58 protein-coding genes, 2 tRNA genes, 2 rRNA genes and 1 pseudogene are annotated in these 55,688 nt (G+C 41.8%); 62 read left to right on the forward strand and 1 reads right to left on the reverse strand.

Going from position 1 to position 55,688, the window contains the following annotated elements:
• Positions 1-139: 139 nt before the first annotated feature.
• From rrf to rsmI, 14 genes are all read left to right on the forward strand, one after another.
• Positions 140-255: ribosomal RNA gene (gene rrf, locus C6Y02_RS18495) — 5S ribosomal RNA — on the forward strand.
• 171 nt (positions 256-426) lie between these two features.
• Positions 427-618, forward strand: a complete 192-nt coding sequence (locus C6Y02_RS18500; protein ID WP_003217973.1) for a sigma factor G inhibitor Gin — start codon at positions 427-429, stop codon at positions 616-618.
• A gap of 128 nt (positions 619-746) precedes the next feature.
• Positions 747-1,361 (forward strand): 5-bromo-4-chloroindolyl phosphate hydrolysis family protein, encoded by a 615-nt coding sequence (locus C6Y02_RS18505; protein WP_106031933.1) that lies wholly within the window; start codon positions 747-749, stop codon positions 1,359-1,361.
• Between the two features lie 19 nt (positions 1,362-1,380).
• On the forward strand, positions 1,381-2,439 hold the full coding sequence (locus C6Y02_RS18510) for a toxic anion resistance protein (protein ID WP_106031934.1): 1,059 nt from the start codon (positions 1,381-1,383) through the stop codon (positions 2,437-2,439).
• 77 nt (positions 2,440-2,516) lie between these two features.
• On the forward strand, positions 2,517-3,926 hold the full coding sequence (locus tag C6Y02_RS18515) for an aminotransferase class I/II-fold pyridoxal phosphate-dependent enzyme (protein WP_106031935.1): 1,410 nt from the start codon (positions 2,517-2,519) through the stop codon (positions 3,924-3,926).
• Positions 3,923-4,561 (forward strand): dTMP kinase, encoded by a 639-nt coding sequence (tmk, locus tag C6Y02_RS18520; protein ID WP_034665671.1) that lies wholly within the window; start codon positions 3,923-3,925, stop codon positions 4,559-4,561. The genes C6Y02_RS18515 and tmk overlap by 4 nt, the downstream gene beginning before the upstream one ends.
• A 79-nt stretch (positions 4,562-4,640) precedes the next feature.
• Positions 4,641-4,970, forward strand: coding sequence for a cyclic-di-AMP receptor (locus tag C6Y02_RS18525; RefSeq protein ID WP_024425625.1), 330 nt, complete (start codon positions 4,641-4,643; stop codon positions 4,968-4,970).
• 12 nt (positions 4,971-4,982) lie between these two features.
• On the forward strand, positions 4,983-5,423 hold the full coding sequence (locus C6Y02_RS18530) for a YaaR family protein (protein ID WP_034665673.1): 441 nt from the start codon (positions 4,983-4,985) through the stop codon (positions 5,421-5,423).
• A gap of 11 nt (positions 5,424-5,434) precedes the next feature.
• Positions 5,435-6,424, forward strand: a complete 990-nt coding sequence (gene holB, locus C6Y02_RS18535) for a DNA polymerase III subunit delta' (RefSeq protein WP_106031936.1) — start codon at positions 5,435-5,437, stop codon at positions 6,422-6,424.
• A 2-nt stretch (positions 6,425-6,426) separates the two neighbouring features.
• On the forward strand, positions 6,427-7,254 hold the full coding sequence (gene ricT / locus C6Y02_RS18540) for a competence/sporulation regulator complex protein RicT (protein ID WP_012008643.1): 828 nt from the start codon (positions 6,427-6,429) through the stop codon (positions 7,252-7,254).
• Positions 7,255-7,268: 14 nt separating this feature from the next.
• Positions 7,269-7,622, forward strand: coding sequence for a DNA replication initiation control protein YabA (yabA, locus tag C6Y02_RS18545; RefSeq protein WP_003217957.1), 354 nt, complete (start codon positions 7,269-7,271; stop codon positions 7,620-7,622).
• Positions 7,623-7,677: 55 nt separating this feature from the next.
• Complete coding sequence (locus tag C6Y02_RS18550; RefSeq protein WP_106031937.1) at positions 7,678-8,421, forward strand: tRNA1(Val) (adenine(37)-N6)-methyltransferase; 744 nt, start codon at positions 7,678-7,680, stop codon at positions 8,419-8,421.
• Positions 8,408-8,704: a GIY-YIG nuclease family protein gene (locus tag C6Y02_RS18555; RefSeq protein WP_106031938.1), complete on the forward strand. Its 297-nt coding sequence runs from the start codon at positions 8,408-8,410 to the stop codon at positions 8,702-8,704. The genes C6Y02_RS18550 and C6Y02_RS18555 overlap by 14 nt, the downstream gene beginning before the upstream one ends.
• On the forward strand, positions 8,682-9,560 hold the full coding sequence (rsmI, locus tag C6Y02_RS18560; RefSeq protein ID WP_060595349.1) for a 16S rRNA (cytidine(1402)-2'-O)-methyltransferase: 879 nt from the start codon (positions 8,682-8,684) through the stop codon (positions 9,558-9,560). The genes C6Y02_RS18555 and rsmI overlap by 23 nt, the downstream gene beginning before the upstream one ends.
• A gap of 45 nt (positions 9,561-9,605) precedes the next feature.
• Here rsmI and abrB read toward each other — a convergent pair whose 3' ends face one another.
• Complete coding sequence (gene abrB, locus C6Y02_RS18565) at positions 9,606-9,896, reverse strand: transition state genes transcriptional regulator AbrB (RefSeq protein WP_087975202.1); 291 nt, start codon at positions 9,894-9,896, stop codon at positions 9,606-9,608.
• A gap of 520 nt (positions 9,897-10,416) precedes the next feature.
• Between abrB and metG the strand changes: the two genes are divergently transcribed.
• From metG to C6Y02_RS18805, 48 genes and pseudogenes are all read left to right on the forward strand, one after another.
• Positions 10,417-12,414, forward strand: coding sequence for a methionine--tRNA ligase (gene metG / locus C6Y02_RS18570; RefSeq protein WP_106031939.1), 1,998 nt, complete (start codon positions 10,417-10,419; stop codon positions 12,412-12,414).
• Positions 12,415-12,496: 82 nt separating this feature from the next.
• Positions 12,497-13,264, forward strand: coding sequence for a TatD family hydrolase (locus tag C6Y02_RS18575; RefSeq protein ID WP_106031940.1), 768 nt, complete (start codon positions 12,497-12,499; stop codon positions 13,262-13,264).
• Between the two features lie 244 nt (positions 13,265-13,508).
• Positions 13,509-14,711, forward strand: a complete 1,203-nt coding sequence (locus C6Y02_RS18580) for a G5 and 3D domain-containing protein (RefSeq protein WP_034665691.1) — start codon at positions 13,509-13,511, stop codon at positions 14,709-14,711.
• Between the two features lie 160 nt (positions 14,712-14,871).
• Positions 14,872-15,432 (forward strand): ribonuclease M5, encoded by a 561-nt coding sequence (gene rnmV, locus C6Y02_RS18585; protein WP_060595350.1) that lies wholly within the window; start codon positions 14,872-14,874, stop codon positions 15,430-15,432.
• The gene (rsmA, locus tag C6Y02_RS18590) at positions 15,425-16,303 is read left to right on the forward strand and encodes a 16S rRNA (adenine(1518)-N(6)/adenine(1519)-N(6))-dimethyltransferase RsmA (RefSeq protein ID WP_060595351.1); all 879 of its coding nucleotides are present in this window, start codon (positions 15,425-15,427) and stop codon (positions 16,301-16,303) included. Before rnmV ends, rsmA begins: the two co-directional genes overlap by 8 nt.
• 135 nt (positions 16,304-16,438) lie before the next feature.
• A complete protein-coding gene (gene yabG / locus C6Y02_RS18595) occupies positions 16,439-17,323 on the forward strand; it encodes a sporulation peptidase YabG (protein ID WP_012008652.1) in 885 nt (294 codons plus the stop codon).
• Positions 17,324-17,536: 213 nt separating this feature from the next.
• Positions 17,537-17,794 (forward strand): biofilm formation stimulator Veg, encoded by a 258-nt coding sequence (veg, locus tag C6Y02_RS18600; protein ID WP_003217979.1) that lies wholly within the window; start codon positions 17,537-17,539, stop codon positions 17,792-17,794.
• A 163-nt stretch (positions 17,795-17,957) separates the two neighbouring features.
• On the forward strand, positions 17,958-18,143 hold the full coding sequence (locus C6Y02_RS18605; RefSeq protein WP_012008653.1) for a small, acid-soluble spore protein, alpha/beta type: 186 nt from the start codon (positions 17,958-17,960) through the stop codon (positions 18,141-18,143).
• A gap of 146 nt (positions 18,144-18,289) precedes the next feature.
• Positions 18,290-19,159, forward strand: a complete 870-nt coding sequence (ispE, locus tag C6Y02_RS18610) for a 4-(cytidine 5'-diphospho)-2-C-methyl-D-erythritol kinase (RefSeq protein ID WP_060595352.1) — start codon at positions 18,290-18,292, stop codon at positions 19,157-19,159.
• A 55-nt stretch (positions 19,160-19,214) separates the two neighbouring features.
• Complete coding sequence (gene purR, locus C6Y02_RS18615; protein ID WP_034665706.1) at positions 19,215-20,048, forward strand: pur operon repressor; 834 nt, start codon at positions 19,215-19,217, stop codon at positions 20,046-20,048.
• A gap of 38 nt (positions 20,049-20,086) precedes the next feature.
• Positions 20,087-20,464, forward strand: a complete 378-nt coding sequence (gene ridA / locus C6Y02_RS18620; protein WP_034665708.1) for a 2-iminobutanoate/2-iminopropanoate deaminase — start codon at positions 20,087-20,089, stop codon at positions 20,462-20,464.
• A gap of 225 nt (positions 20,465-20,689) precedes the next feature.
• On the forward strand, positions 20,690-20,986 hold the full coding sequence (spoVG, locus tag C6Y02_RS18625) for a septation regulator SpoVG (RefSeq protein WP_034324487.1): 297 nt from the start codon (positions 20,690-20,692) through the stop codon (positions 20,984-20,986).
• A 199-nt stretch (positions 20,987-21,185) separates the two neighbouring features.
• Positions 21,186-22,556: a bifunctional UDP-N-acetylglucosamine diphosphorylase/glucosamine-1-phosphate N-acetyltransferase GlmU gene (gene glmU, locus C6Y02_RS18630; protein ID WP_106031941.1), complete on the forward strand. Its 1,371-nt coding sequence runs from the start codon at positions 21,186-21,188 to the stop codon at positions 22,554-22,556.
• A 22-nt stretch (positions 22,557-22,578) separates the two neighbouring features.
• Positions 22,579-23,532: a ribose-phosphate diphosphokinase gene (locus C6Y02_RS18635; protein WP_060595354.1), complete on the forward strand. Its 954-nt coding sequence runs from the start codon at positions 22,579-22,581 to the stop codon at positions 23,530-23,532.
• Positions 23,533-23,669: 137 nt separating this feature from the next.
• Positions 23,670-24,296: a 50S ribosomal protein L25/general stress protein Ctc gene (locus C6Y02_RS18640; RefSeq protein WP_106031942.1), complete on the forward strand. Its 627-nt coding sequence runs from the start codon at positions 23,670-23,672 to the stop codon at positions 24,294-24,296.
• 140 nt (positions 24,297-24,436) lie between these two features.
• A complete protein-coding gene (gene pth / locus C6Y02_RS18645; RefSeq protein WP_106031949.1) occupies positions 24,437-25,003 on the forward strand; it encodes an aminoacyl-tRNA hydrolase in 567 nt (188 codons plus the stop codon).
• Positions 25,004-25,058: 55 nt separating this feature from the next.
• Positions 25,059-25,289: an anti-sigma-F factor Fin gene (gene fin / locus C6Y02_RS18650; RefSeq protein ID WP_003217967.1), complete on the forward strand. Its 231-nt coding sequence runs from the start codon at positions 25,059-25,061 to the stop codon at positions 25,287-25,289.
• 67 nt (positions 25,290-25,356) lie between these two features.
• Entirely contained in the window at positions 25,357-28,890 is a 3,534-nt protein-coding gene (mfd, locus tag C6Y02_RS18655) for a transcription-repair coupling factor (RefSeq protein WP_060595356.1), read from the forward strand.
• Between the two features lie 139 nt (positions 28,891-29,029).
• Complete coding sequence (gene spoVT / locus C6Y02_RS18660) at positions 29,030-29,566, forward strand: stage V sporulation protein T (RefSeq protein ID WP_003217990.1); 537 nt, start codon at positions 29,030-29,032, stop codon at positions 29,564-29,566.
• 192 nt (positions 29,567-29,758) lie between these two features.
• Positions 29,759-31,363, forward strand: coding sequence for a putative polysaccharide biosynthesis protein (locus C6Y02_RS18665; RefSeq protein WP_106031943.1), 1,605 nt, complete (start codon positions 29,759-29,761; stop codon positions 31,361-31,363).
• Positions 31,353-32,837, forward strand: a complete 1,485-nt coding sequence (yabN, locus tag C6Y02_RS18670; protein ID WP_106031944.1) for a bifunctional methyltransferase/pyrophosphohydrolase YabN — start codon at positions 31,353-31,355, stop codon at positions 32,835-32,837. Before C6Y02_RS18665 ends, yabN begins: the two co-directional genes overlap by 11 nt.
• Positions 32,834-33,094 (forward strand): RNA-binding S4 domain-containing protein, encoded by a 261-nt coding sequence (locus tag C6Y02_RS18675; protein ID WP_008341839.1) that lies wholly within the window; start codon positions 32,834-32,836, stop codon positions 33,092-33,094. The genes yabN and C6Y02_RS18675 overlap by 4 nt, the downstream gene beginning before the upstream one ends.
• 74 nt (positions 33,095-33,168) lie before the next feature.
• Entirely contained in the window at positions 33,169-33,477 is a 309-nt protein-coding gene (gene yabP, locus C6Y02_RS18680; protein WP_034665732.1) for a sporulation protein YabP, read from the forward strand.
• Positions 33,474-34,112 carry a spore cortex biosynthesis protein YabQ gene (gene yabQ / locus C6Y02_RS18685; protein ID WP_060595359.1) on the forward strand — a complete coding sequence of 213 codons (639 nt, stop codon included), beginning with the start codon at positions 33,474-33,476 and terminating at the stop codon, positions 34,110-34,112. The genes yabP and yabQ overlap by 4 nt, the downstream gene beginning before the upstream one ends.
• A gap of 18 nt (positions 34,113-34,130) precedes the next feature.
• On the forward strand, positions 34,131-34,505 hold the full coding sequence (locus tag C6Y02_RS18690; RefSeq protein ID WP_003217952.1) for an FtsB family cell division protein: 375 nt from the start codon (positions 34,131-34,133) through the stop codon (positions 34,503-34,505).
• Positions 34,506-34,587: 82 nt separating this feature from the next.
• A complete protein-coding gene (locus C6Y02_RS18695; protein ID WP_003217901.1) occupies positions 34,588-34,986 on the forward strand; it encodes a S1 domain-containing RNA-binding protein in 399 nt (132 codons plus the stop codon).
• A 177-nt stretch (positions 34,987-35,163) separates the two neighbouring features.
• Positions 35,164-35,237 (forward strand) — tRNA-Met (locus tag C6Y02_RS18700).
• 26 nt (positions 35,238-35,263) lie between these two features.
• Positions 35,264-35,335: transfer RNA gene (locus C6Y02_RS18705), tRNA-Glu, on the forward strand.
• Positions 35,336-35,538: 203 nt separating this feature from the next.
• Positions 35,539-38,022, forward strand: coding sequence for a stage II sporulation protein E (gene spoIIE / locus C6Y02_RS18710; RefSeq protein WP_066031449.1), 2,484 nt, complete (start codon positions 35,539-35,541; stop codon positions 38,020-38,022).
• 77 nt (positions 38,023-38,099) lie between these two features.
• Positions 38,100-38,837 (forward strand): vWA domain-containing protein, encoded by a 738-nt coding sequence (locus tag C6Y02_RS18715; RefSeq protein ID WP_034665741.1) that lies wholly within the window; start codon positions 38,100-38,102, stop codon positions 38,835-38,837.
• A complete protein-coding gene (locus tag C6Y02_RS18720; RefSeq protein ID WP_106031945.1) occupies positions 38,821-39,828 on the forward strand; it encodes a protein kinase domain-containing protein in 1,008 nt (335 codons plus the stop codon). The genes C6Y02_RS18715 and C6Y02_RS18720 overlap by 17 nt, the downstream gene beginning before the upstream one ends.
• Positions 39,829-39,924: 96 nt before the next feature.
• Positions 39,925-41,347: pseudogene (gene tilS, locus C6Y02_RS18725) on the forward strand (tRNA lysidine(34) synthetase TilS).
• Positions 41,344-41,883, forward strand: a complete 540-nt coding sequence (gene hpt, locus C6Y02_RS18730; RefSeq protein ID WP_003217950.1) for a hypoxanthine phosphoribosyltransferase — start codon at positions 41,344-41,346, stop codon at positions 41,881-41,883. Before tilS ends, hpt begins: the two are co-directional and overlap by 4 nt.
• Positions 41,884-41,978: 95 nt before the next feature.
• On the forward strand, positions 41,979-43,880 hold the full coding sequence (gene ftsH, locus C6Y02_RS18735; RefSeq protein WP_106031946.1) for an ATP-dependent zinc metalloprotease FtsH: 1,902 nt from the start codon (positions 41,979-41,981) through the stop codon (positions 43,878-43,880).
• 162 nt (positions 43,881-44,042) lie between these two features.
• Positions 44,043-44,819 carry a type III pantothenate kinase gene (locus C6Y02_RS18740; RefSeq protein WP_106031947.1) on the forward strand — a complete coding sequence of 259 codons (777 nt, stop codon included), beginning with the start codon at positions 44,043-44,045 and terminating at the stop codon, positions 44,817-44,819.
• A gap of 15 nt (positions 44,820-44,834) precedes the next feature.
• Positions 44,835-45,710, forward strand: coding sequence for an Hsp33 family molecular chaperone HslO (gene hslO, locus C6Y02_RS18745; RefSeq protein ID WP_060595365.1), 876 nt, complete (start codon positions 44,835-44,837; stop codon positions 45,708-45,710).
• A 46-nt stretch (positions 45,711-45,756) separates the two neighbouring features.
• Positions 45,757-46,665, forward strand: coding sequence for a peptidyl-prolyl cis-trans isomerase (locus tag C6Y02_RS18750; protein ID WP_034665753.1), 909 nt, complete (start codon positions 45,757-45,759; stop codon positions 46,663-46,665).
• Between the two features lie 77 nt (positions 46,666-46,742).
• Positions 46,743-47,666, forward strand: a complete 924-nt coding sequence (gene cysK, locus C6Y02_RS18755; RefSeq protein ID WP_012008673.1) for a cysteine synthase A — start codon at positions 46,743-46,745, stop codon at positions 47,664-47,666.
• A gap of 124 nt (positions 47,667-47,790) precedes the next feature.
• The gene (pabB, locus tag C6Y02_RS18760; RefSeq protein WP_106031950.1) at positions 47,791-49,209 is read left to right on the forward strand and encodes an aminodeoxychorismate synthase, component I; all 1,419 of its coding nucleotides are present in this window, start codon (positions 47,791-47,793) and stop codon (positions 49,207-49,209) included.
• 13 nt (positions 49,210-49,222) lie between these two features.
• Entirely contained in the window at positions 49,223-49,816 is a 594-nt protein-coding gene (gene pabA, locus C6Y02_RS18765; RefSeq protein WP_060595368.1) for an aminodeoxychorismate/anthranilate synthase component II, read from the forward strand.
• Positions 49,813-50,661 carry an aminodeoxychorismate lyase gene (gene pabC, locus C6Y02_RS18770; protein WP_066031445.1) on the forward strand — a complete coding sequence of 283 codons (849 nt, stop codon included), beginning with the start codon at positions 49,813-49,815 and terminating at the stop codon, positions 50,659-50,661. The genes pabA and pabC overlap by 4 nt, the downstream gene beginning before the upstream one ends.
• A gap of 9 nt (positions 50,662-50,670) precedes the next feature.
• Positions 50,671-51,528, forward strand: coding sequence for a dihydropteroate synthase (gene folP, locus C6Y02_RS18775; RefSeq protein ID WP_060595370.1), 858 nt, complete (start codon positions 50,671-50,673; stop codon positions 51,526-51,528).
• On the forward strand, positions 51,521-51,883 hold the full coding sequence (gene folB, locus C6Y02_RS18780; protein ID WP_034665765.1) for a dihydroneopterin aldolase: 363 nt from the start codon (positions 51,521-51,523) through the stop codon (positions 51,881-51,883). Before folP ends, folB begins: the two co-directional genes overlap by 8 nt.
• On the forward strand, positions 51,880-52,383 hold the full coding sequence (gene folK / locus C6Y02_RS18785; protein ID WP_060595371.1) for a 2-amino-4-hydroxy-6-hydroxymethyldihydropteridine diphosphokinase: 504 nt from the start codon (positions 51,880-51,882) through the stop codon (positions 52,381-52,383). The genes folB and folK overlap by 4 nt, the downstream gene beginning before the upstream one ends.
• Positions 52,335-52,568: a helix-turn-helix domain-containing protein gene (locus tag C6Y02_RS18790; protein WP_034665770.1), complete on the forward strand. Its 234-nt coding sequence runs from the start codon at positions 52,335-52,337 to the stop codon at positions 52,566-52,568. The genes folK and C6Y02_RS18790 overlap by 49 nt, the downstream gene beginning before the upstream one ends.
• The gene (gene dusB / locus C6Y02_RS18795; RefSeq protein WP_066031443.1) at positions 52,561-53,562 is read left to right on the forward strand and encodes a tRNA dihydrouridine synthase DusB; all 1,002 of its coding nucleotides are present in this window, start codon (positions 52,561-52,563) and stop codon (positions 53,560-53,562) included. The genes C6Y02_RS18790 and dusB overlap by 8 nt, the downstream gene beginning before the upstream one ends.
• 90 nt (positions 53,563-53,652) lie before the next feature.
• The gene (gene lysS / locus C6Y02_RS18800) at positions 53,653-55,152 is read left to right on the forward strand and encodes a lysine--tRNA ligase (protein ID WP_106031948.1); all 1,500 of its coding nucleotides are present in this window, start codon (positions 53,653-53,655) and stop codon (positions 55,150-55,152) included.
• A gap of 340 nt (positions 55,153-55,492) precedes the next feature.
• Positions 55,493-55,688: ribosomal RNA gene (locus C6Y02_RS18805) — 16S ribosomal RNA — on the forward strand; the annotation flags it as partial.

A 55,688-nucleotide genomic window follows, 5' to 3' on the forward strand; every position in this document is an offset into this window, starting at 1 on the left:
ATCAGGTTGATAGGTCTGAGGTGGAAGCGTGGTGACACGTGGAGCTGACAGATACTAATAGATCGAGGACTTAACCTATATTCTAATGTGAAGCATGAACATTGTTATCTAGTTTTGAGAGAACATTCTCTCCATCAGGTTTGGTGGCGATAGCGAAGAGGTCACACCCGTTCCCATACCGAACACGGAAGTTAAGCTCTTCAGCGCCGATGGTAGTTGGGGGTCTCCCCCTGTGAGAGTAGGACGCCGCCAAGCTTTTCTAAGGATCAGTTCCATACGGAACTGGTCTTTTTTGTTTTTTAAGAAAAGGAACAAACACCCGATCTGACATGGATACATATACTAAACTACCATCTAAAACATTCTTAATTTTGTATACAATTGAAAGCGCTAGGGCATACTGAAGCTATAAGTGGAGGTGTCACAATGAGCAAAAAAGAGCGAGAAGCGATTTGTTTGATTTGTGAAGAGAAAAAGACAAAGGGAATTTATTTATATCATCAGTTTTTGTGCCGAGACTGTGAGCGAAAGTTAATTTCTACATCGACCTCGGATCCTAGCTATTCCGATTATGTGAGAAAGCTTAAAAATCTTCATACGCCGCCTTTGTATTCATAGACCACTAGATGGTCTTTTTTTATGAGCTATAAAGGATTGGTCTTGTTTTTTGGAACTTAGTTTGGACATCATCCGTAATTCATAATAAGATAAACAGAGAGCCTGATTATTCATAGGAGTCGATGAACATGAAATCAATCTTTTATACATTTATATGGGCCATCCTCTCTACTTTTTTTTCGCTTGTGATTTTAACCGTTAGTATTGGGGTTTTCCATCATCATGCTGGATTATCGATACTGTATGCGATGATTGGATGGGGTGTGATGTTTGTAGGGAGCAGATGGACTGCTTTCCAATTGTTTTTAAAGAAACACGGACTGTCTCGTAGTGATTATGTATATATCAAACAGCATTTAAAAGAAGCAGGGCAAAAGCTCGTGCGTTTAAAAAAAGCTTTATTTGCTGTGAAAAACGTACAAACGATCAAACATAATTATGAAGTTCTTCGGCTTGCACGACGAATCTATACAATAACAAAAAAAGAGCCAAATCGATTTTATGATGCACAGCGTTTTTATTTCGAAAGCTTGGATTCTGTCGTTGAACTAACTGAGAAATATGCACTATTGTATAATCAGCCTAATCGTAGTCATGAGCTGGAAATGACATTGAGCCAAACCCGAGTGACATTGACAGAGCTGCAAAAGCAATTGACCAATGATTTGCAGCAAGTTTTAGGAAGAGACATAGAAGCTCTTCATATTGAGCTTGAAGTAGCAGATAAAATGATGAAGAAATAGATGAAAGGAGTCAAACTCGATGAAACCGGAAGATCACGCCACACCATCACCTGCCTCCACTACAGATCTTCAGTTTCGGGTGTTTGATACCTTATCTGATGAGGAGAAAAAAGAAGCCGTGCAGCGTGCTAAGCAGATCCCTGACAATCCGCAAAAACTGCTTTTCTATGGTACACGTGTGCAGGAACGACTATTGGAACAATCACAACAGATGATGAAATATGTTGAGAAAAAAGATATTGATCAAATAGGAGACGTGCTTGAGACCTTTTTGCAGCAGCTGCATGTAGTGGAGCCTGAGGATTTACTGCCAAAGAAACAAGGCTTTTTTTTAAAATGGTTTCAACGGGATAAACGATCTACTCAGGAGATCATATCGCGTTTTCAACATGCAAAATCACAGATCGAGAGATTGTCAGCAAGACTTCGTTATGCAAGAGGCGTATTAATCTCGGACCATATGTTATTAGAGCGTTTATTTGAAGAAAATCAAACTTATTTTCAAGAGATGACGCTGCAGGTCGCAGCAGTTGAAGCGAAAATGACAACGTTAGAGCAGCGGCCTATTTCAGAAACGCAACTTTCTGTTGACCGGACAATAGAGGAGCAATTGATGAGTCAAGAAGTCAATGAGGAAGAGTATGTGGAGAGACTAAAGGAACGAAAGTATGATTTGCTGTTAAGCCGGCAAATTGCATTGCAATGTAATGCTCAAATTCGGATGATCCAGCATACGAATCATACTTTGGCCAATCATATTCAATCAACTGTTTCTGCGTCTATTCCACTATGGATCAACCAAATGTCGATTGCGTTAACGCATATTCAGCAGCGGGCCAACTCAGCTCTTGAGAACCGAATCCAAAAAACATATGAAAAGGTATCGAAGCAGCAGGGACAGCTTCTTGAAGAGGCATCTTTTGCTCCTATAGATACGTTGAAAAAGGTCCAACGTCAATTAGCTGAAACATTACAGGAAACGTTACAGGTGAAAGAGCATGGAAGCCAAGAGCGAGCTCAATTGAAAAGCAGTATGTATGAGGCAGAGCAGCAGCTGGCGAATCCAATAAAGGAATGAGAAACCATCTTTCGGTTCACTTGTTTGAACGTTATAATAGACTTAAGATATCGTTAAAGTGAAAAGGGTCGATTTGTTTGAGAACACCTTTATATACAACATTAGCACAGCATGCGGAAAAGAAGCCTTATTCTTTTCACGTTCCAGGACATCACAATGGAGATGTCTTTTTTGATGAGGCACGGTCCCACTATGCTTCAATCCTTCAGCTGGATGTGACGGAGCTTGAAGGTCTAGATGACCTCCATCACCCGACTGGTGTGATTCAAGAGGCAGAAAATTTATTGACTAAGCTATATGGTTCAGATCAAAGCTTTTTCCTTGTAAATGGCACAACAGTCGGAAATTTGGCGATGGTGATGGCGGCATGCCGCACGGGAGACGAGATTTTTGTCCAGCGTAATTGCCATAAGTCTGTCTTCCATGCGATCGAGCTTGCAGGGGCAACGCCTATTCTGGTAGACGCTGAGATAGACCCACACTTGCATGTTCCAACACATGTGACGGATGATACAGTCAGAAAAGCCATAGCAAGACATCCTAATTGCCGAGCAATCGTTTTGACTTATCCGAACTACTATGGACATGCAGCTGATTTATCAAAGCTGATTCACATGTGTCATGAAGCAGGTGTGGTTGTTTTGGTTGATGAGGCTCATGGCGCGCATTTTGTATTAGGCGGCGCATTTCCTCCATCTGCTCTTTCCTATGGAGCGGACGTGGTGGTACAATCAGCACATAAAACCCTTCCGGCAATGACGATGGGTTCCTATCTTCATCTTCAAGGGGACCGAATCGATGCGAAGCGTTTGAAAACATTGCTCACGATGCTTCAAAGCAGTTCGCCGTCTTATCCAATTATGGCCTCATTAGATGTGGCGAGGGCTTATGTCGAGGAGATCAAAGGAAAAGGGACATTGGATGTAATCATGAAAGAACTGACAGAGCTGAAAGATCAGTTCAACCGTCTGACTCATCTTGAAGTGGTTGAGCCTGACTCGCTGCTTTCCGATCCATTAAAATGCGTCATTCGATCAACAAAAGGACTGACTGGTTACGAACTAAAACGGGTGCTTGAATCAGTGGATGTTCATCCAGAGCTTGCGGACGAACATCAGGTTTTACTTATTCTTAGCTTAGAACAGAGGAAGGACGTTCCTTTCAAGCGGATCGAGCAGGCTCTTAAGCAAAGTGATTCATTGCTCAAAGGAAAAAAACATATCCAAAATGAGACGTTATCTATTGAGACTGATGAGCAAAATCAAGACATAGAGGCTGTCCCATTTGAACATGCAGCAGGCCGGATGAGTGCAGAATCAATTATTCCCTATCCGCCTGGTATTCCTTTGATGATTAAGGGAGAGCGTATTGAGATAGATCAAATTGAGGCGTTAAGCCGTTTGCTTGGACATCAGGTTCATGTTCAAGCAAGTCAGGTCATTCATCAGAGAAAATTATATGTTTATATAGAAGAGGAGACACTATGAGCGGTATGTTTATTACGTTTGAAGGGCCAGAGGGCGCCGGAAAAACGACAGTGATTCGAAAAGTGTACGAAGAAATGGAACGTCAAGGATATGCAGTCATGGCAACACGTGAGCCGGGAGGCATTGAGATTGCTGAGCAGATTCGTGAAGTCATTTTAAATGAAAAAAACACGAAAATGGATGCGAAAACAGAGGCATTGCTGTATGCAGCAGCGAGAAGGCAGCATTTGGCTGAAAAGGTAGAACCGGCATTGCAGCGCGGAGACACAGTCTTATGTGATCGTTTTGTTGATAGCTCTCTCGCTTATCAAGGCTATGCGAGAGGGCTTGGAATTGATCAAGTCAGATCAATTAACGACTTTGCTATTGATGGCACGATGCCGCAAATGACCATTTATTTTTCCATTACACCTGAAGAAGGGTTAAAACGAATTCACGCCAATCAAGGAAGAGAAAAAAACAGATTAGACATGGAGACGCTGAATTTCCACCAGTTGGTCAGAGAAGGCTATGAACTGCTTATTGCGCAATCGCCAGAACGATTCCGTGTAGTAGATGCGTCTCAGCCGATACAGGATGTCTATGAAGAAGTACTTCGGGTGATTCAGGACACATTAAAGAAAAATCAAATATGACCTCATTCCCAATCGTTGTTATAATATAGAGGAAGACATCGGCATGTCACCTGTGCCTAAAACAAAGGAGGCCAATCAAATGAAATTAATTGTTGCCGTTGTACAGGACCAAGATAGCAGCAAGTTGTTGAAAATATTGACTGAACATCATTTCGGCGTGACAAAATTAGCTTCAACTGGTGGGTTTTTAAAGTCTGGGAATACGACTTTTATTATTGGTTGTGATGATGTCCGAGTGGATAAAGCATTACAGCTTATAAAAGAAAATTGCCGCAAACGTGATCAAATGATTGCACCTGTATCTCCAATGGGTGGTAACGCAGATTCATATGTACCATACCCTGTTGAGGTTGAAGTTGGTGGAGCTACTGTCTTTATTCTGCCAGTTGAACAATTTCATCAATTCTAAGGATGGGTTGCTGTGAAAATTAATCAAGATATGCGGCTGCTTTTAGAAAAGCGTGAACTCCAAGGCATTAAAGGAAGCCAAACATCTGCCTCCTTTAAAGCATCGATGGAGACGCAAAGCGGCAAAATGCGCTTAGAGCAGCTGACGGTCATGCTGAGTGATATCGAAGTGTTCGGTAAAAAGCTGACAAAGTCACGAAACCTAAAGGACTTGGCTAGGTTTAAAGGGCTTGTGAAGCGCTTTGTAAAAGAGACAGTCGATAATGGATTCAATATAGAAACATCAAGGAGCTTTGACATTTATGGCAACACGCGTACACTCGCTTTAGTCAAAGCATTAGATGAAAAGCTGATTGAATTAACAGAGGATATGATGGACCAAGAGAAACCTTCTATTGATTTGCTTGAACGTATTGGAGAAATAAAAGGTTTATTGATTAACCTTTACACATAGAGAGTGATAACATGGCAATTAGCTGGGATGACATGAATGATTTGCAGCCGCGCGTCATGCGGCTGATTTTTAATAGTATTGATAAAGACCGACTTGCGCATGCCTACTTATTTGAAGGAAAAAAAGGGACGGGAAAGCTGGATGCTGCGATGCTTTTGGCTAAGAGCTTTTTTTGCTTGAAAGCAGGAGTGAAACCATGTGAATCCTGCCAAAACTGCAAAAGGATTGAGTCAGGAAACCATCCCGATTTACATCTCGTGCAGCCTGATGGTCAATCGATTAAGAAAGCGCAAGTGCAGGCATTGCAAAAGGAATTTACAAAAGCAGGTGTGGAATCTCACCGAAAAATGTATATCATTCTTCATGCGGACAAAATGACGGTCAATGCCGCGAACAGTTTATTGAAGTTCCTAGAGGAGCCTAACCGGGAAACGATGGCAATTTTAATCACTGAGCAATCGCATAAAATGCTGGATACGATTATTTCAAGATGTCAGATGCTTAGCTTTCAGCCGCTGCAGCCGCAATCCTTGGAGCAGCAGCTATTACACGAAGGCGTATCTCAGCATCTTGCAAGGCTTTTGTCGAATTTAACCAATAATTTAGCAGAAGCACTCGAATTAAGTCGAAATGATCAGTTTGCAGAGTCTAGAGCGAAAGTGATAAAATTGTATGAAGTCTTACACCAGCGAAAAGAACATGCATTTTTTTATATACAGGATCAATGGATGCCTTTTTTCAAAGAGAAAGACCTTCAAGAAACAGGTCTGGATATGCTTTTATTTATATATCGTGATGTATTGTCGATTCAAATAGGAAATGAAGATAAAGTCATTTATCAAGACTTATTCCAGACAATGAAGCAGCACGCGCTGCATTCCACACAGCAGATGGTGACGAACCAGATCCTTGCTGTATTAGAAGCGAAAAAGAGACTTCAATCCAACGTGAATGCCCAAGGGCTGATGGAGCAATTGGTGTTGATGTTGCAGGAGGGATAAGTTTGTACAACGTAATTGGTGTTCGTTTTAAAAAAGCGGGCAAAATCTATTATTTCGATCCTAATGGATTTCATATAGAAAATGATAGTTGTGTCATTGTAGAGACGGTCAGAGGAGTTGAGTACGGACAAGTGGTCATCGCTAATAAAAAAGTAGATGAACACGATGTCGTTCTTCCTCTGCGTAAGGTGATTCGTGTAGCAGACGAACGAGACCGGCTCATCGTTGAGGAAAACAAAGAAGCAGCGATGACAGCCTTTGATACATGTCTTCAGAAGGTAAGTGAACACGGGCTAGAAATGAAGCTGGTCGATGTTGAATTTACATTTGACCGAAACAAGGTCATCTTCTACTTCACAGCGGATGGCAGAGTAGATTTCCGCGAGCTAGTGAAAGATCTTGCTTCAATTTTCAAGACGAGAATTGAACTTCGCCAGATTGGTGTAAGAGACGAGGCAAAAATGCTGGGCGGCATAGGTCCTTGCGGGCGAATGCTTTGCTGTTCGACATTCTTAGGAGACTTTGAACCAGTATCCATTAAGATGGCAAAAGACCAAAACCTGTCGCTAAATCCTACAAAAATTTCAGGGCTTTGCGGCCGTTTGATGTGCTGCTTGAAATATGAGAATGATGAGTATGAAACAGCGAAAGAACAATTGCCCGATATCGGTGAAACGATTCAGACATCTAGTGGCTCTGCAAAGGTAGTAGGGCTCAACATTTTAGAACGAATTTTGCAAGTTGAATTAACCGGGCAAGAAAAAGTGATAGAATATACTTGGGAAGAATTATTACAAGAAGGCGTTGTATCTGCACAAACAACTGAGTAACGAGGTGTGCCACCTTGGATAAAAAGGAACTATTTGATACGGTGATCAATTTAGAAGAACAAATCGGTTCTCTTTATCGCCAGTTAGGTGATTTGAAAAATCATATCGGTGAAGTGATTGAAGAAAATCATCAGCTGCAGATGGAGAATCAGCACTTGCGTGAACGTCTGGATCAGTCTGATCGGGACAAATCGTCTGAGACAGAGAATGATTCTGCTCAGAAGCCAGGTCATTCTGATATAGGAGAAGGTCATGATAACCTGGCTCGGTTATATCAGGAGGGCTTCCATATTTGTAATGTACATTATGGGAGCATTCGTAAAGAGGGAGACTGTTTGTTCTGTCTGTCATTTTTAAATAAAAAATGAGAAAAGGCTTCCGCTGAATCGGAAGCCTTTTTCACAGGAAAAGAAAGGATACATCATGGTTTCGTTAAGAGAAGATGAACGATTAGATTACTTGCTCGCCGAAGATATGAAGATTATTCAAAGTAAAACGGTTTTCGCCTTTTCATTGGACGCAGTATTATTAGCGAAATTTGCGTATGTGCCAATCCAAAAAGGAGAGATCATTGATCTTTGTACGGGAAATGGCATTGTGCCATTGCTGCTTTCGACTCGATCTAAGGCCTCCATTACTGGGGTCGAAATTCAAGAACGGCTGTTTGATATGGCAAAAAGAAGTGTGGCGTATAATCAACTTGAAAAGCAAATTAAATTGATTCATGGTGATTTGAATGATATGCCAGCACGCTACGGCAACCACAAAGTAGATGTCATCACATGTAATCCGCCATATTTTAAGACACCTTCTAAGGAAGAAATCAATGAAAATGAATACTTGGCAATTGCTCGGCATGAAATCCATTGTACATTAGAAGATGTCATTCGTGTTTCTTCCACGCTGCTGAAGCAAGGAGGTAAACTGGCGATGGTTCATCGACCGGGACGGCTGCTTGAGATTGTGGAATTGATGAAGAAATACCGAATTGAGACAAAACGAATTCAATTTGTTTATCCCAAACAGGGGAAAGAAGCCAATACCATCTTAGTAGAAGGTATAAAAGATGGAAAACCAGATCTGAAAATCCTCCCGCCTCTTTTTGTTTATGGAGATGATCAAGAGTATACAGAGGAAATCAGGACGATACTGTATGGAGAAGCATAATCATTATTTCTATGTATTGAAATGTGCAGACGGCAGCCTATATGCAGGTTATACAAATGATTTACAAAAAAGACTGACGACCCACAATAGTGGAAAGGGAGCAAAGTATACAAGAGCAAGACGGCCGGTTGAGCTGTATTATCATGAATGTTTTGCAACCAAAAGAGAAGCCATGCAGCAAGAATATCGTTTTAAAACGTGGACGCGGAAAAAGAAAGACCTTTATATAGAAGAAAAGCGAATAGAAAAGGAGGCGGCACATGAAAACACAGAAAAGCTTTGATGGTCAATCAGATATGGGCATTCTATATCTCGTCCCAACCCCAATTGGCAATTTAGAAGATATGACGTTTCGAGCCATACAAACATTAAAAGATGTAGACTATATTGCCGCAGAAGATACAAGACAAACGAAAAAACTTTGTCATGTCTATGAAATTGATACGCCATTAACGAGTTATCATGAGCATAACAAAGACAGCAGCGGCCACAAGTTAATCGAATGGTTAAAAGAAGGAAAAAACATCGCACTCGTGAGCGATGCTGGTTTACCGACGATCTCAGATCCAGGTGCTGAAGTGGTTCGAGACTTTACTAATATCGGCGGCTATGTCGTTCCGTTACCTGGAGCAAATGCTGCACTTACAGCACTCATTGCATCAGGGATTACACCTCAGCCATTTTTCTTTTATGGTTTTCTTGACCGACAAAAAAAGGAAAAGAAAAAACAGCTCGAAGCTTTGAAGAAGCGTCAAGAAACAATCATTTTCTATGAAGCGCCCCATCGATTAAAAGAAACGCTGACTTTGATGAAGGAAGTGTGGGGCAACCGGAATATCGCCATTACGAGAGAACTAACGAAAAAATTTGAAGAGTTTATTCGTGGAGATTTAGAGTCTGTGCTGACATGGGCCGCCGAGCATCAAATCCGGGGTGAATTCTGTCTTGTCGTACAAGGTAATGATCAAGATGAAGAAGAGTTAAATGAAGATGTCTGGTGGAAGTCCTTATCTGAAAAGGAACACGTGATCCATTACATAGAAGAAGGATTAACGTCGAAGGAAGCCATTAAACGTACAGCCGTCGAACGTGGTGTACCAAAGCGCATGATATACGATGCCTATCATATTGAACAATAAAGAAAGGTTCTTGCAAACGGTGCAAGAACCTTTTTTATATCAAACTTATTTTTGTGATTGAAGTTGGTTTTGGATTTCGTTAATAATTTGCTCTGCACCTTCACGGCTAAGAACTAATTTACCATTAGCAAGTTTAAGGTTATCGTCTGATACTTCACCTGTAACTTGGCAAGTCATGTTTGGTTTATATTTTTTTAGGATAATTTTTTCATCATCAACATAAATTTCCAAAGCGTCTTTTTCAGCGATTCCTAGAGTACGGCGAAGTTCGATTGGAATCACCACGCGCCCTAATTCGTCAACTTTACGTACAATACCTGTAGATTTCATCTTCATTCTCCTCCCAAAGAGTTCTTATTCTTAATATAATATTATCTTCGTCATTATTCGACAAATTCCTTACATTCATAGCATAACAAGGTTTCCATAAATCGTCAATCATTTTGTTTACTATTGTTTGTAAAATATGACTCTTAAAGTCAAAAGACCTTGAAACTATTGATTTATAAGGATTTCTCGGGTTTTTTCTATGAAAATATGAGAAATGACGAGTTCAGATTAACAAGACTTTTGCCCTAAATTAGACAATTGTAAATCTGGAAATAGATTTCATACGACAATATTCGACAAAATGTCGACAGGTTTGTCGTTTTTTTCGAAAAACTCATCTTTTTCGATCATTTCATCTTGTTCTATGTATATATGCTTGATCTTAAAGGCTAAGATGGTATCATAGAGAAAGCACAAGTGCAAAATTTAATGAATTGATCTAACACATTTTCATGTAATGATGATAACCGCTCTCGTCCATTGGGCGGGAGTTTTTGACATTTACACACATGCAGGAGGTTCCGACATGCCGGAAAAGAAAAAAACGTTTTATCTGACAACACCTATTTACTATCCGAGCGGAAAATTACATATTGGACATGCTTATACGACAGTAGCAGGGGATGCTATGGCTCGTTATAAACGTCTTCAAGGCTATGATGTGATGTATTTAACGGGTACAGATGAGCACGGACAAAAAATTCAGCAAAAAGCTGAAGAACAAAATATTACACCGATCGAGTATTTAGATCCGGTCGTGGCAGACATTCAATCATTATGGAAGAAACTCGACATTTCGAATGATGATTTCATCCGTACAACAGAAAAAAGACATACGAAAATCATTGAGCAAGTGTTTCAAAAGCTGCTTGATCAAGGTGATATTTATTTAGATCAATATGAAGGCTGGTACAGTATTCCTGATGAGACATTCTATACGGAAACACAGCTTGTGGATGTTGAGCGGAATGAAAAAGGAGAAGTCATTGGCGGGAAAAGCCCTGACAGCGGACATCCTGTCGAATTAATTAAAGAGGAATCATATTTCTTCCGTATGAGTAAGTACGCGGATCGTTTACTAGACTATTATGAGAAGAATCCAACGTTCATTCAGCCTGAATCAAGAAAAAATGAAATGATCAATAACTTCATTAAACCAGGTTTAGAGGATTTGGCTGTATCAAGAACAACCTTTGATTGGGGAATTAAAGTTCCTAACAATCCAAAACACGTCATCTATGTATGGATTGATGCGTTATTCAACTATTTAACTGCGATTGGCTACGGAACTGATCAGGATGAAAAATATAAAAAATATTGGCCTGCTAACGTGCATCTCGTAGGGAAAGAAATTGTACGCTTCCATACGATTTATTGGCCAATTATGCTGATGGCACTAGATCTGCCGCTGCCGAAACAAATTTTCGCACACGGCTGGCTGCTGATGAAAGATGGGAAGATGTCTAAATCAAAAGGGAACGTAGTAGATCCCGTCACATTAATTGATCGCTATGGCCTTGATGCCCTTCGTTATTACCTCCTTCGTGAAGTACCATTTGGTGCGGATGGTGTGTTTACACCAGAAGGATTCGTGGAACGTGTAAACTATGACCTTGCCAATGATTTAGGTAACTTGCTTAACCGTACAGTTGCGATGGTACAAAAATATTTTGACGGTACATTAAGCAGCTATAAGGGTCCAGTTAATGAGTTTGATGAGGAACTTAAAGCGGTAGCTGAGCAAACAGTCAAAGCCTATGAAGAAGCGATGGAAAACCTTGAATTCTCGGTGGCTCTTTCAAATGTTTGGACATTAATCAGCAGAACCAATAAATATATTGACCAGACAGCTCCATGGGTGCTGGCAAAGGATGAAACAAAACGAAAAGAGCTGCATTCTGTCATGTATCATTTAGCAGAATCACTGCGCATCACAGCGGTTCTCTTAACGCCATTCCTAACGAAAACACCTGAGAAAATCTTCTTCCAGCTTGGCATTGAAGAAGAGAAGCTTAAAAGCTGGGATAGCATTCTATCTTTTGGTGCCATTCAACAAGCGACGGTACAAAAAGGAGAGCCTTTGTTCCCTCGTTTAGAGGTTGAAGAAGAAGTAGCGTATATTAAAGAGAAAATGCAGGGAAGTGCACCAAAGGAAGAAGGGAAAGTTGAAATAGAAGAAACGGAATTACCTGAGCTTGGAGCAGAAATTGCATTTGATGATTTCTCAAAAGTTGATCTTCGAGTAGCACAGGTACTGGAAGCAGCCCCAGTGAAAAAAGCGGATCGTCTCTTAAAGCTTCAGCTTGATTTTGGATTTGAAAAAAGACAAATTGTTTCAGGGATTGCCAAGCATTATCAACCTGAGGAATTAGTAGGGAAAAAGCTCGTTTGCGTAGCGAATCTCACACCAGTCAAACTCAGAGGGGAAATTTCCCAGGGAATGATTTTAACTGGAGAAACTGATGGGAAATTGCAGGTTCTTGAAGTAGACCGATCTCTAGCAAATGGAACAAAAATTTTATAAATCAACAAAAGGTGTTCCACGTGTAACATTTCGTCGGACACCTTTTGTTTTTTAGAAGAATTGTCGAAAGGAGCAATCAACGATGTTATTTGATACACATGCCCATTTAAATGCTGAACAATATAATGAAGACTTAGAGCAGGTGATCGAAAGAGCGAAAAGTGAAAAAGTCGAAAAAATCGTGGTGGTAGGGTTTGACCGCCCGACAATTACGAGAGCAATGGAATTAATTGAAGAGTATGATTTCATCTATGCTGCCATTGGCTGGCACCCAGTCGATGCCATTGATATGACAGATGAGGTTTTGCTGTGGATCAAAGAATTATCTCAACATGAAAAAGTCGTTGCGATTGGAGAAATGGGTCTGGATTACTATTGGGACAAGTCGCCAAAAGATGTACAAAAGGAAGTCTTTAGACGTCAAATTGCTCTTGCGAAGGAAGTGAATCTTCCAATCATTATTCATAATCGTGACGCAACGGAAGATGTCGTGACGATCTTAAAGGAAGAGGGAGCGGCTGATGTTGGAGGGATTATGCATTGCTTTACTGGCAGCCTAGAAATCGCAAAAGCGTGTATGGATATGAACTTTTATATTTCATTCGGTGGACCCGTGACATTTAAAAATGCCAAAAAACCGAAGGAAGTTGTCAAGGACATACCAAGTGACCGGCTTTTAATTGAAACAGACTGCCCTTACTTAACGCCAGCGCCATTTAGAGGGAAACGTAACGAGCCAAGTTATGTGAAATATATCGCAGAACAGATCGCGGAGTTACGAGAAACAAGCTTTGAAGAGCTTGCTGAATTGACCACAAAAAATGCGAAAAAAGTTTTCGGTATAAACTGACAGTATATGATGTCAATCCTTGTTTAAGCTTGTCCAATTGTGAAACATAACGAAAATGTTCTACACGTTTGCGCCTCCTCATAGGATAAGTTGTCGATAAGTCTTTCTTCCCTTCCTTCCATCAATCTCCCATAATAGGGTTACAATCGAGCATTTTTGTACAGTGGGAGGAAGGGTTGACAGGTTTTGAGATACTCTATATAATCTCTCCGAGGAGAAGGAGGCGTTTTTCATCGTACAAAAAATGAAAAATCTGTTTTCTGTTAAGCTAGGAAAAGGCAAGGTTTTATTACTAGTTGTTTGCTTGCTTTTAGCTGGAACTGGGACGGCTTACGGTGCGCATGAGCTCACTAAGCAGTCTATTACCATTTCAATCAATGGTAAAGAGAAGACAATTCGTACACATGAAGAGACAGTAGCACAGCTGCTTTCAGACCTTGGAATAAAGACCAGGGCGGAGGATCATATCTCTCCAAGTCTAAATACAAAAATTGAAGACAACATGAACATTGTGTATGATGCGGCTATACCGGTTCATCTGACCCTAGATGGGAAAGAGAAAACGATATGGACAACAGATCAGACGGTTGGAGCATTATTGAAGAATGAGAAGATAGATATTGGGAAGCACGATCAAGTAACTCCAGGAAAGAATGACAAGATTAAAAAGGATATGAATCTTGTGGTTCAGCAGGCCTTCCAGGTCAGCGTAAATGATGGAGGAAAAGATAAAAAGGTGTGGACCACTTCGACTACGGTCGCTGACTTTTTAAAGCAACAAGAGCTGAGGCTCAAGAAGCACGATAAGATCAAGCCTGCGTTACATAGTAACCTTTCTAAAAAGAGCGCAGATATAAAGATCACTCGGGTGGAAAAAGTCACCGATGTAGTGGAAGAGAAAATTGCTTTTGATACCAAACATAAAAAGGATCGTTCTCTTGAAAAAGGAAAAGAGAAGGTGCTTAAAAAAGGTGAAGAAGGTAAATTGAAGAAGCACTATGCCATTGTGAAAGAAAACGGCAAAGTGGTGTCTAAAGAATTGATTAAAGAAGTGACTGAAAAAGATAGCAAGGATCGTTTAGTGGCTATTGGTACACAAGTGTCCAATAAAGAGCCTAAAGCGACACCTGCCGTTTCAAGAAGCAATGAATCGTCTGGAAAAGAATTTTATGTGGCGTCGACAGCCTATACAGCGAGCTGTGCTGGATGTACGGGCAGAACGTCAACAGGCTTTGATTTAAAAGCAAATCCGGGTGCAAAGGTTATAGCAGTAGATCCGAGTGTCATTCCGCTAGGCTCTAAAGTGTATGTGGAAGGCTATGGATATGCCGTTGCATCAGACACTGGATCTGCTATAAAAGGGAATAAAATCGATGTGTTCGTCCCAAATAAGTCGGCAGCTTATCAATGGGGAAATAAACGAGTGAAAATTAGAGTACTCAAATAAACACATCAAATCATTTATATGAACAGAGGGCTTTGCGCACCCTCTGTTTTTTTGGTTATAATAGAAGCACTGTTTTCTAATTAATTAGACGCAAAAACAGCATGAAAGGTTTCATTTTTTAACCAAAAATTGTTTATTGTTTTTGCAAGCGGAGGAATACATGAAAATCAAAGAAATCATTGTGGTGGAAGGTCGTGATGACACTGCCAGAGTGAAGATGGCAGTTGATGCAGATACGATCGAAACAAACGGATCAGCTATTGGTGATACAGTTATTCAACAAGTGCGTCTTGCTCAGGAGACGAGAGGGGTCATTATTTTAACTGATCCTGATTTCCCTGGTGAGAAGATCCGGAAAACCATCGCAGAAGCGGTTCCTGGCTGTAAGCACGCATTTTTGCCAAAACATCTTGCGAAGGCGAAGCGGGACAAAGGAATTGGTGTCGAGCATGCTTCCTTGGACAGTATTCGAGAATGCCTAGCCCATGTCCATGAGGAAATGGAAGAATCGGAAAGTGACATTACATTAGATGACTTATTTGACGCAGGCCTTATCGGAGGAGAAGCATCAAAACGCCGCCGCGAACGACTAGGTATGCTTTTAAATATAGGATATACCAATGCGAAGCAGCTGCAAAAGCGCCTTCACATGTTCCAAATAACCAAACATGATTTTATTGCGGCCTTAAAGACCGTCATGCAGGAGGAAGCCGATGAATAAAGATATTGCGACACCCATCAGAACGAAGGAAATACTGAAGAAATACGGTTTCTCTTTTAAAAAGAGCTTAGGGCAGAACTTTTTAATTGATACAAATATACTCGATCGTATTGTCGATCACGCAGAGGTGACGGATGAGACCGGCGTGATTGAGATTGGGCCTGGTATCGGTGCATTGACCGAGCAGCTCGCTAAGCGTGCAAAGAAAGTCACTGCTTTTGAAATCGATCAGCGTTTATTGCCCATTTTAAACGATACGCTTTCTCCATATGATAATGTCACGATCATTCATCAAGACGTATTAAAGGCGGATGTGAGGAAGGTCATCGAGGAAAATTTTGCTGACTGTAAAGAAGTGATGGTTGTCGCCAACCTTCCATATTACGTGACGACACCGATTATTATGAAGCTGCTTGAAGAAAACCTTCCATTGAAAGGGATTGTCGTCATGCTGCAAAAAGAAGTAGCAGATCGTATGGCAGCAGTCCCTTCATCAAAGGAATACAATTCGCTGTCTATCGCAGTTCAATACTATACGGAAGCGAAAACAGTAATGGTTGTGCCTAAAACGGTTTTTGTTCCACAGCCTAATGTGGATTCGGCTGTGATTAAACTAACCGTTCGTGAAACGCCTGCTGTCTCAGTAGAAAATGATGCGTTTTTCTTTCAATTGATCCGTGCGAGCTTTGGTCAGCGCCGAAAAACATTGATGAATAATCTCATGAACAATTTACCTGATGGAAAAAAACATAAAGCCATCATCGAAGAAGCACTTCAAACAGCAGACATTGATGGAAAGCGCCGCGGCGAGTCATTATCCATTGAGGAATTTGCCTGTTTGTCGAACGTTTTACAAAAAGCTCTGTCTTAAGGGCTTTTTTCTTTTGTTTTTCACCACTTTGTTCGTTCGGGCATAGGCTAGAAAGAACAGCACACATGAAAGAAGAACATATTTTAGCGTAAGACGATACCAACAGGATATGAGCCTGATTGTGGAGTGAAAAGCATGCAATTTCAAATAGGAGATATGGTGACAAGGGCATCCTATCAAATGGATATTTTGTTTCGAATCATTCGAATTGATGAGACCGATCAGCACGAAGCTACCGCCATATTGCATGGGAATGAAGTGAGGCTGATTGCTGATGCCAAGTTGTCAGATCTCGTCAAGGTTCAAAAAGAGGAACAGCTGACTAGAGAGAAAAATGACGAACGAAAAATCAATGAATCGCTTGACTTACTTAGACAGGATTATCAGCTGCTGCGGGAAAAACAAGAGTATTATACTTCTGGACAATATCAGCATCAAGAGCAGTATTTTCACATGCCTGGAAAGGTCCTTCATTTAGATGGAGATGCTTCATACTTAAAGAAATGCTTAGATGTATATGAACGAATTGGTGTACCTGTGTATGGTGTACATTGCCATGAGAAGAAAATGCCAAGCATGATTGACTCGTTAATTGATCAATATCGACCTGATATTTTGGTCATCACAGGACATGATGCGTATTCCAAGCAAAAGGGCGGCGTACATGATATCGGTGCCTATCGCCATTCTCGTCATTTCGTTGAAACGGTTCAAAAAGCAAGACGGAAAATTCCTCATTTAGATCAGCTTGTGATCTTTGCAGGTGCCTGTCAATCTCATTTCGAATCATTGATCCAAGCAGGTGCCAATTTTGCGAGCTCGCCTTCCCGTGTGAATATCCATGCGCTCGACCCCGTCTATATCGTTGCGAAGATCAGCTTCACTCCATTTGTAGATCGAATCAACGTGTGGGATGTGCTCCGAAATACATTAACAAGAGAAAAAGGCCTCGGAGGCATCGAGACGAAGGGCGTTCTAAGGGTAGGTATGCCATATAAAAGAGACCATGAATCGACATAACCCGACTGATTTCAGTCTGGTTTTTTTTATGTTCAAAAAGAAATTGCAAAAGGATACATAATTCACCGGAATTTGAGAAAAATAGGGAGAAGAAAAGGTAGAAGTTTGTCAAAATTATTTTGTTGACAATGGCTCGTGTTCGTTGATATAATTTAATTTTTATTTGACAAAAACGAGCCGTTGTTGTATAATTATCTCAGTGAGGTGGATGCAATGGCGAAGACTTTGTCCGACATCAAAAGATCGCTTGATGGTAACTTAGGTAAACGTTTGACGTTAAAGGCTAACGGGGGCCGCCGTAAAACAATTGAGCGTTCGGGCATTTTAGCTGAAACGTACCCTTCTGTATTTGTGATTCAATTAGATCAAGATGAGAATTCGTTTGAAAGAGTTTCTTATAGTTATGCAGATATACTGACTGAGACGGTCGAATTAACGTTCGATGATACCGCTAGCTCAGTCGCCTATTAATGGGCAGTGAACTTCTTGTTTACTGCTTTTTGTTTTGCCTTTTTTTCTGAATGGGAGTCTGTCCATTTTTTGAAAGGGGTAAAAGAAAGGATTCGATACAAAATAAGAAAGCCACACAAGCAGTGGCACTGATTCGAATTCTCGACTAAAGGGGCTGTTTCGTTTGGGTAGACGCCGAGGTATTATGTCAGATGAGTTCAAATACGAGCTGGCGAAGGATCTTGGATTTTATGATACCGTCAAAAATGGAGGCTGGGGAGAGATTCGTGCGCGTGACGCAGGTAATATGGTCAAACGTGCCATTGAATTAGCTCAACAGCACATGGCTCAGGATGAGAATCAACGATAGAAAAACGGTCAGGGATACCTCGGGTGTCTCTGGCTTTTTTTGATGAAAAAGTCAGTGTGCTCGGCGTAAAAGCCTATATTCATCAGATCCATCAAATGTGATACAATATTGATACTTATGTTTAGATGGAGAAGTAGGTGAAATGTTTGCGTATTTTAGAAAAAGCACCGGCAAAAATTAATCTCTCACTTGATGTTCATGGAAAAAGACCGGATGGATATCACGAAGTGGAGATGGTGATGACAACAATAGACCTTGCAGATCGACTAGAGCTGACGGAGCTGGACAAGGATGAAATCCGTGTATCATCTCATAATCGATTCGTGCCAGATGATCAGCGTAATTTGGCTTATCAGGCGGCTAAATTGCTCAAAACAAGGTTCGGTATTCAAAAAGGTGTATCCATTGTCATCACGAAAACAATTCCAGTCGCAGCAGGTTTAGCTGGAGGCAGCAGTGATGCGGCAGCAGCTCTTCGCGGCTTAAATCGTTTGTGGAAGTTGAACCTCACGTTAGATGAACTAGCTGAGCTTGGAGCGGAGATCGGCTCAGATGTGTCCTTTTGTGTACACGGAGGCACAGCACTAGCGACAGGACGTGGAGAAAAGCTGAAGCATATTGCGACACCGCCGCATTGCTGGGTGATTTTAGCGAAGCCGGTGATTGGGGTATCTACAGCTGAAGTCTATAGACAATATGACGCAAGCAAAGTAGAACACCCGAATGTAAAGCGTATGATTGAAGCGATTGAAGCGAAAGATTATAAAGAGATGTGCGGCTCACTCGGCAACGTTCTAGAGTCTGTGACATTAAAGATGTACCCAGAAGTAGATATGATCAAAAGACAGATGAAGCGTTTCGGTGCTGACGCTGTTTTAATGAGTGGAAGCGGCCCTACAGTATTTGGCTTGATTCAATATGAATCGAAGGTACAAAGAATATATAACGGACTGAGAGGATTTTGTGATCAAGTATACGCTGTCCGCATGATCGGCGAACAAAATGCCCTTGATTAAATCCGTATATTAAGTTATATTTATCATAAATTATTCGGGTTCTGGGGGTAAGTTCATGAAGTTTCGTCGAAGCGGCAGATTGGTGGACTTAACAAATTATTTGTTAGCCCACCCGCACGTACTAGTACCGTTAACTTTTTTTGCAGAAAGATATCAATCTGCGAAGTCCTCTATTAGTGAAGACTTAACGATTATCAAACAGACCTTCGAACAGCAGGGAATAGGCACATTGCTTACTGTACCTGGTGCTGCTGGCGGAGTGAAATATATTCCAAAGATTCACCTAAAAGAAGCAGACGACGTAGTAAACGATATCGGAGAGGCTCTATCGACTCCTGAACGTGTACTTCCTGGCGGTTATTTATATTTAACCGATGTTTTAGGTAATCCATCAATTCTTGCGAAAATCGGTAAGCTGTTTGCGACCATCTTTGCAGACCGTGCGATTGATGTCGTCATGACCGTTGCGACAAAGGGTATTCCAATTGCCTATTCTGTTGCGGGTTATTTAAATGTGCCTGTTGTGATCGTTAGAAAAGATAATAAGGTAACCGAAGGATCAACTGTAAGTATTAACTACGCGTCAGGTTCGTCTAACCGAATTCAAACCATGTCACTTGCAAAGCGGAGTTTAGATAAAGGATCCAATGTCCTAATCATTGATGACTTTATGAAAGCGGGCGGAACCATTAACGGCATGATGAATTTGCTTGAGGAATTTAATGCAAATGTTGCAGGGATCGGTGTTCTTTTAGAAGATGAAGGCGTAAATGAACGTCTCGTTGATGAATATGTATCGCTTTTAAAGCTTTCAACCATTGATATGAAGCAGAAGATCATTGAGATCAATGAAGGCAATTTCCACGAGTTTTTTCATTCGAAAGCTTAAGCTTTGATCAAACATGTAGTTGAATGGGAGAGATTGATATGACAAAAGTTGTTCAAACCAAACATGCACCAGCAGCCATTGGACCTTACTCTCAAGGGATTATTGTCAATAACATGTTTTACAGCTCAGGGCAGATTCCATTAACGCCAGCTGGAGACTTTGTAAATGGAGATATTAAAGAACAAACACATCAAGTGTTCCGTAATCTTAAGGCCGTACTTGAAGCAGCAGGTGCTTCCTTTGAGACAGTCGTGAAAGCAACAGTTTTTATCAAAGATATGGAACAATTCGCAGAAGTAAATGAAGTGTACGGTGAGTATTTCCATACACATAAGCCAGCTCGTTCATGTGTGGAAGTAGCAAGACTTCCTAAGGATGCACTCGTAGAAATTGAAGTAATTGCATTAGTAAAATAAACAGGCAGTCTCAACGAAAGCCGTTTGGTTTCATCATATGCAGGAAAAGACATCATCATGATGTCTTTTTTTCACGCAAAGAATGTAAGCGTCGTCACCAAAATGACAAATAATGTATAAATATCCCGATATTTCAAAAAAAGTTTAAAAAAAGAGCAGGAGAATCACCACAATCGTTGAATACCTAAGTAATGCTTTTATATTGGGAAAAGGTGGTGAACTACTGTGGAAGTTACTGACGTAAGATTACGCCGCGTGAATACCGATGGTCGCATGAGGGCGATTGCATCCATCACGCTGGACCACGAATTTGTTGTTCATGATATTCGTGTGATTGATGGAAACAATGGGTTGTTTGTGGCAATGCCTAGCAAACGCACGCCTGATGGAGAGTTTCGCGATATTGCACACCCAATTAATTCAGGTACTCGGGGTAAAATCCAAGATGCTGTATTAAATGAATATCATCGCTTAGGCGAAGAGGAAGAAACAATTGAATATGAAGAAGCTGGAGCTTCTTAATCATATGTGAATCCAAAAAGACAGCTTTAAGAGAAAATGGAATGTTTTCTTTTAAATGCTGTCTTTTTTGCGTTTTTTCTCTTGTTTCTTATGTCTTTCATCCATTAGAAAATTATTGCACTTCCTCTTGTATCCTTGAAATCAGTCCTTATTTAGGATATATTTTTCTATGGATAATAGGGATATTGGAGGCCAATCAATGGATAAGCGGTTCGCAGTGATTTTAGCAGCGGGAAAAGGAACGAGAATGAAGTCAAAGCTATACAAAGTACTTCATCCAGTTTGCGGAAAGCCAATGGTCGAGCATGTGGCAGATGAAGCGTTAAAGCTTTCTTTAGCCAAGCTAGTGACGATCGTCGGTCATGGAGCAGAGAACGTCAAAGAGCAGCTTGGAGACAGAAGTGAGTATGCACTTCAAGAAGAACAGCTGGGAACAGCACATGCCGTCAAACAAGCAAAGTCGTTCCTTGCGCAGGAAAAGGGAACAACCATTGTCATTTGTGGTGATACGCCATTATTGACAGCGGAAACAATGGAAGCTATGTTGAGCGAGCATCAAAAACATCAAGCGAAAGTCACTATTTTAACTGCACATGCGGATGACCCGACAGGTTATGGTCGTATTATTCGTGACGAAACCGGTGCTGTCGTGAAAATTGTGGAGCATAAAGATGCGAATGATGCGGAACGTCAAGTGAATGAAATTAATACAGGGACCTATTGTTTTTCAAATGAAGATCTCTTCCGTGTGATTGAGCAAGTATCGAATGAAAATGCACAGGGTGAATACTATTTGCCAGACGTCATTGAAATTTTAAAGAATGAAGGGCAAACGGTTGCAGCATATCAAACACCGCATTTTGAAGAAACACTTGGAGTCAATGATCGTATCGCTCTATCACAAGCAGAGCAATTCATGAAGCGACGTATTAATCATCAGCATATGAAGAATGGTGTGACCTTGATTGATCCTGAGAACACGTATATTTCACCAGATGCTGTCATCGGTGAAGATACAATCATTTATCCTGGGACGGTCATCAAAGGGAATGTAAAAATCGGTGCAGACGCTACTATTGGGCCAAACACTGAAATTGTTGACAGCATCGTCGGAGATCGCACAGTGATTAAGCAATCTATCGTCTGCGATAGTGAGGTTGGAGTCGATGTGACAATTGGGCCGTTTGCTCATATTCGCCCGTTGTCGAAAATTGGCGATGAAGTGAAGATCGGGAATTTTGTCGAAATCAAGAAAACGGTTTTCGGTGACCGCAGCAAAGCATCTCATCTAAGCTATATTGGAGATGCAGAGGTCGGAACTGATGTAAACCTTGGCTGTGGATCTATTACAGTCAACTATGATGGGAAGAACAAATTCTTAACGAAGATTGAAGATGGCGCTTTTATTGGCTGTAATTCAAATCTCGTAGCACCAGTCACTGTCGGAAAAGGGGCATATGTTGCAGCTGGTTCAACGGTTACAGAAGATGTACCGCAGGATGCATTGTCTATTGCTAGAGCAAGACAAGTCAATAAAGAAGATTATGTGAAAAATATTCATAAAAAATAATCCAAATACCCGGAGGTTTACCATGTCTAATCGTTATGCTGATGCGAATTTAAAGATATTCTCTTTGAATTCAAACCCTGAACTTGCTAAAGAAATTGCCGATCGTATCGGAGTTGATGTAGGAAAGAGCTCTGTTAAACGCTTTAGTGACGGTGAAGTCCAAATCAATATTGAAGAAAGTATTCGCGGCTGTGATTGTTATGTCATTCAATCAACGAGTGCGCCAGTCAATGAGCACATTATGGAACTGCTCATTATGGTGGATGCACTAAAACGCGCTTCTGCGAAAACGGTCAATATCGTGATCCCTTATTACGGATATGCACGTCAAGATCGTAAGGCAAAACCTCGTGAGCCAATCACTGCGAAGCTTTTTGCGAACTTACTTGAGACAGCAGGTGCTACTCGTGTCATTGCACTTGATCTTCATGCGCCGCAGATCCAAGGTTTCTTTGATATTCCAATCGATAACTTAATGGCTGTGCCAATCTTAACTAACTATTTCGAACAGAAAAACTTGAAGGATATCGTCGTTGTGTCTCCAGACCACGGTGGTGTGACACGTGCGCGTAAAATGGCAGACCGCCTGAAAGCGCCAATCGCTATTATCGACAAACGTCGTCCGAAGCCAAATGTTGCTGAAGTGATGAACATCATTGGTAACATTGAAGGCAAAACGGCGATTCTCATCGATGATATCATTGATACGGCTGGTACCATTACACTTGCTGCAAATGCACTTGTGGAAAATGGAGCGGCTGAAGTATATGCTTGCTGTACTCACCCAGTATTGTCTGGACCAGCAGTAGAACGTATCACAAATTCTAAAATAAAAGAATTGGTTGTGACAAACAGTATTCATTTAACAGATGACAAGAAAGTTGAAAAATTCATTCCGCTTTCAGTTGGGCCTTTGCTTGCAGAAGCCATCATCCGTGTACATGAAGAAGAATCTGTGAGCTACCTTTTTAGCTAATTTTCTGATTAAAAAAGGCCCTAGGCATCAGCTTGGGGTCTTTTTGCTGTCATCATTCAGAGCAAATAGGTTTAAAATGATTCGCTTATGGGTAATTATGAGAGTAGTGACAAAAATGAAATAGGATGGTGCTGAATATGGCAACTTTAAAAGCAAATAAAAGAAATGATTTCAAACGTTCCACACTGCAAAAAATCCGTCATTCAGGACACGTTCCTGGTGTCATATACGGAAAAAATACAGACAACCTGGCTGTTTCACTAGACAGCATCGATTTATTAAAGACCTTACGTGATGAAGGAAAGAATACAATCATCACATTAGACGTGAACGGTGAAACAAAATCCGTGATGGTCACAGAATTACAAACAGATCCGCTGAAAAATGAGCTTGTCCATGCAGATTTCCAAGTGGTCGACTTACAGCGTGAAATTGAAGCAGATGTACCTGTCCAGCTGATTGGCGAATCTAAAGGGGTAAAAGATGGCGGTGTGCTTCAGCAGCCACTATTTGAACTATCCATTACAGCGAAACCAAAAGATATCCCGCAGCATATTGAAGCAGATATTACAAACTTAGAAGTAAATGATGTCCTAACAGTCGCTGATTTGTCTGTTCAGTCATCATATCAAGTGAATAACGATCCAGAAGAAGTCGTTGCATCCATTTTGCCGCCTCAGCAATCAGAGGTTCCTGAGCCAGATAGCGAAGAGGAACTAAAAGAACCTGAGGCCATTAAAGAAAAGGATAACGATGGAGAATAACTGGTCATTTAGAGACGTAACCCTCCCGCGGTTGCGTCTTTTGTGCTAGAATGAAAAGAATTCATACGTTTTTACATGAGGCAATCCTATTGGCTCATTTTTTAGGCGTGTGCTTTGTGGCAAAGGAGGTTATTGGTTTCATGATTGCATTCGTTGGATTGGGTAATCCAGGAAAAGAATATGAAAAAACAAGACATAATGTCGGGTTTATGACAATAGATGAATTATCGAAAAAATGGGACATCCCCTTAAATCAATCAAAATTCCATGGACAATTTGGAACAGGGTTTGTTTCAGGGCAAAAGGTTCTACTTGTAAAGCCGCTTACATATATGAACTTATCAGGAGAATGCGTGCGTCCGCTAATGGATTACTATGATATTCCACTTGAACATTTGAAAGTCATCTATGATGATCTTGATTTGCCAACTGGGCGGATTCGTTTGCGTACAAAAGGAAGTGCAGGCGGACATAATGGAATCAAATCGTTGATTCAGCATTTAGGGTCACCTGAGTTTGACCGATTCCGTATCGGCATTGGACGTCCTCAAAATGGCATGAAGGTCGTCGATTACGTGCTAGGATGCTTTTCTGAAGAGGAGCAGCCTGACATTGCATTAGCCATTCAGGCGTCTGTCGAAGCTTGCGAGGCGGCTTTAATAAAGCCATTTTTAGAAGTGATGAATGATTTTAACAAGAAGGTATAAGAATGATAAGCAAAGCACATACTGATTATAAAATCTCAGCATGGGAGGATCACGTATGGCTTTGCATTATTACTGCCGGCACTGTGGTGTAAAGGTTGGCAGTCTAGATGAATCCGCTGTTCAAAGTGAAGCACTTGGATTTCATCACTTAACAAATGAGGAAAGAAACGATATGATTTCTTATAGGGAAAATGGTGATTTACATGTACAAACCATTTGTGAGGATTGCCAAGAGGCGCTCGAAAGAAATCCTGATTACCATCAGTATCATACCTTTATTCAATAAAAAGCTTTGGTGTAGATAATAGACCAAAGCGTTTTTCTGTTTTAAACAAGCAGGGAGGAGGAGCCAAATGAAAAATATACAATCATTTATCAAACAAAGTGATGATTTTCAGTCCATTTTTAATGGGCTAAAGGAAGGGTTAAAAGAACAGCTGCTCGCCGGACTATCAGGCTCCGTCAGATCTTTATTTACAGCCGCTATATCAGACGAACTTAAGCGGCCGATGTTTATTGTGACTCACAACTTGTATCAAGCGCAGAAGGTAACAGATGATCTTGCCAGTGTGATTTCAGATCGCTCGGTCCTTCTTTATCCTGTTAATGAACTCATTGCTTCAGAAATTGCCGTTGCCAGCCCTGAGCTCAGAGCACAGCGTCTAGATGTTCTGAACCGGCTGGCGAATGGAGAAAACCCCATTATCGTCACACCGGCTGCAGCGGTGCGCAGAATGCTTCCGCCAGTTGAGCTCTGGAAGGAGAGTCAGATCCATTTAAAGCTCGGTGAAGAAATTGATTTGGAGGCGTTTTCAAAACAACTTGTACAAATCGGTTATGACCGGACGTCGATGGTTGCTGCGCCCGGAGATTTTAGTGTGCGCGGAGGAATCATTGATATTTATTCGTTAACGGAAGATCATCCGATCCGTATTGAGCTGTTTGATACAGAAGTAGACTCGATTCGAACGTTCCACTCAGATACACAGCGTTCATTAGAAACACTTCAAGAGATTAAAATCGGTCCCGCAAAAGAGCTGATTGTGAGAGGTTCTGAACGAGTGAGAGCCATTGAACAGCTTGATCAAGGACTTGCGAAGAGCTTAAAGAAATTTAACTCAGACCAGCAAAAAGAACTGCTTCATCAACATATTTCTGCTGATCGAGAGAAGCTGCTAGAAGGTATCGTGACACAGGAAATGACGAAGTACCTGTCCTATTTCTATGAAAAGCCTGCTAGTTTGCTAGATTACACATCACAGGATACGATTATTATTTTAGATGAAATTAGCAGAATTCAGGAGATGGAAGAACAGCTTGAACAGGAAGAAGCTGATTGGACAATTAGCCTGCTTGAAGAAGGTAATATCCTTCATGATTTATCCCTTTCTTTCCCGTTCCAACAACTGATCAATCAGCAATCGCGGTCTATTCTGTACTACTCCTTGTTCCTGAGACATGTCCAGCAGACAAATCCACAAAATATCGTCAATGTATCTAGTAAGCAAATGCAGAATTTCCACGGGCAGATGAATGTGCTTGCGAGTGAAATTGAACGCTACAAAAAACAACAATATACAGTTGTCTTCTTAGGTGCGGATGAAGAGCGGACAGATAAACTATCTTCTGTCTTACATGATTATGACATTGAAGCCGCTCTTGCCAAGCCGGACGCCGAGCTTGTAAGCGGACAGGTGTATATTTTACAAGGTGAGCTGCAAACAGGCTTTGAACTGCCGTTATCGAAAATTGCCGTGATCACAGAAGGCGAGCTCTTCAAGAAACGTGTGAAGAAGCAGGCACGTAAGCAAAAGCTGACCAATGCAGAGCGAATTAAGAGCTATTCAGAGCTTCAAGTCGGCGATTATGTGGTGCACATTAACCACGGAATCGGTAAGTATTTAGGAATTGAAACGCTTGAAATCGGCGGCATTCATAAAGATTATTTAAATATTCATTATCAAGGAAGCGACAAGCTTTATGTACCGGTTGAACAAATTGATCAGGTGCAGAAGTATGTCGGATCAGAAGGTAAAGAACCAAAGCTGTACAAACTAGGCGGCAGCGATTGGAAACGTGTGAAGAAAAAAGTGGAAACATCTGTACAGGACATCGCAGATGATCTCATTAAGCTGTATGCGGAACGTGAGGCAAGCAAAGGGTATGCCTTCTCGCCTGATCATGAGATGCAGCGCCAGTTTGAATCAGCGTTCCCTTACCAGGAAACAGATGATCAAATCCGTTCGATTCACGAAATCAAACAAGACATGGAGCGGGAGCGTCCAATGGACCGCCTACTTTGTGGAGATGTGGGATATGGAAAAACAGAAGTGGCGATTCGAGCGGCCTTCAAAGCCATTGCTGACGGAAAACAGGTTGCTCTGCTTGTACCGACAACCATCTTAGCGCAGCAGCATTTTGACACGATTATGGACCGATTCCAAGACTACCCTGTCAAAATCGCTCAGCTGAGTCGTTTCCGTACAAGAAAAGAAACAACCGAAACGTTAAAAGGGCTGAAAAACGGAACGATTGATATGGTCATCGGCACACACCGTTTGCTTTCTAAAGATATTGTCTATAAAGACTTAGGTTTGTTGATCATTGACGAAGAGCAGCGTTTTGGTGTGACGCATAAAGAGAAAATTAAACAGATGAAAGCCAATATCGATGTACTGACATTAACGGCTACGCCAATTCCGCGTACGCTGCATATGTCTATGCTTGGCGTACGGGATTTATCGGTTATTGAGACACCGCCTGAAAACCGTTTCCCTGTTCAAACCTATGTGGTCGAGTACAATGGCGCTTTAGTCAGAGAAGCGATTGAGCGAGAACTAGCACGCGGCGGTCAAGTGTACTTTCTTTACAACCGTGTTGAAGATATTGAACGCAAAGCAGATGAAATCTCCATGCTAGTCCCAGACGCGAAAGTCAGCTATGCACATGGGAAAATGAGTGAGAACGAGCTGGAATCAGTGATGATCAATTTCCTTGAAGGTGAATCAGATGTATTGGTCAGTACCACCATCATTGAAACGGGAGTCGACATTCCAAATGTGAACACGCTCATCGTCCACGATGCGGATAAAATGGGGCTTTCTCAGCTGTACCAGCTAAGAGGACGAGTAGGACGCTCGAATCGTGTCGCATATGCTTATTTCACGTATCGAAAAGATAAAGTTCTGTCTGAAGTAGCAGAGAAGAGACTTCAAGCTATTAAAGAATTCACAGAGCTCGGATCAGGATTTAAAATTGCGATGCGTGATTTAACGATTCGAGGAGCAGGAAATTTACTTGGTGCACAGCAGCATGGATTCATTGATTCTGTTGGATTCGACCTCTATTCTCAAATGCTGAAAGAAGCCATTGAGGAAAGAAGAGGCGATACAACGGCTCAAGATAAATTCGAACCGGAAATCGATCTGCAAATCGATGCCTACATCCCGGACACTTACATTTCGGATGGGAAGCAAAAGATCGAGATGTATAAACAGTTCAGAGCGATTGGATCAATCGAAGAGCGAAAAGAGCTTCAAGATGAAATGATCGACCGATTTGGTGAATATCCGCAAGAAGTGGCGGACTTGTTCACGATTGCGACGATGAAAGTATACGCAGTGCAGGAACGTGTCGAACTGATCAAGATGGAGAAAGGCATTGTCAGGCTTACTCTTGAAGAGCAAGCAAGCAGTGAAATCGACGGTCAAAAATTATTTGCGCTCAGCAGTAAATATGGTCGTGATATAGGCTTGGGAATGGAAGGCAGCAAGCTGATTATTTCTGTTCAAACGAAAGGCAAGAAGACTGAGGAATGGCTTGAGATCGTTCTGAATATGCTTCGAGGCCTTCAAGAAGTGAAAAAAGAAACCATTCCATCTTCATAAAATTTTGTTTGTCTCTCGTGTATATTACGTTTGATGTGACGGATACTAAACTCAGGGTCAAGTGGTGAATGTTGCATAAAGTGGACGCTTTTGTTCCATTCACCCAACACATCATCAAACGAAAGAGAGGCAGCAGTGAATGAAAGCAACTGGAATTGTACGCCGCATCGATGATCTAGGTAGAGTGGTTATTCCGAAGGAGATTCGCAGAACATTGCGCATCCGGGAAGGAGATCCGCTTGAGATTTTCGTCGACCGCGATGGAGAAGTGATTTTGAAGAAATATTCGCCGATTAGTGAGCTAGGAGACTTTGCGAAGGAATATGCTGATGCATTATTCGACAGTTTGGGTCATTCCATCCTGATCTGTGATCGAGATACGTATATTGCTGTATCCGGCAGTTCGAAAAAAGAGTACTTAAACAAATCCATCAGTGATTTACTTGAACGAACAATGGACCAGCGTAATTCTGTATTAGAAGAAAGCAAAAAAGAAATTCAACTTGTCGATGGTATTGATGATGACGTATCTGCTTATACCATTGCACCTATTGTTGCAAACGGAGATCCGATTGGCGCCGTCGTCTTATTTTCTAAAGAGCGTTCAATGGGAGAAGTGGAGCATAAAGCGGCAGAAACGGCAGCTGGCTTCTTAGCCCGTCAAATGGAACATTAGGTCTAATATTCTATATCATATAGATAAAATGAAAGAATGCCGATGAAATCATTTGATTTTGTCGGCGTTTTTTATATGGGATGAAACAAAACGAGGAATGTGCCGTCTACTCCTTAGAAAGAAACGGCTTTTCATTCACGTATGATATAATGAGTGCGTTTAACTGTAGATCTATTTTTAAAGGAGTCATCCATGAAAAATGCTGTGAATCAGCCGCATTGGCTTTTCCAGGGTGCGGTGATTTTGACCATCGCAGGCTTGTTATCAAAGGTACTAAGTGCCGTTTATCGTGTTCCGTTCCAGAACATCGTAGGAGACACAGGGTTTTATATTTATCAGCAAGTGTATCCCTTCCTTGGCATTGCCATCATGCTCGGCACCACAGGGTTTCCTGTCATGGTGTCCAAGCTTCTGAGTGAGCATGGGGAAGAGAATCGAAGGATCATTACAAGGGTATCCTTGGTCTATATCACTTTACTGAGCTTGGTCTTATTTCTTTGTCTTTACATAGGAGCAGGCAGAATTGCGAGCCTTATGGCGGACAGTCAATTAATCCTGCTCATCCAAATGAGTGCTTTCGTGTTTTTATTTCTTCCGCTTACCGTGATGCTGAGGGGAGTTTTTCAGAGTGACGGTATGATGCTTCCAACGGCTATTTCTCAATTGGTGGAGCAACTCATCAGGGTAGGCGTCCTGCTTGTTTTATCCTTCTATTTCGTGAGGCGCGGCTATTCGCTTTATGAAACAGGGGCGGGTGCGGTCTTCTCCTCCATAGCGGGGAGTGCGGCCTCGCTTATACTGCTTCTTTTTCTTTGGCTGACATACCGGAAACAGCCTGCTGCAAGTATGACAAGCAAACAGGCGACACTTCGGAAAAAGGATGTTTTGAAGAGTTTGGTGCTGTATACATTCACGATTTGTGTCAGCGGATTGCTCATTTTATGGATGCAAATGGTTGATGCCTTTCATCTGTATGCGTTGCTGCGCAGTGAGGGTCTGAGTGAAGCCGCGGCAAAAGCGGCAAAAGGTGTGTATGACCGAGGACAGCCGTTCTTACAGCTAGGGACGGTGTTTGCCATTAGCATCGGAACCTCTCTTGTGCCATTTTTATCGGCGGCCATGAGGAATGGAGAGCATGAAACGATAAGGCAAAAAGTGCGTACATCGTTTAAGACCACGTCGGTTTTAGGGATTGGTTCAGCAGTTGGGCTGATTTGTATTCTAGCGTCAGTCAATACCATGCTTTTTCGTAATGACTTAGGCACCGATGCGCTGCAAATATTCTGTATTTCCATCGCATTTACATCGATTGCGATTACGCAAGCAGCTTTACTTCAAGGGCTCGGGCATACTGTGTATCCGGCTGTTGTGGTGATTCTCAGTGTGCTGGTGAAATGGATACTAACGCTTGCACTTGTCCCGCTATTTGGCATCTACGGTGCCGCATGGTCAACCGTATGTGGTTTTCTCGCTGCGGCTCTGCTCAATGCCGTTTATTTGAGGCATAAAGGATGGATTTCGTTGAGAGAGCTGTTCCCAGTGAAAATTCTTTTATCGGCTGCTTTCATGGCCATTGTCTTAATAGGGTATCAGGCACTGTTTTCTTGGGTCATTCCCTTTGAAAAACGTCCTTTTTTCGTTTTAGAGAGCCTGACGTCAGTTTTTATTGGTGGTTTCGCCTTTTTATATAGTATTCTTAAGCTAGAAGTATTTACGGACGAGGAATGGAGACTCATTCCATTAGGAGAAAAGATTTTATATTTTAAACAGATGAGAGGGAATCGAAATGGCAGGTAAGATTACCGTCGTCGGTCTCGGGGCAGGCGACATGGATCAGCTGACGCTCGGTGTATACAAGCAGCTGAAGCAGGCGAAAGAAGTATTTATGAGAACGCAGGATCATCCGCTTACCGCAGAGTTGATGCAGGAGGTCTCATCGCTGACCTTTTTTGATGAAATTTATGAAAAACACGATCAGTTTGATTCGGTCTATCAGGAAATCACTGAAATTTTATTTACAGAGGCTGCGGAAAAGGATATTGTGTACGCAGTACCAGGACACCCATTTGTCGCAGAAAAGACCGTCCAGCTATTAGTTTCTCAGCAGCAAGAGCGCGGGATTGAGGTGTCTGTTGCTGGTGGACAAAGCTTTTTGGATGCGACGTTTAACTCCTTGCAGATTGACCCAATCGAGGGATTACAATTCGTTGATGCAGGAGATATGAGAGCGGACGATCTGAAATTGACCCAGCATGTCCTCATTTGTCAGGTATATGATCAGCTGACCGCTTCGAATGTGAAACTCACGCTGATGGAAAAGCTTCCTGACGATTATGAAGTCTATATTGTGACTGCGGCTGGAAGCAGTCAGGAAGAGATTACTGCCGTTCCTTTATTTGAACTTGATCGAGATGTGTCGATAAATAACTTAACGAGTGTTTATGTACCTCCGATTCAAGATGAAAAGCTGCTTTTTCAACAATTTGACACTTTCCGTGACGTCATACGTACATTAAGAGGTCCGGGCGGCTGTCCATGGGATCAAAAACAAACCAATGAGTCACTTAAACCATATTTAATTGAAGAATGCTATGAACTGCTTGAAGCGATCGATGAAGATGATCCAGACCATATGGTGGAAGAGCTCGGAGATGTGCTGCTGCAGGTGTTACTTCACGCCCAAATTGGTGAAGATGACGGCTTTTTCTCAATTGATGACGTCATCCAGCATGTCACAGAAAAAATGATTCGTAGACATCCCCATGTGTTTGGTGACACAAATGTTTCTGAAGCAGCAGATGTGGTCGCCAACTGGGAAAAAATCAAGCAGCAGGAGAAGCCGGAGCGGGCAGCCTCCATTTTGCAATCCATCCCGGCGACGCTTCCAGCACTAACAAAGGCATATAAGCTCCAAAAGAAAGCCGCCAAAGTAGGCTTTGATTGGACAGATGTGAAAGATATTTGGAACAAATACGAAGAAGAGAAGCAGGAATTTCTCGTTGAAGTGGCAGAGAAGCCGGACGAAAGTGCAACGAAGCAGATGAAAGATGAATTTGGAGATCTTTTGTTTGTTCTCGTCAACATTGGAAGGTTCTATCAGCTAGAGCCTGAAACGGCACTCGCTTCCGCCAACACAAAATTCATGCGTCGCTTTCAGCATATCGAACAAAAAGCAAAGGACATGGGACGTTCATTAGATGACTTAACGCTAGAGGAAATGGACGATCTATGGAACGATGCCAAACGTATAGAAAGAGGTGAGCATACATGAGACTAGATAAATTTTTAAAAGTGTCCCGTTTAATTAAAAGAAGAACATTGGCAAAAGAAGTAGCTGATCAAGGCAGAATTTCTATTAACGGCACACAGGCGAAAGCCAGCTCTGACGTGAAAGAAGGAGACGAGCTTCAAATCCGTTTTGGTCAAAAACTTGTGACGGTTCAAGTCAACGAGTTAAAGGACACGACGAAAAAAGAAGAAGCCGCTGGCATGTATACTGTGCTAAAAGAAGAAAAAACAGCAGAATAGGGCTTGTTCTAAATGATCCTCCTGTCACATACAATGCAGTAACAATGCAAGTATGAGATATGGGGGATGTATAAATGAATCAATATTATAATCAACCTCAAGGCACGAAGCTGTCATCAGAAGCGGAGCACAATGTCACAATGCGAAACAGAAAGCATTTAGATATTACCGGTGTCAAACAGGTGGAAAGCTTTGATAATGAAGAATTTCTGCTTGAGACGGTCATGGGGATTCTCGCTATCCGTGGAGAAAATCTGCAAATGAAAAACCTAGACGTCGAAAAAGGCGTTGTATCGATCAAAGGGCGTGTCTTTGACTTAATTTATGTAGATGAGCAGCACGGGGAGAAAGCTAAAGGATTTTTTAGCAAGCTGTTTAAATGACGCTGACAGTCCAGTTTTATACGATGCTTTCGATGGTAGCGATGGGCATCTGGCTGGGCGCATCGCTTGATACGTACAAGCTGTTTGTGAATCGGGAAAAGACAGCAAAATGGCTTTTGGTTATACACGATCTCCTTTTTTGGCTGGTACAGGGCCTCTTATTCTTTTATGTCCTGCTGCTGACAAATGAAGGAGAATTCAGGCTTTATATCTTTCTAGCCGTTGCACTAGGTTTTTCGATGTATCAGGCATTGATGAAACAGCTGTATATGAACATTCTCAAGTTTATGATGATGTGTGTGTATCAGACCGCTCTCGTCCTTAAACGGCTGGTCATGTCCATCGTCTTCCAGCCAATCCGCTGGCTGCTGACATTGATTATAAGTGCTATTATGTTCTTGCTCCACTTGCTCTTACGTCTTGTTCATTTTACGTTTCGGCTCGTGTGGAAGGTGCTGTCCATTGTTTGTTATCCGCTCATCTGGTTACTTAATGTGACCATTATTCATCGGATTCCCGAAAAATGGCGAACATCAATGAGATTGTTTTTCTCTAAAGGAGCAGGAATTTTACAAGGGACCAAGAAATTATCTGGTACCATCAAAACGAAATGGAAACAATTCTGGACAAAGTAAGAGAGGAGGCCTTCAACCTTGAACAAGAGAAAAAGAAATATCGCACAAATTCAAAATGATTACCAAAAACAAATGGAACAGCAAGCACAGCGCTTAAAACGCAAACGCCGTGGACTCCTTAGAAGGCTTACCGTGTTTGGTGTGATTGTGCTCATGTTTGCTGTCTTGGTGACAAGTGCCCTCTGGTCGCAATCGTCCTCATTAAAGGAAAAAGAAGAGAAGAAGGTTGCGCTTGAAAAAGAATTGAAGCAATTACAAACAAAGCAGGAAGATATTTCTGATGAAATTAAAAAGCTGAAAAGCAAAGAATACGTACTCGAACTGGCACGACGAGACTATTATATGTCCAAAAAAGGCGAAAAAATCTTTGATGTGGGCAATAAGAGCGATTAGCCTTGTTGACACTTAAAATTCAGTTTATGTATAATTGAACAAATGAGATTTTTTTATAAGTCTAAGGAGGAGCACTTTTTTTATGTCGATTGAAGTTGGCAGCAAGTTACAAGGGAAAGTTACGGGCATTACAAATTTTGGAGCTTTTGTGGAGTTGCCAGGCGGTTCAACTGGTCTCGTTCATATCAGTGAGGTAGCCGATAACTATGTAAAAGATATTAATGAGCATTTAAAAGTCGGTGAACAAGTTGAAGTGAAAGTGATTAACGTTGAAAAAGACGGTAAAATCGGCTTGTCCATTAAAAAAGCAAAAGATCGTCCTCAACAACAACAATCAAGACCGAGCAGAAATGATTTCCGTCCGAAGGAATCGTTTGAGCAAAAAATGAACAAATTCTTAAAAGATAGTGAAGACCGCTTAACATCTTTAAAACGTAACACGGAATCAAAACGTGGGGGACGCGGAGCAAGAAGAGGTTAACTTGTTGCTGCTTTCTATATATCTTTCACAACAAAGCACCTGCTGTCCGCAGGTGCTTTTTTTCTTGATCCATACGACATTTTTTGAGATTTCTTCATTTAATTTAGAACTTCCTATTGACGGACAAGCGATTCCTTTGTATTATAGATCTTGTGCTTCTTAGCGCATTTTTATTATGGCGGTGTAGCTCAGCTGGCTAGAGCGTACGGTTCATACCCGTGAGGTCGGGGGTTCGATCCCCTCCGCCGCTATCCTTTTTAGTAGAACATAAAAGCAAGGCCCGTTGGTCAAGCGGTTAAGACACCGCCCTTTCACGGCGGTAACACGGGTTCGAATCCCGTACGGGTCATCTTCAAAACAGCTTTCTTTAGGAAGGCTGTTTTTTTGTGTCTTCGTAAAATTCTGATGAAAGACATCGACTTTCATGAAAGTATGCCTCTTTGACGAATAAAGCGTCGAACGTTTTATGGAAACGACAACTTCTTTTGACAAAATTTCTTTTTCACCTTCGCTATAATGACAAGCAACGAATATCAGGTGGGGGATGAAAAGATGGAAAAACTAGAAAGAAGAACTGATTTAACAGGAGCGGGGTTTGAAAGAATCAGTGCAGGGTTAAAAAAGATGAAAAACCTGTTTCTTCATCACACGCATTCTCTTTTTTTCTATAAAGGGTTTATTTATGTTGTACTTGGTTTTTTATTAGGACGAGCCTTTATTTTATCTGAAATTATGCCGTTTGCTCTGCCTTTCTTCGGCTCCATGCTGCTTATCAAAAGAGATAAGGCCATGCTTGCTTGTCTCGCTTTACTCGCTGGAGCCATGACGATATCACCTCAAAACGCATTGTTTGTGTTTGCGTCGTTGATCGTGTTTCTCCTTATGTCCAAGGTGGTTTCTTTCATCATCAAAGACCCAGTGAAAACATTGCCGGTTGTCATTGTGCTGTCAATGCTGATCACCCGAGGAGCATTTGTTTACCTAGAGCAAGGTGCTATGCAAAGCTACGATTACGTCATGGCGGGTGTTGAAGCAGGACTTGCCTTCATTTTGACACTGATTTTCCTTCAAAGCCTGCCGATTTTTACAGTCAGGAAAATCAAACACTCCTTAAAGGTTGAAGAAATTATTTGCTTTATGATTTTAATTGCCTCAGTTTTAACAGGTCTGGCTGGTATCACATTTCAAGGGATGCAGGCAGAGCATATTTTGTCACGTTATGTAGTGCTGAGCTTTGCCTTTATTGGAGGAGCCAGTATTGGTTGTACGGTGGGTGTCGTGACAGGATTAATTCTCGGTCTCGCTAACATCGGAAACCTTTATCAGATGAGTCTTCTTGCCTTTTCAGGCTTATTAGGGGGATTGCTGAAAGAGGGGAAGAAAGCAGGCGCAGCCATTGGCTTAATTGTGGGTTCCTTACTTATTTCCCTATACGGAGAAGGATCAGCAGGTCTCGTGACCACGCTGTATGAATCACTTATTGCGGTTGCGCTCTTCTTACTCACGCCACAATCAGTGACCTCTAAGGTAGCGAAATATATTCCTGGTACGGTAGAGCATGTACAGGAACAGCAGCAATACGCCCGGAAAGTACGAGATGTGACAGCAAAAAAGGTAGACCAATTTTCTAATGTATTTCATGCGCTGTCTGAGAGTTTTGCGACATTTTACGAATCCATTCCTGAAGAAAAGAAGCAGGAAGAGGATGTAGATCTTTTTTTAAGTACGATCACAGAACGATCCTGTCAAACGTGCTATAAGAAAAATAAATGCTGGGTGCAGAACTTTGATACAACCTATGAACTGATGAAACAAGTTATGCATGAATCTGATGAAAAAACCTACGAGCATAACCGGAAATTGAAGAAGAAATTTAGCCAGCACTGCTCAAAATCAAAACATGTCGAGGAATTGATTGAAGAGGAGATCGCTTACTATAAAGCCAACCAGACTCTGAAGAAAAAGGTCCAAGACAGCAGACGACTTGTAGCCGAACAGCTGATGGGGGTCTCACAAGTGATGGAGGATTTTTCCCGGGAAATAAAACGAGAAAGAGAACAGCATTTTATTCAAGAAGAGCAGATGATAGAAGCACTTCAGCACTTTGGGATTGAAATTCAGCAAGTAGAAATTTATAGCTTGGAGCAGGGGAATGTCGATATTGAAATGAGAATCCCATATTGCCAAGGACATGGTGAATGTGAAAAAATCATCGCTCCCATGCTCTCAGATATTTTAGAAGAACAGATTTTAGTCAAAGCAGAGCAGTGTGCAGAGCACCCAACAGGTTATTGCCACGTTGTATTCGGCTCTGCAAAATCATATCGAGTGGCTACAGGCGTAGCGCATGCAGCGAAAGGCGGAGGGTTAGTGTCTGGGGATAGCTACAGCATGATGGAGCTGGGTGCGGGCAAATATGCCGCAGCTATTAGTGATGGAATGGGCAATGGAGCAAGGGCTCATTTTGAAAGCAATGAAACGATTAAGCTGTTAGAAAAAATATTGGCGTCAGGTATCAATGAAAAAGTGGCAATCAAAACCATTAATAGTATTTTATCTTTACGAACGACGGATGAAATCTATTCTACATTAGATTTATCAATTATTGATTTACAGGATGCGAGCTGTAAGTTCCTCAAGATTGGTTCAACACCCAGCTTTATTAAACGGGGTGATCAGGTGATGAAGGTACAAGCGAGCAACTTACCGATTGGGATTATTGATGAATTTGAAGTGGAGGTAGTGAGTGAACAGATGAAGGCAGGAGATCTGCTGATTATGATGAGTGATGGCATTTTCGAAGGACCAAAGCATATTGAAAATCATGATCTGTGGGTGAAGCGCAAAATGAAAAGCTTTAAAACAGAAGATCCGCAAGAGATTGCTGATTTATTAATGGAAGAGGTCATTCGAACAAGAGCGGGTCAAATTGACGACGATATGACGGTTGTTGTCATCAGGCTTGATCACAACACACCAAAATGGGCATCCATTCCGACTGGTACATTCTATCTTGAGAAACAAGAGATTTCTTAAAATATCGTATAATATGAATTTCTTCTGGCGATGATGGGGATATAAAGCATTCAGTTACGATCCCAGGAGGAATGAAGATGCGAAAAGGTCACGTAAACCAAATCTTATTGATTACAGATGGCTGCTCAAATCACGGGGAAGATCCACTTGCGATTGCCTCATTGGCAAAAGAACAAGGGATTACAGTCAATGTCATTGGCATTATGGAGGAAAACAGACACGATCATGAAGCGATGAAAGAAGTCGAGGGGATTGCCCTCGCAGGCGGAGGCATCCATCAGGTTGTCTACGTCCAGCAGTTATCTCAAACGGTACAAATGGTCACAAAAAAAGCGATGACACAAACCTTACAAGGTGTTGTGAATAAAGAATTGCAGCAAATACTTGGCAAAGACACTGAAATTGAAGAGCTTCCGCCTGATAAGCGTGGGGAAGTGATGGAAGTAGTTGATGAGTTAGGAGAGACGGTTCATCTTCAAGTACTTGTGCTTGTTGATACAAGTGCAAGTATGAAACCGAAGCTGCCGACCGTTAAAGAAGCACTCATCGATCTCTCTATTAGTTTAAATTCAAGGATTGGTGAAAATCAGTTTGGGATGTGTATATTTCCCGGGAAAAACTCAGATGCTGAAATTGTGTTGAATTGGACGCCTCGATTCGATTCGTTATCATCTATTTTCCCGAAACTGACCACGGGAGGAATTACTCCAACTGGACCAGCGCTTCGAGAAGCACTCCAGCATTTCAAATCAGTTCGTTCGCGTAAAGGGCTGCTTGAAGCAAAGGAAGAGCATGATAATGAATTCGGCTTCTAACATTCCGTTAGGCACGGTGATTCAAGGGAAATGGCATCACCATCATTACCGCATTGTAAAAGAGCTGGGAAAAGGGGCGAACGGTATTGTCTATCTAGCCGAATCGCCAAATGGTCAAGTAGCCCTTAAAGTGAGTGATGACAGTATGCTCATTGCATCTGAAGTCAATGTATTAAAATCCTTTTCTAAGGCTCCTGTGAAAACCATGGGGCCTTCTTTTTATGATATGGATGATGCGATTTATCCCGGTATGCTTCAAAAGCGTTCCTTTTATGTGATGGAGTATGTCAGAGGCCCGTTACTGCTTGAATTTGTAAAACAAAAAGGTGATGAGTGGATCGTCGTTTTAATGGTTCAGCTTTTATCTAACCTGGCTCATTTACATCAGGAAGGCTGGATTTTTGGTGACTTGAAGCCAGATAATCTCATCGTGTCAGGTCCCCCAGCCGCGATCCGGTGCATTGATGTAGGAGGAACGACAAAAGCAGGCAGGGCGATCAAGGAGTATACAGAGTTTTTTGATCGAGGTTATTGGGGATTCGGCACAAGAAAGGCAGAGCCATCCTATGATCTGTTTGCCTTAAGTATGGTGATGGTGAATTGTGCGTATAAGAAAGAATTCAAAAAAGGAGCAGAACCGGAAAAGCAGCTTTACAGAGCGATTGAAGGACATCCTTTATTAAAGCGTTATGAAAGGGTGTTAAAGGCTGCTCTACAAGGTAAATATCAATCAGCGGCGGCTATGAAGAGTGCGATGCTGAAAGAAGGACAGCTGATCGCTTCAAGAAAAGCGAGTCAAAAGAAGCAACAGCAAAAAAACGGGCAAAAGCCCGCTGTTCAACAAAATCAACAGGTGACTTCACGATCGAGAGTTGCAGCAGCAAAAAGAACACCAGTACGTAAAAAATCAGGCGGGCTTTTTGAAACTATTCTGATCGTGTGCAGTGTACTTGCTCTTTACTGTGCATATGTAGTTTTGTTCCTGCTATAGACCTGTAAAAAAGCAGGCTTCATCTTTGCTTGGAGCTACTGAAAGTGATAGGATATGTATATCTTTAAATTACCTGCTCTTTGTGAGGAGGAAGTTGTGAATAGAATTGAATCATTTTTGAAAAAACATGATGTTTACCTTGAAAATACGACAGTCATTGTCGGGGTTTCTGGCGGACCAGATTCCATGCTTTTACTGCACGAACTAAACAAACGTCGAAAAGGTTCCTATCAGCTGATTGCAGCCCATGTAGATCACATGTTCAGAGGAGAAGAATCCTTTGCTGATTTGGCATTTGTTGAGGCTTACTGCAAGGAGCAAGAGATTCCTTTTGAATCGGCCCGCATACAGGTCACCCAATATGCAAAAGAAAACCACTTAAACAAACAGGCAGCTGCAAGGGAGTGCAGATATGCTTTCTTTCGTCAATTGATGGAGCAATACAACGCTCAATTTATAGCGCTTGCACATCATGGAGACGACCAAGTAGAAACAATGATGATGAGACTTGCGAGAGGGACTGTTGGAATAGGACTCGCCGGTATCCAAGCAAAACGTCCTTTTCAAGATGGATGGCTGATTCGGCCGCTCATTGGATATTCCAAGGACGACGTGCTGACCGCTTGTGAAAAAGAACATATTCCCTATGTCATTGATCAAAGCAATCACACTGATGACTACTTGAGAAACCGGATAAGAAGACACATTCTTCCCGTGTTAAAAGAAGAGGCACCTCATGTACATGAAAGCTTTCAGTTTGTAAGTGACATGCTGACTGAGGATGAGCAATACTTGCAGGCATTAACAAAGGAACAAATGAACCAAGTGATAACGAATCAATCGCCTAAGCAAATTAAGATCAAAACGAAGCCTTTGCTTGACCTGCCTTTGCCTTTACAAAGAAGAGGCATTCAACTAATATTAAACTATCTTTATGAAAACACTCAATCAGCGTTTTCAAACCAGCATATTCTAGGGACTTTGGACTGGTTATCTCATACCGAACAACCGTCTGGATCATTAGATTTGCCAAAAGGTTTACAAGCTGTCAAGTCTTATGATTACTGTATGTTTACCTTTGAACGATCGCTTGTACTAGACCAGTCTTATGCTCTTCACTTAAAGGGTGAGCTTGGAGAGGAGCTTTTCCTTCCGAATGGGCAGTCTATCGTGGTATCAAATCATGTTCCGAAGGATGCACGGAACGGAAACCATTTTTTCTTGCTTCAAAAAGATCATGTTCGTCTCCCTTTGATCATTCGCTCACGAAAAAATGGTGATCGAATCAAACTTAAAGGGATGAATGGATCAAAAAAGGTGAAGGATATATTTATTGATAAAAAAGTGCCTCTTGCAGAAAGAGACAGCTGGCCGATCGTCACTGACTCGGATCATCAAATCATCTGGATCCCAGGTCTGAAAAAATCCGTTTTTGAAGAAATTGATATGACAAACAGCGATCTCATTGTATTACAATATAGACAGCATGAAAATTTGTAGGGGGCAAGCAAAAGCATGAAACAAGATATTGAAAAGGTTTTGATCTCAGAAGAAGAGATCCAGCAAAAAGTGAAGGAATTGGGTGCAACATTAACCAGCGATTATGATGGTAAATTTCCCCTGGCTATTGGTGTTTTGAAAGGGGCTCTTCCATTCATGGCAGACCTGATCAAACACATTGATACATATTTAGAACTTGATTTTATGGATGTATCTAGCTACGGAAAATCTACCGTATCTTCAGGAGAAGTAAAGATCATTAAGGATCTTGATACTTCTGTTGAAGGAAGAGATATTTTAATTATGGAAGATATCATCGACAGTGGGTTAACTTTGAGCTATCTGGTAGAGCTTTTCCGATACCGTAAAGCAAATTCCATAAAAATTGTGACATTGCTTGATAAACCAAGCGGTCGTAAAGCAGACATCAAAGCAGATTATGTTGGATTTGAAGTGCCAGATGCATTTGTTGTCGGCTATGGATTGGATTTCGCTGAACGTTACCGAAACCTCCCGTATATTGGAGTGTTAAAACCATCTGTTTACGAAGGCTAATCAGCATACGTATACATGAGGTTATTGGTTGTATTGGAATGATTTTCTATGATACTATTGAACATAGTTGTGCTTACTGTGGGAGGAGGTAAGGAATGAATCGGGTTTTTCGTAATACGATTTTTTATATACTTATTTTATTACTTGTGATAGGGGTAGTCAGTTGGTTAGGATCCCCTAATCAAAAGCCTGAGAACATGTCTTACAGCAAATTTTCGCAAAATCTAAGTGCGGGAAAAGTGGAGAGTATCTCCATTCAGCCTGTAAGAGGGGTTTATGAAATTCGTGGTCAATTAGATGGCGCGAAGAAAGATCAATACTTCATTACCCATGTTCCAGATGGTCAAGGTGTTGACCAGATTTACAGTGCACTGAAGAATACAGATGTAAAAGTAGAACCAGCACCTGAAACAAATGGATGGTTGCAAGTTCTGACCACCATCATTCCGTTTATCATCATCTTTATCCTGTTCTTCTTCTTATTGAACCAAGCTCAGGGCGGTGGAAGCCGTGTTATGAACTTTGGTAAGAGTAAGGCGAAGCTTTACACAGAAGAGAAGAAACGTGTGAAATTTAAAGATGTTGCCGGTGCAGATGAAGAAAAGCAAGAGCTTGTAGAAGTGGTTGAATTCCTAAAGGACCCACGTAAATTTGCGGAGCTTGGCGCAAGAATACCTAAAGGGGTTTTACTAGTAGGACCTCCAGGTACAGGTAAAACATTGCTTGCGAGAGCATCTGCAGGAGAAGCAGGCGTTCCTTTCTTCAGCATCAGTGGTTCTGACTTCGTCGAGATGTTCGTCGGTGTCGGTGCATCACGTGTACGTGATTTATTCGAAAATGCGAAAAAGAATGCACCTTGCTTAATCTTTATTGATGAGATTGATGCAGTGGGTCGTCAGCGTGGAGCCGGTCTTGGCGGTGGTCATGACGAGCGTGAACAAACGCTTAACCAGCTTCTTGTTGAAATGGATGGTTTTAGTGCGAACGAAGGTATTATTATCATTGCTGCGACGAACCGTGCAGATATCCTAGATCCTGCATTGCTGCGTCCGGGACGTTTTGACCGTCAAATTACGGTTGACCGACCAGATGTCATTGGCCGTGAAGAAGTACTGAAGGTTCATGCGAAAAACAAACCGCTTGATGATACAGTGAACTTGAAAGCCATTGCAAGCAGAACACCTGGGTTCTCTGGAGCAGATCTTGAGAACTTACTAAACGAAGCAGCGCTAGTTGCTGCCCGTCATAACAAAAAGAAAATCGATATGCGTGATATCGACGAAGCGACTGACCGTGTCATCGCTGGACCGGCGAAGAAAAGCCGCGTCATTTCAAAGAAAGAACGTAATATCGTGGCTTACCATGAAGCAGGTCATACTGTGATTGGACTTATCCTAGACGAAGCGGACATGGTGCATAAAGTAACGATCGTTCCTCGTGGTCAGGCAGGCGGATATGCGGTCATGCTTCCAAGAGAAGACCGTTATTTCCAAACGAAGCCAGAGCTTCTTGATAAAATTGTCGGCTTGCTCGGCGGTCGTGTTGCAGAGGAAATTACGTTTGGTGAAGTAAGCACAGGCGCTCACAACGACTTCCAGCGTGCAACAGGCATTGCAAGAAAAATGGTTACTGAGTTCGGTATGTCTGATAAGCTTGGTCCGCTTCAGTTCGGTCAAGCACAAGGTGGTCAAGTGTTCCTAGGCCGTGACTTTAACAACGAGCCGAATTATAGTGAAGCCATTGCTTACGAGATTGACCAAGAAATTCAGCGTTTCATCAAGGACAGCTACGAACGTGCGAAACAAATTCTCACTGAGAACAAAGATAAGCTAGAAATTATCGCACAAGCTCTTCTAGAAGTTGAAACATTAGATGCTGAGCAAATTAAATCTCTTTACGAAACTGGAAAGCTTCCAGAGCGTATATACGCGGATGACGAAGAGAAAAACGATGATGTGAAAGTGAACATCAAGAAAAAAGAAGATGAGGAGATCTAATCTCCTTCTGTGAAAGCTGCCGGGATCACCGGCAGCTTTTTTTATTTCGATTCCTAAATGGATCAGTTTCGAATTGTTTACAAATGGAACTCAATTCGTGTATGGTATGATAGAAAGTCGAAAAATGCTCTTTTTGAGAAACTATTCAAAGTGGTGATGAAGTTGTTACTCGTGATAGATGTAGGAAACACAAATACCGTTTTAGGTGTTTATCATAACGGCGATCTAAACTACCATTGGCGAATTGAAACAAGCCGTCATAAAACAGAAGACGAATTTGGTATGGCCATCAGGTCTTTATTTGATTATGTGGGGCTGATGTTTGATCAAATAGAAGGAATTATCATCTCGTCTGTTGTCCCGCCAATGATGTTTGCACTAGAAAGAATGTGCGAGAAGTACTTTCACTTAACACCCCAAATTGTAGGGCCTGGAATGAAGACTGGATTAAACATTATGTGTGACAATCCAAAGGAAGTCGGGGCTGATCGAATTGTGAATGCAGTAGCGGCGATTCACCTATATGGGGCACCTCTCATTGTGGTAGACTTTGGCACAGCGACAACCTACTGCTATATCAATGAACAAAAACAATACATGGGTGGGGCAATTGCACCTGGTATTACCATCTCAACAGAGGCTTTATATACAAGAGCGGCGAAGCTGCCGAGAATTGAAATTGTCCGTCCAGATCACATTGTTGGAAAAAACACCATTAGTGCGATGCAATCCGGCATCCTTTATGGATATGTTGGGCAAGTCGAGGGAATAGTGAAACGGATGAAGCAGCAATCGAAACAAACACCGAAAGTCATTGCAACAGGCGGTTTGTCAACATTGATTGGAAATGAATCAGACTGCATTGATATTGTCGATCCGTTCTTAACATTAAAAGGACTTCAACTTATTTATGAACGTAATCGTGTCGGTGTACTATAGGAGGTTTAAAATCGAATGGATCACTTAGTTAAAGCGTTAGCATATGACGGAAAAGTCCGAGCATATGCTGCAAACACAACAGATACAATCAACGAAGCACAAAGAAGGCACCATACATGGCCAACAGCATCAGCAGCGATTGGCAGAACAATGACAGCTACAGTCATGATGGGTGCTATGCTGAAAGGCGAAAATAAGCTAACGGTCAAAATTGAAGGCGGTGGACCAATCGGTGCCATCATTGCTGATGGAAACGCAAAAGGTCAGGTGCGCGGATATGTCTCAAACCCACAAGTCCACTTTGACTTAAATGAACATGGCAAGCTGGATGTCAGACGTGCAGTCGGGACATCTGGAACGTTGAGTGTTGTCAAAGATATCGGACTGAAAGATCACTTTACAGGACAAACGGAGATCGTCTCAGGTGAAATTGGAGATGACTTCACTTATTATCTTGTCTCTTCTGAGCAAGTGCCTTCCTCTGTAGGCGTAGGGGTTCTGGTCAATCCAGATAACTCGATCCTTGCAGCAGGCGGTTTCATCATTCAATTGCTGCCTGGAACAGAAGATGCTGTCATCGAAAGACTAGAAAAGCGGCTCTCAACCATTGAACCTATTTCTAAACTCATTGAAAAAGGGATGACACCAGAAGAAATTTTAGAAGAAGTACTCGGAGAAAAACCTCAAATTTTAGAAACTGTACCTGTCGAATTCTCTTGTAACTGCTCAAAAGAACGTTTTGCTAATGGCATTATCAGCCTAGGGAAAGCCGAAATTGACGACATGATTGAACAAGACGGACAAGCAGAAGCTCAATGCCATTTTTGTAACGAAACGTATGTATTTACAAAAGAAGAGCTAGAAGAGCTACGTGAAGAAATAACCCGCTAAGCTCTAAGCAGCGGGTTTTCTTTTTAGAATGGAAAGGAGACGAAAAATGAGACTAAAAGCAAGAGTGGTATGGACATTTATCCTCGTGTTGCTTATGATCAATGCCGTTGTCATTGCATATGTATTAACAAAGTCGCAAATGTCACAGGCTTCTTCAAATGGGAAGAGCGGTGAAGAAATTGCGTCGATTGGAAAAGAGAAGGTGACGCGTCAAGAATGGTTAAAGAAGATGGAAGACCGCTATGGCAAGGCAACACTTGAGCAAATGATTAATCAGAAGGTGGTCAATCAGCTTGCGAAAGAAAACAAGCTTGAGGTGTCTTCAAAAGAGATCAATCGTGAATTGCTCATGCTTAAAGCGGTATCTAATAATTTCTACGAAGATGGACATACGAGTGAAAAGGAATGGAAAGAACAGATTCGTTATCAAATTTTATTAGAGCAGCTTTTAACGAGAGATGCTGTCGTTTCTGAAAAAGAAGCGAAATCCTTTTATGAAAAAAACAAGGACTTATATCAATATGATGATTCATACCGTATTCGTCATATCGTCGTGAAGACAAAAGGCGAAGCTGAAAATGTATTGAAGGATCTGAAAGGCGGATCTAGCTTCGAAGCGGTGGCAGCTGAACGCTCCATTGACCGCTACACCTCTCCATATGGCGGAGATCTTGGGTTTGTGACAGAAGAACAAGAAAGTATACCAGCCCTATACATACAGGAAGCTCAAAAGCTTCAGCCAGACGAATGGACAAAAGAACCGATCGAGACCAAAAACGGGTATGCCATTATTCAACTAAAAGAAAAATTAGATGGCCGCTCCTTCTCTTATGAAGAAGTCAAAGATCAGATCAAAAGGCAGATTGCCATGGAAGACCTAGGTGAAAAGGCGAATGTCAAAACCCTGTGGAAAGAAGCAAAAGTCACATGGTTTTACGATGGCGAGCAGGACTAAAAGCATTGACAAAATTTTTTGAAATTGATAATTTAATATTAATACAATAAAATTACTCGGAGATAGAGGTGTTAGTGATGGCTCGTATTGCAAATTCAGTTTTTGAACTAATAGGAAATACACCAGTCGTTAAATTAAACCGTTTAGTAGATGAAGACAGTGCGGATGTCTACTTGAAACTTGAATATATGAACCCGGGCAGCAGTGTAAAAGATCGTATTGCGTTAGCGATGATCGAAGATGCTGAAGCGAAAGGTACTTTAAAAGCCGGCGACACGCTCATCGAACCAACAAGCGGAAACACAGGGATCGGTCTTGCGATGGTAGCGGCAGCTAAAGGAATTAACGCAATTCTAGTGATGCCAGACACAATGAGTCAGGAGCGCCGCAACCTTTTACGCGCTTATGGTGCAGAGCTTGTCTTAACACCAGGTGCAGAAGGAATGAAAGGTGCCATTAAAAAGGCAGAAGAATTGGCAGAAGAGCATGGTTACTTCATGCCTCAGCAATTTAGCAACGAAGCCAATGCGGAGATTCACCGTCGTACTACAGGAAAAGAAATTCTTGAACAGTTTGACGGCGAGCTTGATGCATTTATTGCAGGTGTTGGTACGGGCGGCACGATTACGGGTGCTGGTGAAGTCCTAAAAGAAGCCATCCCATCGATTCAGCTTTATGCGGTAGAGCCGACAGATTCTCCTGTATTATCAGGCGGAAAGCCAGGCCCGCATAAAATCCAAGGGATAGGAGCAGGTTTTATCCCTTCAATCTTGAACACGGAAGTATATGACGGTATTATCCAAGTGAAAAACGAAGATGCATTTGAGCTTGCAAGAAAAGCAGCGAAAGAGGAAGGGATCCTTGGCGGTATTTCTTCAGGAGCAGCTATTTACGCAGCACTTCAAACAGCGAAGAAGCTTGGTAAAGGGAAAAAGGTTCTGGCTATCATCCCAAGTAATGGGGAGCGTTATCTCAGTACACCTCTTTATCAATTCGATTAAACCAATTACCCCAGCATTTGCTGGGGTTTTTTTATGAAATCTGTAGATGGAAAGCAAATACTATTTTCTAAATAAATTGGATTGCATTACAATAAGATTAATGAAAATGAAAAAGGATGATAACATGACACAACGCAGGCCGATGGGCATCCAAATTCCTTTTACGAAAGATGCTTTCCTGAAAAGATACGAACAATTAACTGCTGGCGAAACACACCATGTTCTTCTTGAAAGTGCTCGCGGCGGTTCATACAGCATTGCTGGCATTGACCCGGTTGCTAAAGCGAAGGGGAAAGACGGGATGACAACCATCCATTATCAAGATGAGGTGCTGTTCAAAAAAGGCGATCCATTCAGAGCGTTTACGGATTGGTTCCAAACCCTTCAAACCGAAATGAATGAGGAATATCCTGATTTTCAAGGCGGGGCGATTGGATTTTTAAGCTATGATTATGCAAGATATATCGAGCATTTTAAAATGCTGTCCATTGATGACCTGAAAACACCTGATCTTTATTTTCTCGTATTTAATGATGTTGCGGTCTTTGATCATGAAGAAAACGTGCTGTGGCTGATCACTCACACAGAAGGAACGGAACCTGTGAGTGACACTCATCAAAGACTCGAAGATTTGAAGCGAAAGTGGACAAGCTCTTCAGAAGAATCAGCGCAATCTCCTGTTCATGAATCTTCTGCAGAATTTGTACCAGCAGCACCGTTTACCGAAGAAACCTTTGGAGAAGCAGTAGAGAAAATTAAACAATATATCGCAAGCGGTGATGTGTTCCAAGTGAATTTATCCATCAGACAAGATGAACAGCTCCACACACATCCGTATGATTTATTCAAAACGTTACGTCAAGTCAATCCATCTCCGTATATGTCTTATCTGCACACGCCTGATTTCCAGATTGTTTGTGGATCTCCAGAGCTGCTTATTAAGAAAAAGGGGAATCAATTAGAAACAAGACCGATTGCGGGTACAAGATCAAGAGGCAAAGACGACGCTGAGGATCAAGCGCTGGCAAAAGAGCTCATTGAAAATGAAAAAGAACGCGCAGAGCATGTGATGCTCGTGGATCTTGAGCGGAATGACCTTGGACGCGTGTCTACTTATGGCTCAGTAAAAGTGAACGAATTTATGGCGATTGAGAAATATTCACACGTGATGCACATTGTATCCAACGTACAAGGGGAACTGCGTGATGATTGTGATGCAGTAGATGTCATGAGAGCTGTATTCCCAGGCGGAACAATTACAGGTGCTCCAAAGGTGAGAACAATGGAAATCATAGAAGAGCTTGAGCCGACAAGGCGTGGGCTTTATACTGGATCTATAGGCTGGTTTGGATTCAATCAAGATATGCACTTTAACATCGTCATTCGTACGGCGTACTGTACTGAAGGCAAAGCCTTTATGCAGTCGGGTGCTGGGATCGTCATCGATTCTGTACCAAAGCACGAATACAAAGAATCGATTAAAAAAGCCTATGCAGTGAAAAAAGCATTACAGTTGAGCAAAGAAGAGACTATTTTGAGTTAGAGGTGAGCAGAGCATGATATTAATGATTGATAATTATGATTCATTTACGTACAACTTGGTCCAGTATTTAGGTGAGCTTGGAGAAGAATTGATCGTGAAACGGAATGATCAAGTAACCATTCAAGAAATCGAAGAACTCAAGCCGGATTTTCTCATGATTTCCCCGGGGCCATGCAGTCCAGATGAAGCGGGAATTAGTATGGAGGCGATCAAGCACTTTGCGGGAAGTATTCCGATCTTCGGTGTGTGTCTAGGTCATCAATCCATCGCGCAAGTTTTTGGCGGGGATGTCATTCGTGCAGAACGCTTAATGCATGGTAAAACGTCAGAGATTGCTCATGACGGAAAAGGTGTCTTCACTGGACTCCAAAATCCGCTTGTCGCAACGAGATATCATTCATTAATTGTCAAAAACGAGACGCTGCCGGAGTGTTTTGACGCAACAGCCAGCACAAAGGAAGGTGAGCTCATGGCCATTCGCCATAAAGAGCTGCCGATTGAAAGTGTACAGTTTCATCCTGAATCGATTATGACGTCGTTCGGAAAAGAAATGCTTAAAAATTTCATTGAAACCTATCGTAAAAAGGGGCATGAAGTAAACGCATGATCATTTATCTGAACGGTCAGTATATAGAGGAGAAAGACGCGACTCTTTCTCCTTTTGATCATGGTTTTCTATATGGCATCGGTGTATTCGAAACATTTACCAGCCTGGCAGGACAAGTCTTTCTGTTAGATTGGCACCTTGAAAGGCTCAATCAATCATTGCGTGACCTTTGCATCGAATCCACAATAGAGAAACCATTTGTACTCGACATTATTCATACCTTACTAAATAAAAACGAAATAGCCGGTGGACACGCGAGAATTCGCTTCAATGTTTCTGCGGGCAGGGGCAATGGATTTTCTGCAGATCCTTATGAAGAGCCTGTCGTGTTTGTCATGATCTCTCCATTCCGGCCCGAATCTGTTTTAGATGAGAAACAGGGAGTCATTCTTCAAACGAGGAGAAATACCCCGGAAGGTCCGAGGCGCCTTAAGTCTCACCATTATATGAACAACCTGCTGGCTAAAAGAGAAGTGGGAAATGATCCGAAATTAGAAGGTATCTTTTTAACAAAAGAAAATGATGTGGCAGAAGGAATTACTTCCAATGTATTTTGGCGAAAAGGCGATGTGATTTATACACCGTCACTTGATACAGGCATTTTAAATGGAGTCACTCGTCGATATTGTATCGAAACACTCCAAGCGATGGAGGCTTCACTAAAAGTAGGGCGATATACAGTCTCCCATTTGCTATCAGCTGATGAGGCATGGATGACCAATTCTGTTCAAGGGATTGTGCCTTTCAGAAGTATAGGGGAAATCTCCTTTCCTCAAAACAGCCGGATCTTCTCAACAAAATTGAGAACACAATATACAAAAGAACGTCTAGATTATAAAGAGTAGGTGGACACAATGACACAACAAGTGATAAAACAGCCTAAAATCATACAAGCCAAGCACCACACCCTTAGTTATGAAGAAAAGACATTGGTCATGGGCATTTTAAATGTCACACCTGACTCTTTTTCAGATGGAGGAAAGTTTAATCAAGTGGATAAAGCGCTGGCTCATGCAGCCCAGCTGATAGAGGACGGGGCACATATCATTGATATAGGCGGAGAATCGACTCGCCCAGGAGCGGCATTTGTCTCAGAACAAGAGGAGCTTTCAAGAGTCATTCCCGTCATTGAAAAGATCACAAAACAATTGGATGTACCGATTTCCATTGATACGTATAAAGCCCATGTTGCAGATGAAGCGGTGAAAGCTGGAGCTTCCATCATTAATGATGTATGGGGAGCGAAGGCAGATCCTCAAATGGCGCATGTGGCAGCGAAGCACAATGTGCCGATTATTTTAATGCACAATCGGCCAGAGCGAAACTACACACATCTGATTTCAGATATGATCGCAGATTTGAAAGAAAGTGTTCAAATTGCAAAACAAGCGGGTGTCCGTGATGACATGATCATATTAGACCCAGGTGTAGGATTTGCGAAAAATAAAGAGGACAATCTCATGGTCATGAATGAGCTCGAACATTTTTGTCACCTTGGGTATCCACTGCTCTTAGCTACATCTCGAAAGCGATTCATCGGAGCTGTCTTAGACCTGCCGCCGGAAGAACGTACTGAAGGAACGGGAGCCACGGTCTGCCTTGGGATTCAAAAAGGCAGTGCGATGGTTCGTGTACATGATGTAAAAGAAATCGCAAGAATGGCAAAAATGATGGATGCCATGTTGAATAAGGGAGGCGCTTATCATCGATAAAGTATATGTAAATGGAATGGAATTTTACGGCTATCATGGCGTATTTGCAGAAGAAAATAAATTAGGACAGCGATTCCGTGTGGATTTAACAGCTTCACTTGATTTAAGTAAAGCCGGACAAACTGATGACCTCAATGAGACCATTAATTATGCAGAGCTCTACCAAATCTGCAAAAGCATTGTAGAAGGTGAATCGGTCAACCTTGTTGAAACACTGACAGAAAGAATTGCGAACCAAGTGTTAAAGGACTTTCCGACAGTTCAGGAATGTACAGTGAAGGTGATCAAACCAGATCCGCCAATTCCAGGACACTATCAGTCCGTTGCAATTGAAATGACGAGATCACGCACATGAACAATACCGCATACATCGCTTTAGGTTCGAACATAGGTAAAAAGGAAACCTATTTAAAAGAAGCTGTCAAAAAACTGCACGAACATCCAGAGGTTCAAGTAGAATTGATCTCCTCTATATATGAAACAACACCTGTAGGTTACGAAAACCAAGATGACTTTTTAAATATGGCTGTGAAAATTTCCACTTCGCTTCGTCCAAATGAACTACTGGTACTTACTCAGAAAATCGAGCAAGAGTTAGGCAGAACAAGAGAAGTGAGATGGGGACCGCGAACGGCTGACCTTGACATTTTACTTTATAATCGTGAAAATATTGAAACAGAACAGCTTGTAGTACCACATCCTAGAATGTACGAACGTTTATTCGTTCTTGTTCCGATGAGTGAGATTTGCCCAGAAATCGGCGAAGTACAAATAAATGCCGTAACAGACCAAGAAGGTGTAAGCATATGGAAAAAGACATGTGGGGTAGAAGAATTCGTGCATACCGAAAGCTAAAAGGGTATACTCAGGAAGGGTTCGCGAAAAGACTAGGCATCTCTGTCTCTGTCTTAGGAGAAATTGAGCGAGGCAATCGATTACCAACAAACCAATTGGTTGGTCAAATAGCAGATGCTTTAAATATAACGGTGGAAGAACTTTCGCCAATTCTTGAAGAAGGAAGGAGGGGAAATGATGTTTAAAATCGGAGATATCGACATTAATAACAAAGTGGTGCTCGCGCCTATGGCTGGTGTGTGCAACTCTGCCTTCAGACTGACAGTTAAAGAGTTTGGAGCGGGTTTAGTCTGCGCTGAAATGGTCAGTGACAAAGCGATCCTGATCAACAATGCAAGAACAATGGGTATGCTATACATTGATGAACGTGAAAAACCTTTGAGCCTTCAGATATTTGGAGGTGAAAAAGACACACTCGTTGAAGCAGCAAAGTTTGTAGACCAGAACACAACAGCGGACATTATTGATATTAACATGGGCTGTCCTGTACCGAAGATTACGAAATGTGATGCAGGAGCGAAATGGCTGCTTGATCCAAACAAGATTTATGAAATGGTCTCTGCTGTTGTAGATGCTGTAGATAAACCTGTTACGGTGAAAATGAGAATGGGCTGGGACGAAGATCATATCTTCGCTATCGACAATGCCCGTGCTGTTGAACGAGCAGGTGGACAAGCGGTTGCGCTTCACGGACGGACACGTGTGCAGATGTACGAAGGAACAGCGAATTGGGATATTATAAAAGAGGTCAAACAATCTGTTTCCATCCCTGTCATCGGCAATGGAGATGTCAAAACCCCTCAAGATGCAAAACGTATGCTTGATGAAACAGGTGTAGATGCTGTCATGATCGGAAGAGCCGCACTAGGAAACCCGTGGATGATCTATCGAACGGTTCATTATTTAGAAACGGGTGAACTAAAAGAAGAGCCAAATGTACGTGAGAAGATGTCAGTGTGCAAACTTCACTTAGACAGACTCATTGACCTAAAAGGCGAACACGTGGCTGTCAGAGAAATGAGAAAGCACGCAGCATGGTACTTAAAAGGTGTCCGAGGCAATGCGGACGTAAGAAATCAAATCAATCAAAGTGAAACGAGAGCGGAGCTAGTACAAGTTCTTGATGACTTTACGATCGAAGCCGAGGCAAAAGAGCTTCAAAGTATAAAAGTAGGATAAGACTATCTTTCTTTTTGTAGCTCACTGCTAGTGCATGTACTGGCAGTTTTTCTGCTTTTCTCTGCAAAATACATTATTGGAGTGATATAAATGAGTAATGAAGGGCTTAATAACGAAGAATTAAATGACCAATTCCAGGTCAGACGTGACAAAATGAATAAAATGAGAGAAGAGGGTATCGATCCATTCGGCGAACGATATGACCGTTCTCATCAATCCGCACAAATTATCGCTGAATATGATGAGTTTTCTAAAGAAGACTTAGAAGAAAAGTCTGCCCAAGTGACAATCGCTGGACGTATGATGACAAAGCGAGGAAAAGGGAAAGCTGGCTTTGCGCATATACAAGACTTAGAAGGACAAATTCAAATATACGTTCGTAAAGATAGTGTAGGAGAAGAAGCTTACGAGTTATTCAAAAGCTCAGACCTAGGCGATATCATCGGTGTAACAGGAATGGTATTTAAAACGAACGTTGGAGAACTTTCAATTAAAGCGACTAGCTTTGAGGTTCTCACAAAAGCACTTCGCCCGCTTCCTGATAAATATCATGGACTCAAAGATGTTGAACAACGTTATCGTCAGCGCTACCTTGACCTGATTGTAAATCCAGAAAGTAAGCAGACGTTCATCATGCGAAGCAAGATTATTCAATCCATGAGAAGATACTTAGATTCTAAAGGGTACCTAGAAGTTGAAACACCAACAATGCACAGCATCCCTGGTGGTGCATCAGCACGTCCTTTCATTACTCATCACAATGCACTGGATATGCCGCTTTATATGCGTATTGCGATTGAACTGCACTTAAAACGCTTGATTGTCGGTGGCCTAGAGAAAGTATACGAGATTGGCCGTGTATTCCGTAACGAAGGTGTATCAACTCGTCATAACCCAGAATTCACTATGATCGAGCTGTACGAAGCTTACGCAGATTACAAAGACATCATGAACCTAACTGAAAACCTGATTGCTCATATTGCCGAAGAGGTACTAGGAACAACCACTATTCAATATGGAGAAGATGAAATTGATCTCAAGCCTGAATGGAAGAGACTCCATATGGTTGAAGCGGTCAAAGAAGCAACTGGTGTAGACTTCTGGCAGGAGATGTCTGTTGAAGAAGCGAAGCAGTATGCCGCTGATCACGGAATTGAAATCACGAAAAACATGACAGTAGGTCATATCATCAATGAGTTCTTCGAGCAAAAAGTAGAAGAAACATTGGTTCAGCCAACATTTATTTACGGACACCCAGTGGAGATTTCTCCATTAGCTAAGAAAAATCCTGAAGACCCTCGCTTCACTGATCGCTTTGAACTATTTATCGTACGCCGCGAGCATGCTAATGCATTCACAGAGCTAAACGATCCAATCGATCAAAGAGAACGATTCGAAGCTCAATTAAAAGAACGTGAAGAAGGGAATGACGAAGCGCATCTAATGGATGACGATTTTGTTGAAGCATTAGAATATGGTATGCCTCCAACAGGCGGACTAGGAATCGGTATCGACCGGTTAATCATGCTATTAACAAATTCTCCATCAATCAGAGATGTACTGCTTTTCCCACAAATGAGAAACCGTTAATACATCAATCAAAGCGCCATTTTAACTATGGCGCTTTTTATTTTTCATAAAATGAAACTTTTTTTAAAAAAACTATTGCAAGGAAAGAATCAAGATGGTATATTATTATTCGTTGCCGCAAAACAGCAACGAGGTTAAAAAAGAAATTGAAAAAATTCTTGACTTTAACCGATACGAAATGTTAAGATATTAAAGTCGCTTACGAGCGATAATGAAAATGATCTTTGAAAACTAAACAAGACAAAACGTACCTGTTAATTCGAGTTTTTATAAAAAAATCCTATGATACATCATAGGTAGTCAGTCAAACTGGCGAAAAACAAAACTTCGGTTTTGTACTTTTTCGGAGAGTTTGATCCTGGCTCAGGACGAACGCTGGCGGCGTGCCTAATACATGCAAGTCGAGCGGACAGAAGGGAGCTTGCTCCCGGATGTTAGCGGCGGACGGGTGAGTAACACGTGGGTAACCTGCCTGTAAGACTGGGATAACTCCGGGAAACCGGAGCTAATACCGGATAGTTCCTTGAACCGCATGG

Source organism: Bacillus sp. NMCC4, from assembly GCF_002998555.1.
Classification (GTDB): Bacteria; Bacillota; Bacilli; order Bacillales; family Bacillaceae; genus Bacillus.

Coding starts and splice junctions, on each gene's coding strand:
- folK (WP_060595371.1), top strand. CDS start 51,880: ATGAACAATACCGCATACATCGCTTTAGGTTCGAACATAGGTAAAAAG.
- ridA (WP_034665708.1), top strand. CDS start 20,087: ATGACAAAAGTTGTTCAAACCAAACATGCACCAGCAGCCATTGGACCT.
- veg (WP_003217979.1), top strand. CDS start 17,537: ATGGCGAAGACTTTGTCCGACATCAAAAGATCGCTTGATGGTAACTTA.
- pabB (WP_106031950.1), top strand. CDS start 47,791: ATGACACAACGCAGGCCGATGGGCATCCAAATTCCTTTTACGAAAGAT.
- abrB (WP_087975202.1), bottom strand. CDS start 9,896: ATGAAGATGAAATCTACAGGTATTGTACGTAAAGTTGACGAATTAGGG.
- C6Y02_RS18500 (WP_003217973.1), top strand. CDS start 427: ATGAGCAAAAAAGAGCGAGAAGCGATTTGTTTGATTTGTGAAGAGAAA.
- lysS (WP_106031948.1), top strand. CDS start 53,653: ATGAGTAATGAAGGGCTTAATAACGAAGAATTAAATGACCAATTCCAG.
- pabA (WP_060595368.1), top strand. CDS start 49,223: ATGATATTAATGATTGATAATTATGATTCATTTACGTACAACTTGGTC.
- pth (WP_106031949.1), top strand. CDS start 24,437: ATGATTGCATTCGTTGGATTGGGTAATCCAGGAAAAGAATATGAAAAA.
- yabQ (WP_060595359.1), top strand. CDS start 33,474: ATGACGCTGACAGTCCAGTTTTATACGATGCTTTCGATGGTAGCGATG.
- mfd (WP_060595356.1), top strand. CDS start 25,357: ATGAAAAATATACAATCATTTATCAAACAAAGTGATGATTTTCAGTCC.
- C6Y02_RS18575 (WP_106031940.1), top strand. CDS start 12,497: ATGTTATTTGATACACATGCCCATTTAAATGCTGAACAATATAATGAA.
- dusB (WP_066031443.1), top strand. CDS start 52,561: ATGTTTAAAATCGGAGATATCGACATTAATAACAAAGTGGTGCTCGCG.
- tmk (WP_034665671.1), top strand. CDS start 3,923: ATGAGCGGTATGTTTATTACGTTTGAAGGGCCAGAGGGCGCCGGAAAA.
- C6Y02_RS18675 (WP_008341839.1), top strand. CDS start 32,834: ATGAGACTAGATAAATTTTTAAAAGTGTCCCGTTTAATTAAAAGAAGA.
- hpt (WP_003217950.1), top strand. CDS start 41,344: ATGAAACAAGATATTGAAAAGGTTTTGATCTCAGAAGAAGAGATCCAG.
- C6Y02_RS18505 (WP_106031933.1), top strand. CDS start 747: ATGAAATCAATCTTTTATACATTTATATGGGCCATCCTCTCTACTTTT.
- rsmA (WP_060595351.1), top strand. CDS start 15,425: ATGAATAAAGATATTGCGACACCCATCAGAACGAAGGAAATACTGAAG.
- C6Y02_RS18510 (WP_106031934.1), top strand. CDS start 1,381: ATGAAACCGGAAGATCACGCCACACCATCACCTGCCTCCACTACAGAT.
- yabG (WP_012008652.1), top strand. CDS start 16,439: ATGCAATTTCAAATAGGAGATATGGTGACAAGGGCATCCTATCAAATG.
- C6Y02_RS18550 (WP_106031937.1), top strand. CDS start 7,678: ATGGTTTCGTTAAGAGAAGATGAACGATTAGATTACTTGCTCGCCGAA.
- C6Y02_RS18750 (WP_034665753.1), top strand. CDS start 45,757: ATGAGACTAAAAGCAAGAGTGGTATGGACATTTATCCTCGTGTTGCTT.
- C6Y02_RS18555 (WP_106031938.1), top strand. CDS start 8,408: ATGGAGAAGCATAATCATTATTTCTATGTATTGAAATGTGCAGACGGC.
- C6Y02_RS18715 (WP_034665741.1), top strand. CDS start 38,100: ATGCGAAAAGGTCACGTAAACCAAATCTTATTGATTACAGATGGCTGC.
- fin (WP_003217967.1), top strand. CDS start 25,059: ATGGCTTTGCATTATTACTGCCGGCACTGTGGTGTAAAGGTTGGCAGT.
- ftsH (WP_106031946.1), top strand. CDS start 41,979: ATGAATCGGGTTTTTCGTAATACGATTTTTTATATACTTATTTTATTA.
- purR (WP_034665706.1), top strand. CDS start 19,215: ATGAAGTTTCGTCGAAGCGGCAGATTGGTGGACTTAACAAATTATTTG.
- C6Y02_RS18635 (WP_060595354.1), top strand. CDS start 22,579: ATGTCTAATCGTTATGCTGATGCGAATTTAAAGATATTCTCTTTGAAT.
- pabC (WP_066031445.1), top strand. CDS start 49,813: ATGATCATTTATCTGAACGGTCAGTATATAGAGGAGAAAGACGCGACT.
- C6Y02_RS18665 (WP_106031943.1), top strand. CDS start 29,759: ATGAAAAATGCTGTGAATCAGCCGCATTGGCTTTTCCAGGGTGCGGTG.
- cysK (WP_012008673.1), top strand. CDS start 46,743: ATGGCTCGTATTGCAAATTCAGTTTTTGAACTAATAGGAAATACACCA.
- yabN (WP_106031944.1), top strand. CDS start 31,353: ATGGCAGGTAAGATTACCGTCGTCGGTCTCGGGGCAGGCGACATGGAT.
- rnmV (WP_060595350.1), top strand. CDS start 14,872: ATGAAAATCAAAGAAATCATTGTGGTGGAAGGTCGTGATGACACTGCC.
- holB (WP_106031936.1), top strand. CDS start 5,435: ATGGCAATTAGCTGGGATGACATGAATGATTTGCAGCCGCGCGTCATG.
- C6Y02_RS18695 (WP_003217901.1), top strand. CDS start 34,588: ATGTCGATTGAAGTTGGCAGCAAGTTACAAGGGAAAGTTACGGGCATT.
- folP (WP_060595370.1), top strand. CDS start 50,671: ATGACACAACAAGTGATAAAACAGCCTAAAATCATACAAGCCAAGCAC.
- C6Y02_RS18790 (WP_034665770.1), top strand. CDS start 52,335: ATGGAAAAAGACATGTGGGGTAGAAGAATTCGTGCATACCGAAAGCTA.
- C6Y02_RS18580 (WP_034665691.1), top strand. CDS start 13,509: ATGAAAAATCTGTTTTCTGTTAAGCTAGGAAAAGGCAAGGTTTTATTA.
- C6Y02_RS18720 (WP_106031945.1), top strand. CDS start 38,821: ATGAATTCGGCTTCTAACATTCCGTTAGGCACGGTGATTCAAGGGAAA.
- rsmI (WP_060595349.1), top strand. CDS start 8,682: ATGAAAACACAGAAAAGCTTTGATGGTCAATCAGATATGGGCATTCTA.
- spoIIE (WP_066031449.1), top strand. CDS start 35,539: ATGGAAAAACTAGAAAGAAGAACTGATTTAACAGGAGCGGGGTTTGAA.
- metG (WP_106031939.1), top strand. CDS start 10,417: ATGCCGGAAAAGAAAAAAACGTTTTATCTGACAACACCTATTTACTAT.
- spoVT (WP_003217990.1), top strand. CDS start 29,030: ATGAAAGCAACTGGAATTGTACGCCGCATCGATGATCTAGGTAGAGTG.
- yabP (WP_034665732.1), top strand. CDS start 33,169: ATGAATCAATATTATAATCAACCTCAAGGCACGAAGCTGTCATCAGAA.
- C6Y02_RS18640 (WP_106031942.1), top strand. CDS start 23,670: ATGGCAACTTTAAAAGCAAATAAAAGAAATGATTTCAAACGTTCCACA.
- glmU (WP_106031941.1), top strand. CDS start 21,186: ATGGATAAGCGGTTCGCAGTGATTTTAGCAGCGGGAAAAGGAACGAGA.
- C6Y02_RS18525 (WP_024425625.1), top strand. CDS start 4,641: ATGAAATTAATTGTTGCCGTTGTACAGGACCAAGATAGCAGCAAGTTG.
- hslO (WP_060595365.1), top strand. CDS start 44,835: ATGGATCACTTAGTTAAAGCGTTAGCATATGACGGAAAAGTCCGAGCA.